The sequence below is a fragment of the Streptomyces olivaceus genome, from assembly GCF_000721235.1.
GTDB lineage: Bacteria > Actinomycetota > Actinomycetes > Streptomycetales > Streptomycetaceae > Streptomyces > Streptomyces olivaceus.
In genome coordinates, this window is record NZ_JOFH01000004.1 from 1 (window position 1) to 56,966 (window position 56,966).

The 56,966-nt window shown below is 72.2% G+C and carries 49 protein-coding genes and 2 pseudogenes (1 of these 51 running past the window's edge); 27 read left to right on the forward strand and 24 right to left on the reverse strand.

What is annotated here, in order from left to right; all coding sequences use genetic code 11:
• A partial coding sequence (locus tag IG94_RS0106080; RefSeq protein ID WP_031032133.1) for a type I polyketide synthase occupies positions 1-4,072 on the reverse strand: 4,072 nt, incomplete at its 3' end.
• A gap of 299 nt (positions 4,073-4,371) precedes the next feature.
• Complete coding sequence (locus IG94_RS0106085; RefSeq protein WP_031032135.1) at positions 4,372-5,523, reverse strand: glycine amidinotransferase; 1,152 nt, start codon at positions 5,521-5,523, stop codon at positions 4,372-4,374.
• A 428-nt stretch (positions 5,524-5,951) separates the two neighbouring features.
• Here IG94_RS0106085 and IG94_RS0106090 point away from each other — a divergent pair, with 428 nt between their 5' ends.
• The 14 genes from IG94_RS0106090 to IG94_RS0106155 all read left to right on the forward strand — a co-directional run bounded on the left by IG94_RS0106090 (position 5,952) and on the right by IG94_RS0106155 (position 19,629).
• Positions 5,952-7,157, forward strand: a complete 1,206-nt coding sequence (locus tag IG94_RS0106090; protein ID WP_031032137.1) for a cytochrome P450 — start codon at positions 5,952-5,954, stop codon at positions 7,155-7,157.
• Positions 7,154-7,387, forward strand: coding sequence for a ferredoxin (locus IG94_RS0106095; protein ID WP_372459470.1), 234 nt, complete (start codon positions 7,154-7,156; stop codon positions 7,385-7,387). The genes IG94_RS0106090 and IG94_RS0106095 overlap by 4 nt, the downstream gene beginning before the upstream one ends.
• Before the next feature lie 65 nt (positions 7,388-7,452).
• Positions 7,453-8,514, forward strand: a complete 1,062-nt coding sequence (locus IG94_RS0106100; RefSeq protein WP_372459469.1) for an LLM class flavin-dependent oxidoreductase — start codon at positions 7,453-7,455, stop codon at positions 8,512-8,514.
• A 178-nt stretch (positions 8,515-8,692) separates the two neighbouring features.
• Positions 8,693-8,980 (forward strand): DUF6355 family natural product biosynthesis protein, encoded by a 288-nt coding sequence (locus IG94_RS42820; RefSeq protein WP_031032145.1) that lies wholly within the window; start codon positions 8,693-8,695, stop codon positions 8,978-8,980.
• Positions 8,981-9,204: 224 nt separating this feature from the next.
• A complete protein-coding gene (locus IG94_RS0106110; RefSeq protein WP_031032146.1) occupies positions 9,205-9,780 on the forward strand; it encodes a snapalysin family zinc-dependent metalloprotease in 576 nt (191 codons plus the stop codon).
• A gap of 186 nt (positions 9,781-9,966) precedes the next feature.
• Positions 9,967-10,866 (forward strand): Vgb family protein, encoded by a 900-nt coding sequence (locus IG94_RS0106115; RefSeq protein WP_031032148.1) that lies wholly within the window; start codon positions 9,967-9,969, stop codon positions 10,864-10,866.
• Positions 10,867-11,049: 183 nt separating this feature from the next.
• On the forward strand, positions 11,050-12,189 hold the full coding sequence (locus tag IG94_RS0106120; protein WP_031032152.1) for an FAD-dependent oxidoreductase: 1,140 nt from the start codon (positions 11,050-11,052) through the stop codon (positions 12,187-12,189).
• 69 nt (positions 12,190-12,258) lie between these two features.
• Positions 12,259-13,101 carry an IclR family transcriptional regulator gene (locus IG94_RS0106125; RefSeq protein ID WP_157852217.1) on the forward strand — a complete coding sequence of 281 codons (843 nt, stop codon included), beginning with the start codon at positions 12,259-12,261 and terminating at the stop codon, positions 13,099-13,101.
• A 234-nt stretch (positions 13,102-13,335) separates the two neighbouring features.
• Positions 13,336-14,208 carry a substrate-binding domain-containing protein gene (locus IG94_RS0106130; protein ID WP_031032156.1) on the forward strand — a complete coding sequence of 291 codons (873 nt, stop codon included), beginning with the start codon at positions 13,336-13,338 and terminating at the stop codon, positions 14,206-14,208.
• A gap of 370 nt (positions 14,209-14,578) precedes the next feature.
• A complete protein-coding gene (locus tag IG94_RS0106135; RefSeq protein WP_031032158.1) occupies positions 14,579-15,634 on the forward strand; it encodes an ABC transporter substrate-binding protein in 1,056 nt (351 codons plus the stop codon).
• A gap of 5 nt (positions 15,635-15,639) precedes the next feature.
• Complete coding sequence (locus IG94_RS0106140) at positions 15,640-16,530, forward strand: ABC transporter permease (protein ID WP_224326414.1); 891 nt, start codon at positions 15,640-15,642, stop codon at positions 16,528-16,530.
• Positions 16,527-17,357, forward strand: a complete 831-nt coding sequence (locus IG94_RS0106145; protein ID WP_078536086.1) for an ABC transporter ATP-binding protein — start codon at positions 16,527-16,529, stop codon at positions 17,355-17,357. The genes IG94_RS0106140 and IG94_RS0106145 overlap by 4 nt, the downstream gene beginning before the upstream one ends.
• A gap of 64 nt (positions 17,358-17,421) precedes the next feature.
• On the forward strand, positions 17,422-18,327 hold the full coding sequence (locus tag IG94_RS0106150) for an ABC transporter substrate-binding protein (protein ID WP_031032164.1): 906 nt from the start codon (positions 17,422-17,424) through the stop codon (positions 18,325-18,327).
• 99 nt (positions 18,328-18,426) lie between these two features.
• Positions 18,427-19,629: an MFS transporter gene (locus tag IG94_RS0106155; RefSeq protein ID WP_224326412.1), complete on the forward strand. Its 1,203-nt coding sequence runs from the start codon at positions 18,427-18,429 to the stop codon at positions 19,627-19,629.
• Here the strand turns inward: IG94_RS0106155 and IG94_RS0106160 are convergent.
• The 4 genes from IG94_RS0106160 to IG94_RS0106175 all read right to left on the reverse strand — a co-directional run bounded on the left by IG94_RS0106160 (position 19,601) and on the right by IG94_RS0106175 (position 23,436).
• Complete coding sequence (locus IG94_RS0106160) at positions 19,601-20,614, reverse strand: ABC transporter substrate-binding protein (protein WP_031032167.1); 1,014 nt, start codon at positions 20,612-20,614, stop codon at positions 19,601-19,603. The two genes, IG94_RS0106155 and IG94_RS0106160, sit on opposite strands and share 29 nt — an antisense overlap.
• Before the next feature lie 40 nt (positions 20,615-20,654).
• Positions 20,655-21,428 (reverse strand): ABC transporter ATP-binding protein, encoded by a 774-nt coding sequence (locus IG94_RS0106165; protein ID WP_031032169.1) that lies wholly within the window; start codon positions 21,426-21,428, stop codon positions 20,655-20,657.
• The gene (locus tag IG94_RS0106170; RefSeq protein WP_224221354.1) at positions 21,428-22,456 is read right to left on the reverse strand and encodes a FecCD family ABC transporter permease; all 1,029 of its coding nucleotides are present in this window, start codon (positions 22,454-22,456) and stop codon (positions 21,428-21,430) included. Before IG94_RS0106170 ends, IG94_RS0106165 begins: the two co-directional genes overlap by 1 nt.
• A gap of 368 nt (positions 22,457-22,824) precedes the next feature.
• Positions 22,825-23,436, reverse strand: coding sequence for a TetR/AcrR family transcriptional regulator (locus IG94_RS0106175; RefSeq protein ID WP_107060451.1), 612 nt, complete (start codon positions 23,434-23,436; stop codon positions 22,825-22,827).
• A 51-nt stretch (positions 23,437-23,487) separates the two neighbouring features.
• On the opposite strand from IG94_RS0106175, the gene IG94_RS0106180 reads away from it, so the two are divergent.
• Positions 23,488-24,039 (forward strand): GNAT family N-acetyltransferase, encoded by a 552-nt coding sequence (locus IG94_RS0106180; protein WP_031032176.1) that lies wholly within the window; start codon positions 23,488-23,490, stop codon positions 24,037-24,039.
• A gap of 58 nt (positions 24,040-24,097) precedes the next feature.
• Here IG94_RS0106180 and IG94_RS0106185 read toward each other — a convergent pair whose 3' ends face one another.
• Positions 24,098-25,030, reverse strand: coding sequence for an aldo/keto reductase (locus tag IG94_RS0106185; protein WP_031032180.1), 933 nt, complete (start codon positions 25,028-25,030; stop codon positions 24,098-24,100).
• A gap of 92 nt (positions 25,031-25,122) precedes the next feature.
• The gene (locus IG94_RS0106190; RefSeq protein WP_031032182.1) at positions 25,123-25,980 is read right to left on the reverse strand and encodes an aldo/keto reductase; all 858 of its coding nucleotides are present in this window, start codon (positions 25,978-25,980) and stop codon (positions 25,123-25,125) included.
• Positions 25,981-26,384: 404 nt separating this feature from the next.
• On the opposite strand from IG94_RS0106190, the gene IG94_RS0106195 reads away from it, so the two are divergent.
• Positions 26,385-29,672, forward strand: a complete 3,288-nt coding sequence (locus IG94_RS0106195) for a glycoside hydrolase family 2 (protein ID WP_031032184.1) — start codon at positions 26,385-26,387, stop codon at positions 29,670-29,672.
• Between the two features lie 55 nt (positions 29,673-29,727).
• On the opposite strand, the gene IG94_RS0106200 is transcribed toward IG94_RS0106195, so the two are convergent.
• The 6 genes from IG94_RS0106200 to IG94_RS0106225 form a co-directional block, all read right to left on the reverse strand.
• Positions 29,728-31,227: a glycoside hydrolase family 43 protein gene (locus IG94_RS0106200; RefSeq protein ID WP_031032186.1), complete on the reverse strand. Its 1,500-nt coding sequence runs from the start codon at positions 31,225-31,227 to the stop codon at positions 29,728-29,730.
• Positions 31,228-31,363: 136 nt separating this feature from the next.
• A complete protein-coding gene (locus IG94_RS0106205; protein ID WP_031032187.1) occupies positions 31,364-32,398 on the reverse strand; it encodes an ABC transporter permease in 1,035 nt (344 codons plus the stop codon).
• Positions 32,395-33,357, reverse strand: coding sequence for an ABC transporter permease (locus IG94_RS0106210; protein ID WP_031032188.1), 963 nt, complete (start codon positions 33,355-33,357; stop codon positions 32,395-32,397). The genes IG94_RS0106205 and IG94_RS0106210 overlap by 4 nt, the downstream gene beginning before the upstream one ends.
• A complete protein-coding gene (locus tag IG94_RS0106215; RefSeq protein ID WP_031032190.1) occupies positions 33,350-34,909 on the reverse strand; it encodes a sugar ABC transporter ATP-binding protein in 1,560 nt (519 codons plus the stop codon). Before IG94_RS0106215 ends, IG94_RS0106210 begins: the two co-directional genes overlap by 8 nt.
• Positions 34,910-34,979: 70 nt before the next feature.
• On the reverse strand, positions 34,980-36,077 hold the full coding sequence (locus IG94_RS0106220; protein WP_031032191.1) for an ABC transporter substrate-binding protein: 1,098 nt from the start codon (positions 36,075-36,077) through the stop codon (positions 34,980-34,982).
• Positions 36,078-36,400: 323 nt separating this feature from the next.
• Positions 36,401-37,420, reverse strand: a complete 1,020-nt coding sequence (locus tag IG94_RS0106225) for a LacI family DNA-binding transcriptional regulator (RefSeq protein ID WP_031032192.1) — start codon at positions 37,418-37,420, stop codon at positions 36,401-36,403.
• A gap of 412 nt (positions 37,421-37,832) precedes the next feature.
• Here IG94_RS0106225 and IG94_RS0106230 point away from each other — a divergent pair, with 412 nt between their 5' ends.
• Positions 37,833-39,452: a carboxylesterase/lipase family protein gene (locus IG94_RS0106230; protein ID WP_052410565.1), complete on the forward strand. Its 1,620-nt coding sequence runs from the start codon at positions 37,833-37,835 to the stop codon at positions 39,450-39,452.
• 146 nt (positions 39,453-39,598) lie between these two features.
• Here IG94_RS0106230 and IG94_RS38425 read toward each other — a convergent pair whose 3' ends face one another.
• The 3 genes from IG94_RS38425 to IG94_RS0106245 form a co-directional block, all read right to left on the reverse strand.
• Positions 39,599-39,856: a hypothetical protein gene (locus IG94_RS38425; RefSeq protein ID WP_043483027.1), complete on the reverse strand. Its 258-nt coding sequence runs from the start codon at positions 39,854-39,856 to the stop codon at positions 39,599-39,601.
• 59 nt (positions 39,857-39,915) lie between these two features.
• Entirely contained in the window at positions 39,916-40,899 is a 984-nt protein-coding gene (locus IG94_RS0106240; protein ID WP_031032197.1) for an SDR family NAD(P)-dependent oxidoreductase, read from the reverse strand.
• Between the two features lie 152 nt (positions 40,900-41,051).
• Positions 41,052-42,035, reverse strand: coding sequence for an alpha/beta hydrolase family protein (locus tag IG94_RS0106245; protein WP_031032199.1), 984 nt, complete (start codon positions 42,033-42,035; stop codon positions 41,052-41,054).
• Positions 42,036-42,283: 248 nt separating this feature from the next.
• Between IG94_RS0106245 and IG94_RS0106250 the strand changes: the two genes are divergently transcribed.
• Positions 42,284-42,829, forward strand: coding sequence for a TetR/AcrR family transcriptional regulator (locus IG94_RS0106250; protein WP_107060465.1), 546 nt, complete (start codon positions 42,284-42,286; stop codon positions 42,827-42,829).
• 208 nt (positions 42,830-43,037) lie between these two features.
• Positions 43,038-43,520, forward strand: a pseudogene (locus tag IG94_RS0106255) (peptidase C39 family protein); the annotation flags it as partial.
• A 141-nt stretch (positions 43,521-43,661) separates the two neighbouring features.
• Here the strand turns inward: IG94_RS0106255 and IG94_RS0106260 are convergent.
• Positions 43,662-43,961 (reverse strand): putative quinol monooxygenase, encoded by a 300-nt coding sequence (locus IG94_RS0106260; protein WP_031032206.1) that lies wholly within the window; start codon positions 43,959-43,961, stop codon positions 43,662-43,664.
• A 314-nt stretch (positions 43,962-44,275) separates the two neighbouring features.
• Here IG94_RS0106260 and IG94_RS0106265 point away from each other — a divergent pair, with 314 nt between their 5' ends.
• The 4 genes and pseudogenes from IG94_RS0106265 to IG94_RS0106280 all read left to right on the forward strand — a co-directional run bounded on the left by IG94_RS0106265 (position 44,276) and on the right by IG94_RS0106280 (position 48,884).
• The gene (locus IG94_RS0106265) at positions 44,276-45,718 is read left to right on the forward strand and encodes a family 2B encapsulin nanocompartment shell protein (RefSeq protein ID WP_031032209.1); all 1,443 of its coding nucleotides are present in this window, start codon (positions 44,276-44,278) and stop codon (positions 45,716-45,718) included.
• 19 nt (positions 45,719-45,737) lie between these two features.
• Positions 45,738-46,796 carry a family 2 encapsulin nanocompartment cargo protein terpene cyclase gene (locus IG94_RS0106270; RefSeq protein ID WP_031032211.1) on the forward strand — a complete coding sequence of 353 codons (1,059 nt, stop codon included), beginning with the start codon at positions 45,738-45,740 and terminating at the stop codon, positions 46,794-46,796.
• A gap of 65 nt (positions 46,797-46,861) precedes the next feature.
• Positions 46,862-47,737: pseudogene (locus tag IG94_RS38430) on the forward strand (geranyl diphosphate 2-C-methyltransferase).
• A 175-nt stretch (positions 47,738-47,912) separates the two neighbouring features.
• Positions 47,913-48,884 carry an SDR family NAD(P)-dependent oxidoreductase gene (locus IG94_RS0106280; protein ID WP_052410566.1) on the forward strand — a complete coding sequence of 324 codons (972 nt, stop codon included), beginning with the start codon at positions 47,913-47,915 and terminating at the stop codon, positions 48,882-48,884.
• A gap of 34 nt (positions 48,885-48,918) precedes the next feature.
• On the opposite strand, the gene IG94_RS0106285 is transcribed toward IG94_RS0106280, so the two are convergent.
• Entirely contained in the window at positions 48,919-49,290 is a 372-nt protein-coding gene (locus IG94_RS0106285) for a VOC family protein (protein ID WP_031032215.1), read from the reverse strand.
• An 82-nt stretch (positions 49,291-49,372) separates the two neighbouring features.
• On the opposite strand from IG94_RS0106285, the gene IG94_RS0106290 reads away from it, so the two are divergent.
• Both IG94_RS0106290 and IG94_RS0106295 read left to right on the forward strand, forming a co-directional pair.
• On the forward strand, positions 49,373-49,834 hold the full coding sequence (locus IG94_RS0106290; protein WP_031032218.1) for a MarR family winged helix-turn-helix transcriptional regulator: 462 nt from the start codon (positions 49,373-49,375) through the stop codon (positions 49,832-49,834).
• 105 nt (positions 49,835-49,939) lie between these two features.
• On the forward strand, positions 49,940-50,605 hold the full coding sequence (locus tag IG94_RS0106295; RefSeq protein ID WP_031032220.1) for a maleylpyruvate isomerase family mycothiol-dependent enzyme: 666 nt from the start codon (positions 49,940-49,942) through the stop codon (positions 50,603-50,605).
• 70 nt (positions 50,606-50,675) lie between these two features.
• Here IG94_RS0106295 and IG94_RS0106300 read toward each other — a convergent pair whose 3' ends face one another.
• From IG94_RS0106300 to IG94_RS0106315, 4 genes are all read right to left on the reverse strand, one after another.
• Positions 50,676-51,338, reverse strand: a complete 663-nt coding sequence (locus IG94_RS0106300) for a histidine phosphatase family protein (RefSeq protein WP_031032224.1) — start codon at positions 51,336-51,338, stop codon at positions 50,676-50,678.
• Positions 51,339-51,446: 108 nt separating this feature from the next.
• Positions 51,447-52,688, reverse strand: coding sequence for a D-mannonate dehydratase ManD (gene manD, locus IG94_RS0106305; RefSeq protein ID WP_031032226.1), 1,242 nt, complete (start codon positions 52,686-52,688; stop codon positions 51,447-51,449).
• A gap of 165 nt (positions 52,689-52,853) precedes the next feature.
• Positions 52,854-54,377 (reverse strand): discoidin domain-containing protein, encoded by a 1,524-nt coding sequence (locus IG94_RS0106310; RefSeq protein WP_031032229.1) that lies wholly within the window; start codon positions 54,375-54,377, stop codon positions 52,854-52,856.
• A 290-nt stretch (positions 54,378-54,667) separates the two neighbouring features.
• Positions 54,668-55,402 (reverse strand): hypothetical protein, encoded by a 735-nt coding sequence (locus tag IG94_RS0106315; RefSeq protein ID WP_031032232.1) that lies wholly within the window; start codon positions 55,400-55,402, stop codon positions 54,668-54,670.
• A gap of 392 nt (positions 55,403-55,794) precedes the next feature.
• Between IG94_RS0106315 and IG94_RS0106320 the strand changes: the two genes are divergently transcribed.
• Together IG94_RS0106320 and IG94_RS0106325 are read left to right on the forward strand one after the other, a co-directional pair.
• On the forward strand, positions 55,795-56,103 hold the full coding sequence (locus tag IG94_RS0106320) for a hypothetical protein (RefSeq protein WP_031032235.1): 309 nt from the start codon (positions 55,795-55,797) through the stop codon (positions 56,101-56,103).
• A gap of 38 nt (positions 56,104-56,141) precedes the next feature.
• The gene (locus tag IG94_RS0106325) at positions 56,142-56,801 is read left to right on the forward strand and encodes an MDR/zinc-dependent alcohol dehydrogenase-like family protein (protein ID WP_031032237.1); all 660 of its coding nucleotides are present in this window, start codon (positions 56,142-56,144) and stop codon (positions 56,799-56,801) included.
• A gap of 100 nt (positions 56,802-56,901) precedes the next feature.
• On the opposite strand, the gene IG94_RS0106330 is transcribed toward IG94_RS0106325, so the two are convergent.
• On the reverse strand, positions 56,902-56,966 hold the 3' end of the coding sequence (locus IG94_RS0106330; protein WP_031032239.1) for an HAD family hydrolase. Its footprint extends 706 nt past the window's final position; only the last 65 of its 771 coding nucleotides appear in the window; its start codon lies off the right edge, out of view — the gene reads right to left on this strand; the stop codon is at positions 56,902-56,904.

Genomic DNA, 56,966 nt, shown 5'->3' on the forward strand with positions numbered 1-56,966 from the left:
CATCCCGCCCCTGCCCATACGTCGCCAGCAACGCCTCCGCCTCGATCGGATCACCGAGCCTCGTCCCGGTACCGTGCGCCTCCACCACGTCCACGTCCGAGGTGCCGAGCCCGGCGTCCGCCAACGCGGCCCGGATGACGCGCTGTTGTGCGGCACCGCTGGGTGCGGACAGGCCGTTCGACGCACCGTCCTGGTTGACGGCGCTGCCCTGCACGACCGCGAGCACCCGGTGGCCGTTGCGCCGGGCGTCCGACAGCCGCTCCAGGACCAGGACTCCCACGCCCTCGGACCACGAGGTGCCGTCGGCGTCCGCCGAGAAGGACTTGCACCGGCCGTCGGGTGCCAGGCCCCCCTGCCGTTCGAACTCACGGAACATGCCGGGGGTCGCCATGACGGTCACCCCGCCGGCCAGCGCGAGGTCGCACTCGCCCGACCGCAGGGCCCGGCCCGCCAGGTGGATCGCCACCAGCGACGACGAACACGCCGTGTCCACCGTCACCGCCGGACCCTCGAAACCGAACGTGTAGGCCACCCGGCCCGAGATCACGCTGGGGGTGCTGCCGGTGAGGATCTGGCCCGCGAGGTGGTCGGGGGCCTGGTCGGCGCGGGGGCCGTAGTCGTGGGTGGTGGCGCCGACGTAGACGCCCGTGGCCGAGCTGCGCAGACCGTCGGGGTCCAGTCCGGCCTGTTCGAGGGCTTCCCAGGAGGTTTCGAGGAACAGCCGCTGCTGCGGGTCCATCGCCAGCGCCTCACGCGGCGAGATCCCGAAGAACTCCGCGTCGAAGTCCGCCGCCCCGTCGAGGAATCCGCCACCGGCGGCGCCTTCCCGCCCGTCCGTTCCCCGCGATGCCCAACCCCGGTCCTCGGGCCAGGTCGTCGGGACGGCCTCGCCGTCGGCGACGAGCCGCCACAGGTCGTCCGCCGAGGCGACTCCGCCGGGGTAGCGGCAGGCCACGCCGACCACGGCCACGGGTTCGTCGTCGGTACGCGCCGGACTCGCGTCCTGCTCGTGCGCCGGGCCGGTCGTGCCGTCGTCCGGCGGAGCGGCGGGCATCGCGGGGTGGTCGTGGTCCGGGTCCGTGGTCGTCCCGTGCGGCGTCTTCGAGCGGGCGGCCAGTCCGGTGGCGGGCTTCGGGACGGTGCGGGTCGCCGGGGCCCCGTTCTGCGGGCCGGTCTCCCGGTCGGCGGCGGTGAGCGCGGCGCCGATGTGCGCTGCCAGTGCCTGGGGCGTGGGGTGGTCGAAGACGGTGCTCGCCCTGACGGGCAGTCCCGTGCACGCCGCGAGGATCCTGCCGAGTTCCTCGATCATGACGGAGTCGAAGCCGAGGTCCTTGAACGTGCGCGCCGGGTCGACCGGTCCCGTGTCCCGCATGACGGCGGCCACCTGCTCGCACACGAACGCGCGCAGCGCCGCCGTCCGTTTCGGTCCGGTGAGCCCGCTCAGCGCGGCCACGGCCTCGCGCCCGGGGTGCGCGGGGTCCACGGCGGGTACGGCGACGGTGTCCGTGCCGTCGGGGACGGGTGCTTCCGTGGCGGCCGGCGCGGGTCCCGTCTCGAGCCAGTGGCGGCGGCGCTGGAAGGGGTAGGTCGGCAGGTCGACCACTCCGGCGCCGCCCAGCAGCGGGGTCCAGTCGATGTCGGCGCCCGCCACCCACAGCCTCGCCAGCGACCTGACCGGCACGCGGTCCTCGGTCTCCGCGACCAGCGGGACGAGGGCGGCCGCTGCTGTGTCGTCCCCGCGCTCGGCCAGGACGGTGAGGGCCGCGTCGGGGCCCGCCTCCACGAAGGCCGGCAGGCCACTGTCGCGCACCAGCGCCAGGCCGTCGGCGGGCGGTCCGGTCTCCGACGCCTGCCGCAGCCAGTGCGCGGGGTCCTGGAGGAGTGCGGGCTCCGCCGTCCCGCCCAGCATCGTCGAGGCCACGGTGAGCCGGGGGGCGGCGGACTCGATCGTCGACAGCACCGTGCGGTAGGCCCGCGCCCCGTCGGCCGGTGAGGTCTCGCTCAGCCAGCCGCGTGCCAGCGTCATGCGCGCCGCGTCCCGCAGGGACCACACGCCCGCCGCGTGGGCGGCCGTCAGCTCGCCCACCGCGTGTCCGGCCACCGTCGTCGGCCGCAGTCCCCACGACGTCAGCAGCCGCCACGCGGCCACGCCGAACGCGAAGGCACCGGCCTGGTCCCAGCCGTCGTCCCGCGGCTCCTGCTCCGGCTCCGGCTCCCGGGTGCCGGTCTCCGCGTCGTCGGCCCGCGCGGTCATGGTCCGGCGCAGCCCCGCGCCGAACGTGCCGTCCTCCAGCCCGAGTCGGGTACGCGCCCGCGCCGGCAGTCCGAGCATGTCTGCGACCTCGCCGGCCACCTCGTCGAAGGCCGCGCACACCTCCGCGAGCGCCTCGGCGAAGACCGGGAAGACGGAGAGGACCGCGCCCGCGCCGCCGGGCTTCGGCGCCCCGCCCGAAAAGACCACGGCGGCCTCGCCCGGGGCCGCCGGGCCGGACAGCACGACGTCGGGAGCGGGGGTGCCGTCGGCGAGTCCGCGTACTCCGGCGAGCAGGTCCTCGTGCGAGGCCGCCACGACGGCCGCGCGCCGTTCGAAGCCCTTGCGCGACGAGGCGAGGGACCACGCGACGTCCGCCGCCGACGCCACCGTGCCGTCGGCCGCGCCGCTGCCCGCCAGCCGGGAGGCGGCGTCGCGCAGGGCGGCGTCGGTGCGCGCGGACAGCAGCCACGGCACTTCGGACGGGGCCGCCGCCGGTGCGGCGGGGATCGGCGGGCGGGGGTGCCAGTCGGACAGGACCACATGGCAGTTGGTGCCGCCCATGCCGAAGGAGCTGACCCCGGCGACGAGTTCACCGGCCGGGTTCCCCGGCTCCGCCGCCTCTTCGGGCCACGGCTCAGCGTCCCGCTGCACGCGGAGGTTGAGTTCGTCGAGGGGGATGCGCGGGTTGGGGTTCTCGAAGTTGAGGCTGGGAGGCAGCCGGCGGTGCTTGAGGGAGAGGACGACCTTGATGAGGCCGGCGATTCCCGCGGCGCCGCCGAGGTGTCCGATGTTGGTCTTCACCGAGCCGACGGCGAGGGGCCGGCCGGCGGGGCGGTGGCGGCCGAGTGCCTCGCCCAGTGCGGCGGCCTCGACGGGGTCCCCGGTGGGCGTGCCGGTGCCGTGGAGTTCGACGTAGCCGACGGCCTCGGGCGCGATGCCGGCGCTGCGGTAGGCGGAGGTGAGGACGTCGGACTGGGCCTCGGCGGTCGGCGCCGTCAGGGTCGCGCCGGCGGGGTCGTTGTTGGTCGCGCTGCCCCGGACCAGGCACAGGATGCGGTCGCCGTCGGCGAGTGCGGTGTCGAGGCGCTTCAGGACGACGGCGCCGCCGCCCTCGCCCGGTACGTAGCCGTCGGCGCGCTCGTCGAAGGTGAAGCAGCGGCCGAGGGTGGACAGCGCACCCAGGCGGGCGGCGAGCAGCACGCTCTGCGGCAGCAGGTGGAGGTTGACCCCGCAGACCAGGGCGGCGTCGGACTCGCCCGCGCGCAGGCTCGCGCCCGCGAGGTGGAGTGCCACCAGGGAGGAGGACTGCGCGGAGTCGACGGTGATGCTCGGTCCGCGGGCGCCGAGGAAGGCGGCCAGCCGGTTGGCGAGGACGCCGCGCTGCACGCCGGTCAGCGCGTGCTGCGTGGCGAGTGTCTGGACGTGCGGGGACAGGAGTTGGGCGTAGTCGTCTCCGGTGACGCCGACGAACGTGCCGAGCCGGGTCCCGCGTACCCGGTCCGGTGTGATCCGGGCGTCCTCCAGCGCCTCCCAGCCCAGTTCGAGGGCGAGCCGCTGCTGCGGGTCGACGAACGGCGCCTCGCGCGGTGAGATCCCGAAGAACGAGGCGTCGAACCAGTCGACGTGTTCCAGGTAGCCACCGGTGCGTGGGGTGTGCTCCGCGGCGGCTCCCGTCCAGCGACCGGGCGGGACCTCGCCGACGCCGCTGCCGCCCGAGTCCAGCAGTCGCCACAGCTCGTCCGGGTTCTCCGCCCCGGCGAAACGGCAGGAGACACCGACGATGGCGAGCGCCGAGTCCCGGCCGTCCGCTGCGCTCATGAATGCGACTCCCTAGATTTCCTGGATGGATTTCCCGGACCTCCCGGACTCCCCGGGCCCTCTGTATTTCCCGGACCTCCGGGTCCCGCACGAAAGGGAGTGGAGGAACCGGGAGCGGAGGAACGGCATGAATACCGGTAACCGAATGCGCCCGGATTCGAATGCCGGAGGTGGTACGGACGGCACTGCGTCATACGGTTTCACCCGGCGGGTGCGCCACCATCGGCGAACTCCACCGTTACGTCTCCACGGTTACGCCCCCGGACGGGACGGAAATGCCGTCGGGCACTGCGGCCGGCTCATTCGAGGTAGTCCTCGGGCCCGCCGTCCCGCACGGTGTCGAGGGTGAAGCAGTGGAACCCGCCGCCGAAGAGGCGCCGGTGCCGGTGCCGTACCGGCACGACGGTGAACTTCGCGTCCTCCAGGGTCCGGACCAGCTCCGGGCTCGCCTCGTTGACCAGGACGGTCTCCGGGTCGACGGACAGCACGTTCAGGTCGATGAAGGGGCTGGTCAGGATGAGCGCGTCGTCGTCGTAGCGCGGGAAGTTGTTCTCCGTGGGGGTGGGGGCGACGATCCGGTCCCACCGGCGCAGGGCGGGCGGCAGTGCCTCGACGACCGCCTCCGAGCGGACCAGCAGCAGGCCGGGGCGCAGCGCGAGCACCATGCTGTCGATGTGGCTGTCGCTCAGCCGGTGGACCCGGTGGACGCGGAAGCGGCCTTCGAGGTGGCGCTCCAGCCAGGCGACCCCGAGTTCGTGGTTCTCGGTCGAGACGTTCGCGACGATGTCGCGGCCGAGCCGGAGGCACTGGGCCGCGTCGAACATCATCTCCAGTCCGACGTCGTACGGCGACGGCCGGGGTTCCTCGACGGGCTCGGTCGGTCCGCCGGCGGTGGCGGTCCGTACGTAGGACAGGTCGAAGGACGCGTCGGTCATCAGCGGACGGGGCATGACGGTCCAGCGGCAGCCGTCGCGGAAGTACTCCTGGAACAGCGGTTTCAGCAGCTGGGTCTCGAAGTACCGGGAGCGGATCATCGGCGGTGTCTCGATGATCTCGTCGCCGAGGACGAGCGTGTTGTCACGGATGTTGAGCGGCGGCACGACGGAGGCGGACCAGGCCGGGGTGGTGACCTCGGCGGTCTCGGCGGGCAGCGCGCGGGGGCGGTGGACGGTGACGCCGAGGTCGCGCAGGGTGTCGGCCAGCCCCTCCAGATCCTCGTTCAGCTCGTCGACGTAGCGCCGTGCCACCGGCAGCCGCCGCCGGTCGGCCGGCTCGCTCCGTGCGGACAGCCGTGGGTAGTACCACTCGGATCGGCTCGGGTTGTCCTGGGCGAGGTTGTCGTGGAAGAACAGGTCGAACGAGAGCTCCCGCTCGTGCGAGACGTAGTTCTCCGCGGATCCGACGACGACCTCACGCAGTCGCGACCACTCGTCAAAACTGTTCAGAAGCATGCAGTGAACCGCCTACTCGTCGGGGGCCTGCCGGTTGCTCGTCGGGGGCCGGCCGGTCGCGAACTCCGCAGAGCACTCGCCATCCTCACCGGGCTCCGCCCCCTGCGGGCATCGGGGAGCTCCGCCGTTACGGCACCGATGGCCCTTTCCGCCTTCACTCGCCGGTCGACGCGAAAGGCATTCGGCAGGGGGTGTGGATTCGCGGCGGATTTCCCGGGGGCGCGGCGGGGAAGAACGAGGGGCGGGGTGGACATGTCCGCTGCCCGCCGGGTAGAAAGGCGCCCGGTGCTTTCTTCCTGTCGCACCTGCCGGACGTCGGGCACCGCCTCCACTGTTGCCGCACATTCCCCACATTGCTGAGCGTCACCCCGCGGGGCATGCCTTTCGGGCCTTGTCGAATTCGTACTCTCGCGAGATGAGGAAGGGTCATGGGTGACCCGTTGCACACCGTCTCCACACTGCCGACCGCGCGGCGGCCCGGCTGCCCCTTCGACCCTCCCGAGGAGCTGCTCGAAGCCCGTCGGCACGGTCCGCTCAGCAGCTACACCTTCCCCGGCGGACACGTCGGCTGGCTGGTCACGGGATACGACCTGATCAAGTCGGTGCTGTCCGACCCGCGGTTCAGTTCGCGGCGGGAGTTCATGCGCCATCCGACCGTCGACTACGGCGGGTTGCAGCTGCCGCCGGTACCGCCGGGCGAGTTCCTCCTCATGGACGACCCCGAGCACAGCCGCTACCGGAAGCCCCTGATGGGCAAGTTCACCGTGCGCCGGATGCGGCTGCTCACCGAGCGCGTGGAGCAGATCACCGCCGAGCACCTGGACGCGATGGAGGAGTCGGGCCCTCCCGCGGATCTCGTGAGCGCGTTCGCCAAGCCCGTCCCGGCCATGGTGATCTGCGAGCTGCTCGGCGTTCCCGCCGCCGACCGGCCCTCCTTCCAGGCGCAGTTCGAGTCGTTCATGGACGCCGAGGCGCAGGACGAGGACGCGGCGACCGCCTACACCGCGACCCGGGACCGCCTGGGCGAGCTGGTGGCCGCCAAACGCGCGCAGCCCACCGACGACGTACTCAGCGAGCTGACCGACAGCGACCTCACGGACGAGGAGCTGCAGGGCATGGCCCTGGTGCTGCTCGCGGCCGGCCTGGACACCACGGCGAACATGCTGGCGCTCGGCACCTTCGCGCTGCTGCGCCACCCCGAGCAGCTCGCCGCGCTGCGCGCCGACCCCGGGCTCACCGACCGGGCCGTGGAGGAGCTGCTGCGCTATCTCAGCGTCGGCAAGACCTTCATGCGGACGGCGCTGGAGGACGTCCGCCTCGGCGGCCGCACCGTCAGGGCCGGCTCGTCGCTCATCCTGTCCTACAACACCGCGAACCGGGACCCCGAGCGTTTCACCGACCCGCACGTGCTCGACTTCCGGCGGCAGGACGGCGGGCACGTGGCCTTCGGGCACGGCATCCACCAGTGCCTGGGCCAGCAACTGGCGCGGGTTGAGATGCGGGTGGGTTTCCCCGCGCTGGTCGGCCGCTTCCCCTCGCTGCGGCTCGCGGTCCCGGCCGAGGAGATCGTCATGCGCACGGAGCTGTCCGACATCCACGGGGTGAAGAGCCTTCCGGTCACGTGGGACGCGTGAACCAGGAGGGCCGGGCCATCAGGACCGGGGTGGACACCGGGCGTTGCATCGGATCGGGGATGTGCGCCCTGACGGCCGGTGAGGTGTTCGACCAGCGCGAGGACGACGGGAAGGCCGTCGTCCTGCGTCCCGAGCCGCCGGCCGACTCGTGGGACGCGGTACGTGACGCCGCCGGTCTCTGTCCCACGGGGGCCATCACGGTGTGGACCGAGGCCCGTCCGGACACCTGACGCGCGCGGACGGGACCGGGACGCGGAGGAGGGTGTGCTGGCCCGTACCCTGGGGCCCGGGCCTCGTGGCCCCGACCGAGGGGAGTCAGGTGGACGTGGACGGCAGGCCGCTGAAGAGGCTCGGGTTCCTCACGATCGGGCTGTTCGACGAGGACGATCCGGGCCCGGGACACGAGACCACGCTGCGCGTGGTGGAGCTGGGTGAGCAGCTCGGTTACGACAGCGCGTGGGTGCGCCACCGCCACCTCCAGTACGGCGTCGCCTCACCCGTGGCCCTCCTCGCGGCCGCCACCCAGCGCACCCGCCGCATCGAACTCGGGACCGCGGTCACGCCTCTGGGCTGGGAGAACCCACTGCGGCTCGCCGAGGACTGGGCGACCGTCGACATCCTGTCCCACGGGCGGTTCAACCCCGGTGTGAGCACCGGACCGCCGATGCACTTCGACCGGGTGAGAGACGCCCTGTACCCGGACACGGCCGACGCGGAGGAGTTCGGCTACGAGCGGGTGCGGCGCCTCCTCGACCACATCGCCGGCGAGCCGGTCACCGGCTTCCACGGCACGGAGGGCATCGAGAGCTACTCGGACCGTGTACAGCCGCACTCCCCCGGCCTGCGGCAACGGATGTGGTACGGCGGCGGCAGCCTGCGGTCGGCCCGCTGGGCCGGGGAGAACGCCATGAACCTCCTCACCAGCAGTGTGGTCAAGGCGGAGAAGCCTCAACAGGGCTCGGGTTCCGAGGACTTCGCCGCCATCCAGCTCTCCCACATCCGCGCCTTCCGGGCCGCCCACCCGGCCGGAGAGGCGGCCCGCGTGTCCCAGGGGCTCGTGGTGATCCCCACCGACTCGGCCGACTCGGGGCAGCGCGGGAAGTACGAGGAGTACGCCGCGCGACGACTGCCCCGCACCGCACAACCGCAGGGACCGGCCCGTCTGCTGTTCGCCCCGGATCTCGTGGGCCCCTCCGAGTGGATCGCCGAACGCCTCCGCGCCCACGCGGCGTTCCGCGAAGTGGACGAGGTGGCCTTCGCCCTGCCGTTCGACTTCGAGCAGGCGGACTACGAGCAGATCCTCACCGACATCTCCGGACGGCTCGGACCCGCGCTGGGCTGGACCGCGACGCCCTGACACGCGGCGAATCGTCGGGGATCAACTGATCGGCGCAACAGCGAATCGTTTCACCGGGTGAACGGTTACACCGACGGCGGGCAGGGCCTTCCCGAGCTGCGAGCCTGGGCCTCGCATCGACAACGGGTCGGCAGGACACGGACGTTCCTGCTCCGGCCCTCCACTGTAGGGAGTCCCCTTGCCTCTTCGTCGTGTCCTGACCAGCGTCCTCGCCTCCTTCGCCCTCCTCCTCGCCTCCGTCGGCGCCGTCGCGCTGAGCGCCGGCCCGGCCGCCGCGAACCCCTGCGGCTTCTACGAGACCGCCTCCGACGCGTACTACAACCACTGCACCTCGGACGGCTCGCACATCGTCATCGAGATCGACGACTGGGGCCCCAACAGCGAACAGTGCGTGGGCCCCGGCGTGACCTGGATCGGTTCCGCCTCCGGCGTCGACGGAGCGTGGTACACGGGCCGCACCTGCTGACGCCGGCAGCCGGGCCGGGACAGCCGGCCGGCGGCTGAACGGCCTCGCGAGACACCACTCGGGCACGCCGGTCCGGACTTTCCCCGGCGTGCCCGGCGGGCCGTCGGCCGTTGCGCACGACTGACGGATTGGCGGCGGGCACCGGCGGGCAGGGAGACAGGCGATGCCATGATGTCCCCGATGATGTCATGAGCACGACTCCTCTCCCCCACAAGGAGGTCGACATGCACGTCCGTACACTGACCGGCTCCCTCGCCGCGACCCTGCTGATGTCGCTGCCCCTGCTGAGCGGCCAGGCCGCGGCCGCCGGCTCACCGGCCGACGCCGCGCCTTCCCCGGCCGCGGCCCGGGTCCTGACCTACGACGCGAGCGGTTCCGCGGAGTTCAGGTCCGCGGTGGACCGGGGCGCGGAGATCTGGAACGAGAGCGTCGAAGGCGCGGAACTGCGGCCCGCCGCGGCCGGACAGCAGGCCAACATCCGCGTCCTGGCCGACGACGGCTGGCCGCGCGCCCTCACCACCTCGCTGGGCAACGGCACGGTCTGGATCGGGCGTGAGGCGGTGAACGAGGGCCACAACACGGTGCGGATCTCGTCCCACGAACTCGGCCACATCCTGGGGCTGCCGGACCGCAAGCCCGGCCCCTGCTCCAGCCTGATGTCCGGGGCGAGCGCGGGTACCGAGTGCACGAACCCGTATCCGAACGCCGCGGAGAAGACGGAGGTCGAGGACAACTTCGCCGGCGCGGCCGCATCACCGTCGGCGGTCGCGCGGTCGGCCCCCGTCCTCGTCGCGGACTGACCGGGTCTGGCCGTACGGCGCCTGGCCAGGTGCCGTACGGCTCCGGCCGGCGGTGAGCACCGGCCGGCGGGCACCGCCGGCGCCCCCGCGCGGGGCCACCCGAAAAATCGGGGGCTCGGGGACCACGGCCCGGATAACCTCACCCGGTCGTCGCACCTCTTCCGCCCGCCGTCCGGAGAACCGCCCATGCCCTGCCGTCCGGCCGTCTCCATCACGGAGTTCCCCGTCTCCGGTCCCGGGGCCGGGCCCTACGGAATCACTTCCGGACCGGACGGCGCGCTGTGGTTCACCATGGTCCACCACGGACGGATCGGCAGGATCACACCGGACGGCGACACCACCTCGCACCGGCTCGAACCGGACACCGGCGGACCGTCGCTCATCGCCACGGGGCCCGACGGCGCCCTGTGGTTCACCGAGTTCCGCGGGCATCGCATCGGACGCATCGGCACGGCCGGGGAGATCACCTCCTTCCCACTGCCGACTCCGGACGCCGGCCCGTTCGGCATCGTGGCCGGCCCCGACGACGCGCTGTGGTTCACCGAGGCCGGCGCCGACCGCGTCGGCCGCATCACGACCGACGGCCGTGTCACCGAGTTCCCCCTCCCCGTCACGGGGGCCTTTCCGTCGGCCATCGCCTCGGGCCCGGACGACCGGCTGTGGTTCACGATGAACCAGGCGAACGCGATCGGTGCCGTCACGTGCGACGGTGCCGTGACCGTCCACGCGCTGCCCACGCCCGCCGCCGCCCCTGTCGGCATCACGGCCGGCGGCGACGGCGCCCTCTGGTTCGTCGAGATCGGAGCCGGCCGGATCGGGCGGATCACGACGGACGGCCGGATCGACGAGTACGACCTGCCCGACCCCTCGTGCCGCCCGCACGCCATCACGGCCGGCGCCGACGGGGACTGCTGGTTCACCGAGTGGGGCGCCAACCGCGTCGGACGGATCACCCCCGACGGCCGGATCGACGAGTACGGCCTGACGAGCCCGTCCTCGGAACCCCACGGCATCGTCCTGGGGCCGGACGGCGCGCTGTGGACCGCGCTGGAGACCGGGGCGGTCGCCCGCGTCGACGCGGGCTGAGACGGCACGACGCGCCGCGGCCGGTGCCGCGGCACCGGTGACGTGCCGGAACACCGTCGAGGGTGGTCGAGAGCTGTCGGTGGCATGTCGGCGCGATGTCGGTGGATCGTCGGCGGCGACTGACACCTTTCCGTGGACGGCCGCCGGGACCGCACCGGACGGCACGCAACGGAAGGAGCCACCATGCCCATCCCAGTCACCGTCGTCGGCGCCGGACTCGGCGGACTCACCCTGGCCCGCGTCCTGCACGTCCACGGGATACCCGTCACCGTGTACGAGGCGGACCCCTCCCCGTCGGCACGGCCCCAGGGCGGACTGCTGGACATCCACGACGACAGCGGGCAACTCGCGCTGCGGGCCGCCGGCCTGACGGACGAGTTCCGCGCGATGGTTCTGCCGGGGCGCCAGGCCCTGCGGCTCCTGGACCGGGACGGAACCGTCCTGCTCGACCAGCCCGACGACGGAACGGGCACACGCCCCGAGGTCCACCGCGGCGACCTGCGGCAGCTCCTGCTCGACTCGCTGCCGGCGGGCACCGTGCGGTGGGGGCACAAGGCCGCCCGCCTCCGTGCTCTTGCCGGGGGCCGCCACGAAGTGACGTTCGCCGACGGCACCACCGTCGTCACCGGCCTCCTGGTCGGCGCGGACGGGGCCTGGTCACGGGTCAGGCCGCTGGTGTCCGCCGCCGCACCCGAGTACATCGGGAAGTCGGTCGTCGAGACCTACCTGTTCGACGCCGACGCCCGGCACCCGGCCGCCTCGAAGGCGGTGGGCGGCGGAATGCTGATCGCTCCCTCGCCCGGCCGGGAGATCTTCGCCCACCGGGAGAAGGACGACACCCTGCACGCCTACGTGGGACTGGCCGAGCCGCAGGAGTGGTTCGCCGCCACCGACTTCGGCGACGCCGCGGCCGCCACCGAGTGGATCGCGCGGGCGTTCGCCGGCTGGGCGCCGGAACTCACCGCGCTGATCACCGACACCGACACCGCGCCGGTCCTGCGTCCGCTCTTCGCCTTGGCGCCCGGACACCGCTGGGACCGGGTCCCGGGGGTCACCCTGCTCGGTGACGCCGCCCACCTCTCCGCCCCCAACGGCGAGGGCGCCAACCTCGCCATGCTGGACGGCGCCGACCTCGGCCTGGCGCTCGCCGCGCACCCCGACGACCCCGAGGCGGCACTCGCCCGGTACGAGGCGGTCATGTTTCCCCGCAGCGCGGAGACCGCGACCGACGAGATGCCGTCGTTCGACTCCGCGGACAACACCGCCCAGGGCTTGCTCGACCTGTTCACCGAGAAGGCGGCGGACGGTCCCCACGGGCACTGACGTACGGGGCGGGTCCCGTGCCGGACCCGCTTTCGGCGGAGCTCCGAGGCGCTGGTGTACCGTCCCGAGGTGACTGAATCCTCCACCGATCTCGCGAGCCGCACTCCGCGCAGTTCCGGCGTCCAGTCGGTCGCCCGGGCGGCGGCGCTGCTGGGGGCCGTGGTGGACAGCCCGTCCGGCGGTGCGACCCTCACCGAGCTGTCCAAGCTCACCGGGCTGAACGTGAGCACCGTGCACCGGCTGCTGGGAACACTGTGCGCGGAGGGCCTGCTCTGCCGCTCCCGTGAGGGTGACCGGTTCCAGCCCGGACCGGTACTGCTGCGGCTCGGCCGCAGGTCGCTGGCGTCCACCGGGCTGCCGGAGGTCACCGCGGTCCTCAAGGAACTGGCGGACGCGACCGGGGAGACCGCGAGCATCGGCATGCGCCGCGGCGACCGCGTACTGGTGCTCGTCTCCGTCCAGTCCGAGCAGCCGCTGCGGTACCTGGGCGAGCCGGGGGTGTCCGTGCCGCTGACGCGGACGGCGATGGGCGTCGCCCTGCTGGCCTTCGACACCCCCTCGCCGCGGCAGCGGACTCCGGGACAGCGCCGGGGCGGCGACGAGCAGGCCGGCCCCGACCCGACCGAGGACACCGAGGCCACCGAGGACGCCGAGAAGTGGTCCTGGCACGTGCGGCTGCTCGCCGCGCAGTTCCGGGGCTATGCCGTGCTCGACGGCGCCGACGGCAGTGGCCTGCGCGGACTCGCCGCGCCCGTGGACAGCGGATCGCCCTACATCCAGCTGGCCGTCGACATCCAGGGGCCGGCGGGGCGCATGACCGACGACCGTCTGGACGCGCTCGGTGCGCGGGTGGTCGCCGCGGCGGACAGCCTGCGGGGCCTGCCGGTCGCCCTGGCCCTCGGACAGCTCTGACGACTCTCCCCCTGCCGGACCGATCTCGGGCCTGTCCCGGGCCGAACATGTCAATCATGTTGCAGCCCTCGGCTCCTCCGCCGGATCCGTGGCGCCCCAACACGCCGTGCCATCAAGGGAGACGAGCCTTCCCGCAGAGTGAAATCCCTTCGCGTATCGCGAAAAGAGTCCGTTGACGGGCGTGTGGGGCCCGCCTACAGTCATCGGCAGTTCGAGGACAGGAGGGAGGGCAGCATGACGACGCAAGCGCACGGCGACCCGATCGTCATCTCCCGCAACCACCCCGTCTTCGACCTCCCCGAGATCGTCGCCACGGAGCACGGCCTGTTCGAGCAGGCCGGTCTCGACGTCCGCCTCGCGCACAACACCCCGTCCCGGGAGCGCGAGTCCCGCGACCCGATCGCGCGCCGCAAGGAGGCCCTCTTCGAGTCGGAGCGCGCCGACCTGTTCAACCTGTGCGAGTGGGGCGGCATCGACCGGCTCGAACGCAACCGGCGCGGCGGCTACATCGGTTACCTGCGCCCGGCGGTCGTCGCCCAGGGCCTGATCAGCTTCGACCCGGCGCTGGGCGAACCGCACGACGTGAGCGGCATACCCGTGGGCGTCAACGAGTTCACCGGCTCGCACTACACCGCTCTGCACCTGCTCGAAGGCACCGTCCCCCGCGACCGGATCACCCTGGAGCACGTGGGCCCGCCGTCCGCCCGCCTGGAGGCGGCCGCCACCGGGAGCATCCGCGCCGTGATGCTCATGGAGCCCTATCTCACCCTCGCCCTGGAGCGCGGAGCCCACCTGCTGGGCTGCTACTTCTACCGGGGCACACAGGTCGTGGCACCGCACCTGCCCGCCGAGCGGCTCGACGTCTACATGTCCGCCGTCAACGCGGCCGTCGACATCATCAACGCCGACCGCTCGGCCTGGGCCGGACACATCGTCAGCGAGCTCGAAGGCTCGCTCGCCCCCGGTCGGCTGCGTCCGGACTACCACCGCTACACGCACGCCACTCCCTTCACGCGGGAGCGGTTCACCGAAAGCTACGCGTGGATGACCTCCTGGCAACTCACCGACGGGCGCAGCGGTTACGACACGCTGCTGGCCCTGCGGTAGGCGAGGGGACGGGACATCGCGATGACCGGAGAGCCGCGGCCCCCGAGGGCCCTCACCCGCCGCTACCACGTCGATCTCTGTCTGCTCGCCGGCTGTCTGTGTACCGGCGCGCTCCGCGACGGCCCCGCTTTGCGCTGACGGCGTTCCGTTCCTCCCCCGGCGCGGCATGCGCCGAACGCGGCCCGCGACGCGGTCGCCGCACGGCCACGCGGGAGCGCACGCCGTGACTGCGCACGGGTGACCCGCCCCGCCCGCCGGTCGTCGCGACGCCCCTCACACCGCCGCCGCGTGTCCTGACGTGCCCACCCCCGCTGCCCCTCCTTCCCCTCCTTCCCGCCCCTTTCCCCTTCTCCGCCCGGGAGACCGCACCATGACCAGTCCTTCCTTCTTCCGTCCCGACCGCCGGACCACGGCGCCCTCCGCCCAGGGGCCGGGCCGCCGGACCCTGTTGCGCTCGGGAGGCGGGCTGCTGGCCGCGGCCGGTCTCGCCCCGCTGCTCGCGGCGTGCGGAGAATCCGGCGGCGGCAAGGACGGCGGCAGCTCGGCGCGCGTGGAGGACACCCAGGCCGGGACGGCGGGCGCGGTGATCAGGCCGATCAGTGAACAGCAGCGTCTGGTGGGCGACCTGGACCTCACCTACGTCGCGGGGACCGGACCGGGCGACGTGCAGAACAAGCTGCTCTCCGGGGCCCTCGACGTGGCCAGCATGGGCCCCGTCGGCGCCGCCGTCTCCCAGGCCGCCGGCGCCGACGTGCTGATCTTCTCCACCAGCCTGGCCAACCACGTGCGGTGGCTGGTGCCGGAGAACAGCCCCTACCGCACCGTCAAGGACCTGCGCGGCAAGAAGGTCGCCACGCCGCCGAAGAACAGCGACGCCTACCGCTCCACCCAACTCGCCACCGCTGTCAACGACATCGACTTCGAGGAGGACTACGAGGTCCATCCCGGCGCCGTACTCGCCGGACTCTCCCTCTTCGAGCGCGGTGACGTGGACGCCATCGTCACCATCGAGCCGAACGCCACCCGGCTGGTCGCCAAGGGGGCGCGGCAACTCGTCACGGTCACCGGCCTGTGGCAGCAGGGCACCGGCAGCGACGCCGGACTTTTCCTCAACGGACAGGGCGCCAAGCGCAGTTGGGTGGAACGGAACGGCAAGGCGGCAGCCGGTCTCGCCAGACTCCGGCTGCGGGCCCACGAGTACATCCACGACCACCCCGAGATCCTCGCCGAGCTGCACGAGTCCTACGGCATCCCGGCCTCGGAGAAGAAGGCCGTGGCGCTGCTGCCCGAGCGGCTCGCCGGGATCTACCCCGTCGAGTGGGGCGAGGCCTCGTTCACCAGCATGCGCGAGCAGTTGAAGGTCGCCGCCCGGACGGGACTGATCAGAGCCGTGCCCGAGAAGACCGTCTACCGGGACCTGGGGTGAGCACCGTGCCACGACACACCACGGTGAGCACCGCCCCCGCGCCGGCCGCCCCCTCTCCGCCAGACCCGGCGGCGACCGGCCCGACCGGCTCGGCCTCCTCCGCCCCCGGCCGGCGCGGACGACCCGCCCCGGGCAGGGCCGCCGTTCGCGCGGTGCTGCCGGCCGCGGCCTTCTTCGCGGTGCTCGTCGGCGGCTGGCAGCTCGTCGCGTCCCGCAGCGACAACGTACTGGTCCCGGACGTGCCGACCGTCTGGTCCGCACTGTCGGACACCGTCACCCAGCCCCTGTTCTACGACTCCCTCGGCGCCACCCTGCTGCGCGTCGGTCTCGGCTTCGCCCTGGCCTTCGTCACCGCGGTCGTGGTCGGCATCGCGATGGGCCGGGTGGAGTTCGTACGGCGCTTCTTCGAACCGGCGGTGCTGATCGGACTGACGGTGCCCGGCCTGGTGTGGGCCCTGCTGTGCGTCATCTGGTTCGGCGTCTCCCTCACCAACCCGGTGGTCGCCGTCGCCCTGTCCGCCGCGCCCGCCCTGACCCTGAGCATCTACCAGGGCACCCGCGCCATGGACTCCGAACTGCACGAGATGGCGTACGTCTACCGCTTCTCGCTCACCACCAAGCTGCGCTACCTGTGGCTGCCGTCGCTGCTGCCCGCGCTGCTGTCGGGCGCCCGTCTCGGCCTGTCGCTGTCCTGGAAGGTGATCGTGCTGGTGGAGATGTTCGGCATGTCCAGCGGAGTCGGCTACGAGCTCAACAACCAGTTCGCCGCGCAGAACGTCGCCGGTGTCCTCAGCTGGACCCTGCTCTTCGCACTCGTCATGGCGGTCCTGGAGTACGGCGTCCTCCAGAGCCTGGAACGACGCCTGGGACGCTGGCGGAAGGCGGCCACCGTATGACCGGCACCGACACCGACACGACGTCCGGCGCTCCGGCCGAGCGCCCGCGGCAGCGTCCGTACGCCGTCCTCGACGGCGTGGGCAAGGAGTTCACCAGCGCCCGCACCGGCGAGCGCGAGACCGTCTTCGACGACTTCTCGCTCACCGTGCACCACGGCGAACTGGTGGCCGTCGTCGGCGCCTCCGGCACCGGCAAGACCACCTTGCTGCACCTGGTCGCGGGCCTCGAACACCCCGACTCCGGCCGGATCACGCTGAACGACGGGACACTCGCCGACGGATCGCCCGGTCCCACCGGCGCGAACGGTACGGACGGCGCCGGGCCCCGGCTCGGTGTGGTCTTCCAGCAGCCGCGGCTGCTGGACTGGCTCTCCGTGCGCCGCAACGTCGAACTTGCCCTGACCAGCACGGGACTCGACCCGGCCGGAGCCTCGCAGGCGCTGGCCGACGTGGGCCTCGCGCAGTACGCCGACCGCTACCCGTCGGTGCTCTCCGGCGGGCAGCGCCAGCGCGCCGCCGTGGCCCGCGCCTTCGCCGTGCAGCCCGAACTCGTGCTCCTGGACGAACCGTTCAGCGCGCTGGACCAGCTGACCGCCCGGCGGCTGCGACTGCTGCTCCAGGACCTGTGGACGGCCCGCCCGCGCACCGGACTGCTCGTCACCCACAACCCCCTGGAAGCGGCCTTCCTCGCGGACCGCGTCATCGTCCTGGAAGGACGCCCCGCGCGCGTGCACGCCGAGTTCGCCATCGACCTGCCCAGGCCCCGCGCGCCCGAGGACCCGCGCGTCTTCACCCACCAGACCGAGATCCTCGCCGCACTGGGCTGAACCCGGCCCCCGCCCCGAGCCAACTCGCCGCAACGGCAACCCCACCGAAAGGAACCCGCCTGCCATGGCAGCCCGCAAGAAGATAACCATGGAGACCCTCTCGCTGGTCTTCTCCCTGCCCCAGCTCGTCGCCAAGGACGAGGGCTACTACGAGGAGGAGGGCCTGGACGTCGACTTCGTGCCCAAGGGCTACGACGCCAACGTCTCCTACCTCGACGACCACGAGCTGGTCAGCTCGTTCGGCACCGTCCGCTCCAACTTCGAGAGCGGTGACGCGTCCCTGTACCGGGCGTGCGAGTGGGGCCAGATCCGCCGCTCCCACGACACGGAGGTCGGCGGCCGCGTCGTCGGCAAGCGGGCCGCGGTCGGCAGCCAGGCGATCCTGGTGCCGCCCACCTCCTCGGCCGTCCACCCCCAGGACCTCGCCGGCCGGCCGGTCGCGGTCAACTTCCACCACGGTTCGCACTACCTGGCGCTGCAGGCCCTGGAGGGCTTCTTGCCCCGCGAGGAGATCAAGGTGGTGCACATCGGCGGCCCGCAGCAGCGTTTCGAGGCGCTGCGGGACGGTGTCGTCCCGGCCGCGGCGCTGATGGAGCCGTGGATCACCGTCGCCCAGAAGCAGGGCTACCAGATTCTCACCGAGGCCTTCTACGTCGGCTCGGAGATCGCCTCACCGGAAGTCGACACGGACACCTACGACGCCCTGAACCGGGCCGTGGTCAAGGCCGTCCGCAAGCTCCAGGAGGACCCCTACCCCTACCTGCACCACCTCATCGGCGAGGTGCCCCCGGAGATCGACGCCGAGCTGAAGCCGTCGGACTTCCCCCGCTGGCGGCTGCGGTTCGTCGACCCGGCCCCGTACCCGGAGGACCAGTTCCGGCGCACCTTCGACTGGATGCGCAGCTGGAACCTGATCAACGAGGACGGCTCGACGTACAACTCCCTGGTCGACAACCTGCTGCCGGCCTGACCGCCGCGGCACCCGGGGGCGTACGGCGCCGTTACCGCCGTACGCCCCCGGTGCCCGGCATCTTCCCACCGACGCGGCGTCCACGACCCGGGAGACCCCTTGCGCGACCCTCACCGCGAACGCGCGGCCGGCCACCGGGTCTGGCCCCTGTACGTCGGCGGCTTCCTGGGGCCCTACGGCAGCACCATGGTGACGCCCATGGTGCACGAGGTGGCCGCCGGTCTGGACAGCACCCCGCAGACCGCGGCGGCCGCCGTCAGCGCCTACATGCTGCCCTTCGCGGCCCTGATGCTCGTCAGCGGCACCCTCGCGGAACGCTGGGGGCGCAGGCGGGTACTGCGTGCGGCGCTGGCGGCGTTCGTGGTGGCGACCGCGCTGTGCGCCGCGGCTCCGACCATGGAACTCTTCCTGACGGCCCGTGCCCTGCAGGGTGCCACCAACGCCTTCACCACGCCGCTCCTGGTGGCGGCCATCTCCGATCTCGTCGCCGGGGCCCGGCTGGCGAGGGCGCTGAGCTGGTTCGCCGCCGCGCAGGCCGCGGGCCAGGGCCTGAGCCCGCTGTTCAGCGGGGTGGGCGCGGCCCTCGACTGGCGGCTCGCCTTCCTCGTCCCGGGCCTGTGCGGACTGCTCCTGGTGTGCTTCCCGCCGTCCCGCTCGGCCACCCTGCGCGCCACGACCGCCCGCGCCTCCTGGCGCTCGCTCGCCAACCGGCAGCTCGCTCTCGCGTGTGCCGTCTCCTTTCTCGCCTACCTCGCCGCGGTCGGCCTCACCGTGCTGGCCGTACTGCGTCTCAACGACCGTTTCGCCCTGGGACCGGTCGGCATCGGGCTGGCCGCCTCGGCGTTCGGGATCGCCGGCATCGCGGCGGCACCGCCGACCGGCCGGCTCCTGCGCACCAAAGGGCCGCGGTACACCGGCCTGGTCACCGACGTCGCGATGGTCGTCGGCCTGCTGTGCGCCGCCCTCGGCACGAGCCTGCCCGTCGTCGTCGCCGGCATCGTGCTGGTCGGCGCCGCGGTCACCGGACTGCGGTCCGCCACCAATGCCCTGGCCGTCACCAGCGCCCCCCACAACCGCGGCGGTGCGGCCTCCCTCGCCCTGTCGGCCCAGTTCTTCGGCGGCGCGGTGGCGGCCACGGTCTGGCTCCCCGTCTACCACGCTCTCGGCGACCGCGGCTTCGCCCTCGTCGCCGTCGTACCGGTGCTGTCGGCCGTCGTGCTGACGCTGACCGGCGCGGTGGGCGGCCGTTCGGCGAACCCTCCGGCACGGGACCTCACCGCAGTTCCTCCGCGAGGGCGCTGATGGCAGCGGGGTTGCGCGGGCTCTCGACGAGGTCGACGTAGTCGAGCGTGACGAACCGGTCGTTCTTGACGGCGGAGACGTTGGCGAGTGGCTTGTAGGACTTCAGGAACTTCCGCTTCTGCTCCGCCGTGGTGTCCCCGTAGTCGTTGATCACGATGACCTCCGGGTCCCGGGCGACGACCGTCTCCCAGCCCACGGTGGTCCAGCTGTCCTCCAGGTCCTTCATGACGTGGTCGCCGCCGGCCTTGGTGATGATGTCGTGCGGTCCGGCGAAGGCGCCGGACGTGAAGGGCTTGTCCTCACCGCTGTCGTAGAGGAACACCCGCGGCCGGTCCGCGCCCTTCGGCGCCTTGGCCTGTGCTTCGGCGACCTGTTCACGGAACGAGGCGACGAGGGTCTCGGCCCGGTCCTCGACGTCGAACACCTTCCCCAGGTTGCGCAGGTCCGTGTAGAGGGCGTCGAGCGGCGCCATCACCCCGCGGGACTTGCCCTGCCCGTTGCGGCACGACTCACTGAGCAGGTACGAGTCGACGCCCACGCGCCGCAGCGCGGCGGGCGTGAACCCCTCACCTTCGTTGAAGCCGTAGCTCCAGCCCGCGAAGACCAGGTCGGCGCGGGCGTCGAGGACGAGTTCCTTGTTGATCCGCTCCTTCGAGAGCCACTTGGTCTTCCGGTAGCCGTCCTTCCACGGCACCGTCGTGAGGTCGCCCTTGTCGTCGGGCATGACGTACCCGGCCATGTGGTCCTCCAGACCGAGGGCGAACATGATCTCGGTGATGCCCACGTCGTTGGTGACCACGCGTTGCGGGGCCTTCGCGAACGTCTTCTTCTCACCGCAGTTCTCGACCGTGACCGGGTAGTGGCCGCCGGACGGTGCCGTGGCGCCGGCTGCCTTCCCCTCCTCCTGCGAGACGTTCGCCCCGCAGCCGGCGGCGGCGAGGGCGAGGGTGAGGGCGAGAGCGGCCGGGCGCAGACGGTTCGGCATGCTGGAGGTTGCTCCTTCGAGGACGACACGGGGGGGCGGGCTACTGGGCGGGCAGGCGGTCGAAGAGCAGCTGGACCACGCCTGTCTCCGGGTGGGGCACACGGTGCGCACGGACGCCGAAGACCTCGGCCAGCAGAGCCGGCGTGAACACGTCGTGGGGGGCGCCGGAGGCGACGATCCGCCCGCCGTCCACGACGTGGACGAGGTCGCAGTGGAGCGCGGCGAGGTTGAGGTCGTGCAGGGCGGTGAGCACGGTGAGGCCGCTGGTCCGCACGAGGGACAGCACTTCGAGCTGCTGAGCGATGTCGAGGTGGTTGGTCGGCTCGTCGAGGACCATCACCCGCGGTTGCTGGGCGAGCGCGCGGGCAATCAGGACCCGTTGCTTCTCGCCGCCGGAGAGCGTCAGGAAGCCGCGGCCGGCCAGATGACCGGCACCCACTCCGTCCAGGGCGGCGGCGCAGGCGCGCCGGTCCTCGTCGGTGTCCCGGGCCACCGCCCGCTGGTGCGGCACCCTGCCCATGGCCACCACCTCGGCCACCGTGAAGTCGAACTCCGCCACCGCTTCCTGCGGGAGGGCCGCGAGGCGGCGCGCGCTCTCCCGCGTGCTCATCGCCAGCAGGTCCTCGCCGTCGAGGCGTACCGCACCGGCCGTGGGACGCAGGGCCCGGTAGACGCACCGCAACACGGTCGACTTCCCACTGCCGTTGGGCCCGACCAGCCCCACGAACCGGCCGCTGCCCGCCCGCAGCGAGATGTCCTGCACCACTCGGGCGCCGGAGAACTCCACGGTGAGGTCGTCGATCTCCACGTCCATCAAGCACCTCCGAAGGTGTAGGTACGGCGGCGCATGAGCAGCACGAAGCAGGGCACGCCGATCGCCGCCGTGAGCACGCCGAGCGGGAGTTCGGCGGGGGCGAGCACCACCCGCGAGAGGATGTCGACCCAGATCAGCAGGACGGCCCCGGCCAGGGGCGCCACGGCCAGCAGCCGGCGGTGGTCCGCGCCGACCAGCATGCGGGCGGCGTGCGGAACCATCAGGCCCACGAAGCCGATCGCCCCGCTGACCGCGACCACCGTCCCGGTGACGGCGGCCGCGGAGACGAAGAGTTCCTTGCGCAGGCGGCCGGGGTCCACGCCCAGCGCGGCGGCGGTCTCGTCGCCCATCGCGAGGGCGTTCAGGCGCCGGGCCGACCAGCCGAGGTGGACGAGGCCGCCCAGTACCGCGCCCGCGGCGATCGGAACCGAGGACCAGCTCGCGCCGCCCAGGCTGCCGAGCAGCCACATCATCGCGGACCTGGCCGCCTCGCCGTGCTCGGCGGCGAAGACCATGAAGGTGGTGACGGCCGAGAAGCCGTAGTACATCGCGGTGCCGGTCAGCACCAGCCGGAGCGGGGTCAGTCCTCTCGGCGTCCGGGCGATGGCGTACACGAGCAGCATGGCCGCGAGGGCGGAGAGGAACGCGGCCGCGGACAGCGCCCACAGGCCCAGTGCGCCGAAGGCGCCGAAGATGAGCACGGCGTTGGCCCCGACGGCCGCGCCGGAGGAGATGCCGAGGACGAAGGGGTCCGCGAGCGCGTTGCGGACCATGGCCTGGACCGCGACCCCGACGGACGCCAGGCCGGCGCCCACGACCGCCGCGAGCACGGCCCGCGGGAAGCGGATCTCCCAGACGATGGTGTACGGAGCGACCTCGTCCGGCGCTATGGATCCCCCGGTCAGTCCCGCCCAGAGGTAGTGCAGTGCCCGCGTCCAGGACAGTCCCGACGCGCCGAGTACGGCGCCGCAGGCCAGCGAGAGGGGAAGCGCGACGCACAGGCCGGTCACGAGCCACGGCAGCGGCATCCGCCAAGGCGGCGGGGGCCCGGTGCCCGTCGTGCGGTGCGGTGCGGCGGGTACGGGGGCGCGGAGCGTGGCCACAGGCGTCTCGCTTTCGCCTCGGGCCGTGCGCCTGCGTGATCGAAGGAGCGGGCCCGGACGCGGTGCGCCCTGCACAGCACCTCTCGCAGTCCACGGCGATTGTCAGGAGCTTCACCACCGCGGGTAATCGGGCTCACGGAACCCTGTGCGGGTCCCGCCTACCGTTGCGGGTCAGCGCCGGACTTCGACCGGACTTCCCCCACGAGGCGCTCCGAGCCTATCGCCTGCCCGGGGCCCGCCTCTCACGGGGCACGCGTCCCGGAGGGCACCCGGAGAGCACTGGCGGCGGAGGTTCACCGGTCGCTGTCGCCGGGAGGGCGTCGGCGGGCCAGGGCGGCCAGCTGGCCGTCCAGGAGCTCGATCTGCCGGGAGGGCGGGAACGCGGCCGGATCGAGCAGGGCCTGGACCACCAGGCCCAGCACGAAGGACTGGACGCCGGCCGCCGTCCGCTCCGGGTCGCCGGGGGGCAGCTCGCCGAGTGCCTGGGCCGCGGCCACCTTGTCGCGGAGCGCGTCCCGGCTCCTGGCGTACCTGCCCGCGTGGGCCTCGCTCAGCTCGGGGTCGGACAGGACGTGGTCCCACGAGGAGACCCAGACCCGGTTGCTCCGGGTGGCCTCCTCGGTCAGCGGCAGCATGTCCAGCAGGGCGGCCCGCAGCGCGTCGAGCCCTTCGCCCGCCGGACGCCGGGGCCGGGCCGCGGTCCGCTCTTCGAGCAGGTCGAGGGCGTGGGCCACGAGGGCGCGCTTCGTGGGGAAGTAGTGCGTCAACAGGCCCGTGGTCGCGCCGAGCCGGGCGGCGACCGCGCGCAGGGTCAGTCCGCCGAACCCGCGCACCGCCATGACCTGCCAGACCGCTTCGGAGACGTCGCGTCGGCGGGCCTCGTGATCTCCCTTGGAACGTGCCATGCCGCCACGGTATATTCCCATAACGCTTGTTGTGCAAATGGAGGGGTTGCCGTGTTGTCACTGGCGTTGCGGGACGGCGTTCGACTGCGGGCGCTGGAGGTGTGGCACGCGCAGGAGTTCGCCGCGCACCTGGACCGGGCCCGCGAGCACATCCGGCCGTGGGTCGGGGCCGCGTTCGTCACCGACGACGTGGCCGGGGCGCGGGCCACACTGAGGCGGTACGGCGAGTCAGGGGCCGCGGACGGCGCCCGGCTGTACGGCATCTGGCGCGACGGCGTGCTGGTCGGCGGCGTCATGTACGTGCACTTCAGCGAGGCACTCGGCTCGTGCGAGATCGGGTGCTGGCTGGAGCCCTCGGCGGAAGGGCAGGGCCTCGTCACGGCCGCCTGCGGCGTCCTCCTCGACTGGGCCTTCACCGCTCGCGGACTGCACCGCGCCGAGTGGCACTGCCGGGCGGACAAGGCGCGCAGCTCGGCGGTGGCCGAGCGGCTCGGCATGTCGCTGGAGGGGGTACGGCGCGAGGCGTGGCCCTACGAGGGCAGGCGGTACGACAAACAGCTCTGGGCGGTTCTCGCGCCGGAGTACGCGCACCCGGGCGGCTGACCGCGTCCAGCGGCCCGGCCGGAGCCCCGGCCGGGCCGTTGCAGCGGGCACGCGCCCGTTAGGGCACCGTGTAGCCGGCGGCGCGGAACAGCTCGTACCACTCGGGACGGGTGAGCGGCAGGTCCGAGCCGAGCGCGGCGGCCGTGACGCGCTCCGGCGTGGTGGTGCCGAGCACGACCTGCATGGTGGCGGGGTGCCGGGTGATCCACGCGACCGCGACGGCCTCGGCCGGCACGCCGTACTTCTCGCTCAGCCGGTCGATCACCGCGTTCAGCTCGGGGTACCGCTCGGAGCCGATGAAGGGGCCGTCGAAGAACCCGGCCTGGAACGGCGACCACGCCTGGACGGTGATGTCGTGCAGGCGGCAGTAGTCGACGATCCCGTCGTCGCGCACGATCGACTGGTCGAGGCCCTGCATGTTCGCGGCGACGCCCTGGGCGATCATCGGCGCGTGCGTGATCGAGAGCTGCAGCTGGTTGGCGACGATCGGCTGCCTCACGTACTTGCGCAGCAGGTCGAGCTGGCGGGGCGTCTGGTTGGAGACGCCGAACGCGCGCACCTTGCCGGCCGCCGACAGCTCGTCGAAGGCCCGGGCCACCTCCTCCGGCTCGACCAGCGCGTCGGGGCGGTGCAGCAGCAGGATGTCGAGGTAGTCGGTGCCGAGCGCCTCCAGCGAGCCGTTCACCGACTCGACGAGGTGCTGGTGGGAGAAGTCGAAGTACGGTCCGTCCGGGACGATGCCGGCCTTGGACTGGATGACGAACTGCTCGCGCTCCGACGAGGTGAGCCGCAGGGCCTCCGCGAACCGGCGCTCGCAGCCGTGCACCCCCGAGCCGTACACGTCCGCGTGGTCAAGGAAGGTGATGCCCGAGTCGCGGGCCGTGCCGACGAGCGTGCGCACCTGCTCATCGGTCAGGTCCTGGATGCGCATCAGGCCGAGGACGACGTTGGGGACCACCATGTCGGTGCCGGGCAGGGTGAAGGTCTTCATGTGGCTCTTTTCGCTGTGCCGCTAAGAGATCGGACGGATTGGACGGGACCAGACGGATCGGGCCGTTGAACGGATCGGCGGGAGCGGGCGGATCAGGCGGACAGCAGCGCGACCTGGTCGGCGGTGAGCTCGAGGTCGGCCGCGGCGGCGGAGTCGCGGATGCTGGCGGGACGCGAGGCACCGGGGATCGGGACCACGACCGGCGCGAGCGCGAGGTGCCAGGCGAGCGTGACCCGGTAGACACTGGCACCGGTCTCGTCGGCGACCCGCTGGAACACGCCGTGGCGCTCCGCGAGGTCCTTCGCGTTCGCGATTCCGCCGAGCGGACTCCACGGCAGGAAGGCGATGCCGAGTCCGGCGCAGTGCTCCAGCTCCTGGCGGCTGGAGCGGAACGCGGGCGACCACTGGTTCTGCACCGAGGCGAGCCGGCCGCCGAGCACTTCGCGTGCTTCGTCGATCTGCGCGATGTCGGCGTTCGAGATGCCGGCCATCTCGATGACGCCCTCGTCGAGCAGGTCGCGCAGCGCCCCGACCGACTCCGCGTAGGGCACCGCCGGGTCGGGGCGGTGGAACTGGTAGAGGCCGATCGCCTCGACGCCGAGCCGGCGGGCCGACTCCTTGGCCGCGCGCTTGAGGTACGCCGGATCCCCGTTGCGCGTCCACGTGCCGTCGCCGGGGCGCAGGTGCCCTCCCTTGGTGGCGACGAGCACGTCGGCCGCACCCGCGCCGTACTCGCGCAGGGCGCGGGCGACGAGTTCCTCGTTGTGGCCGACCTCGTTCGCGTCGCGGTGGTAGGCGTCGGCGGTGTCGATGAGGGTGACGCCGGCGTCGAGCGCGGCGTGGACGGTGGCGATCGAACGCTCCGCGTCCGGGCGGCCCTCGATCGACATCGGCATGCCGCCGAGGCCGATCGCCGAGACGGTCCGGTCGCCGATGGTGCGCTGCTGCATGGGTCTCCTTCTCCGAAGCGTCTTCGTGGGATCGCGGCGCCGCTCGTCCACTCTAGAAAGCACGGATCCAGAAATCCAACAGCTGTGAGTTCTGGTATTGAGAAGCAGTCTGTCTGAATGCGACGGCACACGCACGAGGAGCGCGGAGCAGGGGGGGCGGGGCTCCCGTCCGGCCGGTGAGGTTTTGCCGGGGCCGGGTTGACGCGGGATCAGCGCAGTGCCGCGCGAGGTCTGGACAGGCGCGGGCCGGCGTGTTGTCATTCCGCTGGCACAGCTTTCCAACGTTGCAAAAGCAGTCGACGACCGTTGCCCGTACCGGCGTTCATCCCTGTCTCCGACCGTGGTCACGCGCACCCGCACGCCGACTGGTACCGGTCCCGGCACTCCGTGCGAGGAAGGGTCCGATGACGAGAAGACACACGCGCCCGCGAGCCAGAGCGTGGGCGCTCCTGACAGCGGCGGCCCTGCTGCTGCCCACGGGCGGCCTCACGGCCTCCGCCGCAGCCGCCGACACGGCCCCGGGCACGTCCGCGGCCCCGGCCGAGCAGGACGGGCCGGCCGCCGTCGAGGTGCAGGGCCTGAAGGGCGAGTACTTCAGCATGTCCGCGCCGGGAGCGCGGGACTTCGCCGAGCTCGGTGGCACCGTGCTCGACCCGCAGATCAACTTCTCCGGCCTGACCAGCACCTTCCAGGAGCTGAACGGGCGCACGGAGCACACGACCGCCCGCTGGACGGGGCGGATCGAGGCGCCGGCCACCGGGGACTACACCTTCCACGCCATCGGTGACAACGGCTTCAGGCTCTTCATCGACGGCGAGCCGGTCATCGACCACTGGGAGCCGGACTGGGACAACGAGCAGACCAGTGCCGCGATCCGGCTGAACGCGGGCGAGAAGCACGACTTCCGCCTGGAGATGTTCCAGGACACCGGCGGCGCCAACATGTTCCTGCGCTGGTCGACGCCGACCTTGCCCAAGCAGCTCGTGCCGATGTCGGCGTTCACCCCGCCGGACGACTTCGAGGTCTACCCGCTGGAGCCGTCCGTCGGTGAGAGCGGCCGTCAGGTGCGGGTCCGCTTCGAGGGCCGGGTCGGCAACGTGAAGGGCCTCGCCGAGCACCTGAAGGCCGAGGCCGACACGACCGCGATGCCGGTCGAGTCGGTGCGGGTGGCACCCGGCGACCGCAACTCGCTGCAGATCGACCTCAAGGAGCCGATCCAGCAGAACCAGCAGGTCAAGTTCTCCTACGACGGCGAGGGCGGCCTCACCGACGGCGGCGCGAAGGTGCCCCAGGTCGTCCGCTGGGCGCAGAACGCGTCCACCCACCGGCTCACCACGCCGTGGGGCGACCGGCTCGACGAGAAGAACCCGCTGCCCGAGTACCCGCGTCCCCAGCAGGTCCGGAAGGAGTGGAAGAACCTCAACGGACCCTGGCAGTTCAGCGCGGCGAAGGCCGGGGAGCAGCCGGTCTTCGGCAAGAACCTGGACGAGAAGATCATCGTGCCGTTCCCGGTCGAGTCGCAGCTCTCCGGTCTCGAGCGGCACGAGGACCACATGTTCTACCGCAAGCTGGTGGAGGTGCCGGGGAGCTGGAAGGTCGGCAAGGGCGACCGGTCCGGCAACCGCCTGAAGCTCAACTTCGGTGCCGTGGACTACGAGGCACGCGTCTTCGTCAACGGCAGAAAGGTCGCCGAGCACACCGGCGGGTACAACGCCTTCAGCGCCGACATCACCGACGCGCTGAAGGGCAGCGGGCCGCAGGAGGTCGTCGTCGCGGTCACCGACACCGGCGGCGCGGGCCAGCCGATGGGCAAGCAGTCCCGGAACCCGGGCGGCATCTTCTACACCCAGTCGTCCGGCATCTGGCAGACGGTGTGGATGGAGCCCGTCGCCCCGGCGTCCGTGGACAACGTGGTCACGACCCCGGACATCGACACCAGCAGCCTCGCGGTGACCGTCGAGTCCGACGACGCCTCCGCGAACGCCCGGGTCGAGGCGGTCGCCCGGGACAAGCGCGGGAAGGTCGTCGGCAGGGTCGGCGGGCCCGCCAACGAGGAGCTGCGGCTGCCGGTGGCGAAGCAGCACCTGTGGAGCCCGGACGACCCCTACCTCTACGACCTCGACGTCAGGCTCGTCGACGGCAGGTCGACCGACCGGGTCACCGGCTACTTCGGCATGCGCGAGATCGGCGTCGAGAAGGTCGGCGGCTTCCAGAAGCTGGTGCTGAACGGGAAGCCCGTCTTCTCACTCGCCACCCTCGACCAGGGCTTCTGGCCCGACGGCCTGTACACGGCACCGAGCGACGACGCCCTCGCCTTCGATCTGGAGGCGCACAAGAAGCTGGGCTTCAACGCCGTGCGCAAGCACATCAAGGTGGAGTCGCCGCGCTGGTTCTACCACGCGGACCGGCTCGGGCTGCTGGTCTGGCAGGACTTCGTCTCCGGCGACTTCCCCGACGAGTCGGCGCAGCGGGCCTTCGTCGAACAGGGCACGGAAATGGTGCGGCAGCACCACAACTCGCCCTCGATCATCGGGTGGATCGTCTTCAACGAGGGCTGGGGCGAGTGGAACCGGGAGGCCACCGGCCGTCTCGCCGAGTCCGTGAAGGCCGCCGACCCGTCCCGCGTCGTCAACGCCCACAGCGGTGTCAACTGCTGCAACTCCAAGGGCGACTCGGGCAAGGGCGACATCGTCGACCACCACGACTACAACAATGAGGACCCGCCCTTCCCCGACGAGAACCGGGCCGCCATGGACGGCGAGCACGGCGGCTTCACCCTGCGCACGCCGGGACACATGTGGCCGGGCACTCCGACGGTGATCTACAGCGGCGTCGACAGCAAGGAAGCGCTGACCCGCAAGTACGTGGAGAACACCGAGGAGTTCTACCTCGCGCAGGCCGGCGCCGAACTCTCCGGTTCGGTGTACACCCAGATCACCGACCTGGAGAACGAGCTCAACGGGCTCTACACGTACGACCGCCGGGAGATCAAGGTCGATCCGGCACAGGTCCGTGAGGTCAACCGCAAGGTGATCGCTGCCGGTGCGGCGGCGGGCGACCGGGAACCGCTGACGGGCGGCGGCAGCTGGGCCCTCGACGAGGGCACCGGCACCACCGCCGCCGACGGCGGCCCGGGCGGCCGGGACCTGGCGCTGACCGGGGGCACCACCTGGACCTCCGGGGTCAGTGGCGGCGCGCTGAAGTTCGACGGGCAGGGTCAGGCCGCGCAGACGGACGGGCCGGTGCTCGACACCACCGGAAACTACTCGGTCTCCGCCTGGGTCCGGCTCGACGCGCTCCCCGGCAACTACGCCACCGCGGTCAGCCAGGACACCCGGCGCCAGGCCAGCCCGTTCTACCTCCAGTACGGGCAGGGCGCCTTCGCCTTCAGCACGCCGGGCGAGAACCGGGCCCGGCTGGCGACCACCCCCGAGACGGGCCGCTGGTACCACCTCGTGGGCGTGCGCGACGGCTCGGACAACCGGATCAGGCTGTACGTCGACGGTGAGCAGGCCGCCGACGCGGCCGCCGGCCCGGCCTACCCCAGCACCGGTCCGCTGGCCGTGGGGCGCGCCCAGTGGGAGGGCAGCGCCACGGACTTCTGGAACGGGGCGGTCGACCAGGTCCACGCCTACGACAAGGCCCTCACGTCCGAGGAGGTGAGGGCCCTGTACACGGAGGAGAGGCCGTAGCCTCCGGCTCCGGGCGGGAAGCGGGCCGGCCGGGCCCGCTTCCCGCCCAGGTGGTTCAACGCACCGGACCGACCTCCACGTTGTCGAAGGAGGCGGCGGTGTCGAAGACCCGCAGTCCGCCTGCGCCGCTGCCGTACGTGCCGTCGGTGACCGAGATCTTCGGAGTCCTCATGTCGTCCACGTACACCTTGATGGACGGGCCGACGGCCGTGACCCTCAGCCGGTGGGCCGGTCCCGGGCGCGTGTGCGCGGTCCCGAGCGGTGTCCAGGAGCCGTCGGCGCGGCCGAGTACGACCTCGCCGTCCCGGCCGACGCCCGCGTAGTACCCGCTGTAGCCGTCCACCCCGACGGACGGCCGGGTCACCCGGAACGTCAGGCCCGCGTCGCCGTTGCCGGGGCCGAGCCGCACGTCGGCGTCGTAGGTGAAGTCGGCGAAGTCGGTGTCGAGCAGGGCCTTGCCGCCCAGGGAGCGGTCCGCCCGGTAGCGTCCGCCCGCGACCGCCCAGGACCCGCCGTAGGTGCGCCAGCCGAGCGCGTTGCCGTCGGCGAAGTTGTCCTTCACCTCCATCCGGATGCGGCGGATGGTGCCGTCCTCGTTGAAGTACATCCGGTCGTAGGCGAGTTGGCGGTGGTTGCCGTCGGTCTCGCTGAGCGGACGGCGGTGGTAGACGATGTACCAGATGTCGGTCCCGGGGACGTTGACCACGGAGTTGTGACCGGATCCCTTGGCGACCGCGGGATCCTGGGCGAGAACCCTGTCGAGCTTCTCGAACGGCCCGGTGGGCGAGTCGGAGATCGCGTAGGACACCGAGTAGTCCGGTCCGGTCCAGCCGCCCTCGGACCACATCAGGTAGTACTTGCCGCCCCGTTTGAACATCTGCGGCCCCTCGACGTAGTCCGCGGGCGTGATCTCCTTGTAGGTCGTGCCGTCCGCGAAGGTGCCGAGGCTGGTCATGTCGGGGTTGAGCTTGACGACGTTGGCGTGGCCCCAGCCGCCGTAGTACATGTAGGCCTGTCCGTCGTCGTCGATGAAGACGTCCTGGTCGATGGGCTGGGCGCCGTTGTGGAACCGGGAGACGAGCGGTGCCCCGACGGCGTCCTTGTACGGTCCTTCCGGCCGGTCGGCGACGGCCACGCCGATGCCGCCGGTCTCGGCGTCGCTCTGGATGTCGTTGGCGGCGAAGTACAGGTAGTACTTGCCGTTCCGCTCGATCGGCGCGGGCGCCCACACCGCGTACTTCGCCCAGGCGACGTCCGCCGTCCTCAGCACCTCGCTGTGCTTGGTCCAGTGGACCAGGTCCTTGGAGGAGAAGGCGTCCAGGTAGGTCTGCTCGGAGTAGCTCTTCGAGGTCGTGGGGAAGACCCAGTAGCGCCCGTCGTAGACGACGGTGTCGGGGTCGGCGTACCAGCCGTCGACGAAGGGGTTCCCGGCTTCGGAGGTGGAGTACTCGGGGGCGGCGACGGCGGCGGACGGCGAGAGCATCGCGATCAGCCCGCCGGCGAGCAGCGCGGCGCAGGACCTGGCGACGAGTCCGGTGGCTTTGACGGTGGCCATGCGGGGCGACTCCTGTCGGTCGGTGGTGACGGGGCGGTACGTGCGCCGGCCGGCGGGTGGGCTCGGCACCGGCCGTGGAACCCGGACGCGGCAGCCGGCGCGTGGCCACGGCTGCCGCGTCCGGAGCGTGTCCGTGTCACATCAGCCGGCGTCTGCGCCCCAGCCAGGTCTGGGCGATCACGACGAGGGCCAGGAAGGCGCCGCTGACGACGAGTTGGTAGGAGGAGCCGAGGGACCCGATCTGGTTGATGACGTTCTGGATGACCTTGAGCAGCAGGACGCCGACCAGGGAGCCGCTGACGTAGCCGAGGCCGCCGGTGAGCAGGGTGCCGCCGATGACGACGGCGGAGATGGCGTCCAGTTCCATCCCGTTGCCGAGGATGGTCACGCCGGAGGCGAGCCAGGCGGCGTTGAGGGCGCCGGCCAGGCCGGCCAGCAGCCCGGACAGCGTGTAGACGAGGATCTTGGTGCGGGCCACGGGTGCCCCCATCAGGGCGGCCGCGTCCTCGTTGCCGCCCACCGCGTACACGTGCTGGCCGAAGCGGGTGCGGCGCAGGACCAGGGCGCCCGCGGCGAACAGGGCCAGCGTTATCCACACCGGGTTGCCCAGGCCCAGGGTGCTGCCCTGGCCGAGTTCGGCGAAGAGGGAGTCCTTGGCGACGAGGTAGGTGTTGGCGCCCTCGTCGGTCAGGGCCAGCATCAGGCCGCGCGCTCCCAGCATGGCGGCCAGCGTGACGATGAAGGGAGCGAGCCGGGAACGGGCCACCAGCAGGCCGTTGACCACGCCGATCAGTCCGCAGACCGCGAGCGGCAGCAGCAGGGCCACCGCGGTCCCGTGGCGCGACCCCCAGGCCGCCAGGACGCCGCCGAGGGCGAACAGCGAACCGACGGACAGGTCGATGCCGCCGGTGACGATGACGAAGGTCATGCCGAGGGCGACGACGGCCAGGAACGCCGAACCGGTCGCCATGTTCGTGAAGTTGTCGACGGTGGCGAAGGAGTCGAAGGAGAACGAGGCCACCAGGGCGACGAGCACGAGGACCGCCAGGGCGCCGTGCTGCTGGACCAGGGCGCTCAGCCGCTCGGACCGCGCGGAGCCGGCCGGCTCGGTCGCGTCCGTCGGTTCGTTGCTCGCGGCGACCACGGGTGCGTCCGTCTTCGTCGTGGTCATCGCTTCCCCCGTCCGCGTGCCGCGTAGACGGCACACACGATCACTACGGCCTGGGCGATCTGGGTCCATGAGGGCGGCAGATCGTGCTTGATGAGGGTGGCGGTGAGCAGCTGGATCAGTACGGCGCCCGCCACGGTGCCGGCGATGTTGACCCGCCCGCCGGTCAGCGGGGTACCGCCGACCACGACGGCGGTGATGGCCGACAGTTCCATCAGGTTGCCGAGCGAGGTCGGGTCGCTGGCCTGGAGGCGGGCGGTCGCCAGTACGCCGGCCACGGCGGCGAGCAGGGCGCAGACCACGTACACGACGATCAGCACGCGGCGCACCGGCAGACCGGCCAGCTCGGCCGCGGGCCTGCTGTCGCCGATGGCGAGGAGTTGCCGGCCGAAGGTGGTGCGGCGGACCACGAAGGCCACCAGCAGGGCCAGGACGGCGGCGATCAGGATCAGGTACGGGACACCGAGGACGTCGCCGGAGCCCAGGGAGGCGAGCTGCGGGTTGCGCAGGTCCTCCAGTTGCGGGAGCAGCACCAGAGCGAGGCCCCGGCCGCCGACCATGAGGGCGAGGGTGGCCACGATCGGCTGGACCCCGACGAAGGCCACCAGCGCACCGTTCGCGAACCCGACGCCTGCCGCGAACAGCGCCACCGCGAGCAGCGCGGGCAGCAGCCCGTAGCCCAGGTAGAGGGCGGTGACGGAGGCGGCCAGGGCCATCACCGCGCCGACGGACAGGTCGACGCCCTCGGTGCCGATGACCAGGGCCATGCCGAGCGCGACGATGACGACCGGGGCGACCTGGACGGCCTGGGTGCGGAAGTTCTCCGCGGACAGGAAGTGCGGGGTGATGACGGTGTTGACGACCAGCAGCAGGGCCACACCGGCGTAGACGCCGTACGTCTGCAGCCACTGCAGGAGGCGGGCCCGGTCCGGTGGGGCGGTGCGGAGAGCGGCCTCAGCCATGGGTGACCGCCTCCTCGTCCGTGTCCCGCGGCGGCGTCTCACCGGCGATGGTGCGCATCAGCCGGTCCTCGGTGACCTCGTCGCCGGTCAGTTCGCCGACGACCGCACCGTCCTTCAGTACGACCACGCGGTCGGACCCTTCGATCAGTTCCTCCAGGTCGGAGGAGATGAGCAGGACGCCGAGGCCGTCCGCGGCCAGTTCGTCCACGAGTTTCTGCACCTCGGCCTTGGCGCCGACGTCGATGCCGCGCGTGGGCTCGTCGAGCAGGAGCACTTTCGGGTTCATCGCCAGCCAGCGGGCGAGGAGGACCTTCTGCTGGTTGCCGCCGGAGAGTTCGCCGACCTTCTGGTGGGGCGAGGACGCTTTGATGCGCAGCCGCTCCATGAAGGTGTCCACGATCGCGTCGACCCGGGACTCGGAGACCAGGCCGAAGCGGGAGAGCCGGGGCAGGACGGCGAGCGCGATGTTCTCGCGCACGGACAGCCCGGGCACGATGCCCTCGCTCTTGCGGTCCTCGGGCAGCAGGCTGACGCCGGCCCGGATGGCGGCGGGCGTCGAGCCGCCCCGCAGCGGCACACCGGCCACCGTGACGGTGCCCGAACTCAGCTGCAGGGATCCGGAGATGGCCTTGGCCGTCTCGGTGCGGCCGGAGCCGAGCAGGCCGCCGAGCCCGACGACCTCGCCGGGCCGGACGTCGAGGGAGACGCCGTGCAGCCGGTGCCGTGCCGACAGTTCCCGCGCCGAGAGCACCGGCTGCTCGTCGGCGATCTGGTGGTCGCCCGAGAACTTGGTCTGCCCCTCCTCGCGCACCTCCCCCAGTTCCCGGCCGAGCATCGTCGACACCAGGTCGATCCGGTCCAGGTCGGCCAGGTCGCCGTGGTGGACGCGGCGGCCGTCGCGCAGCACGGTGACCTTGCTGCACACCGCGTACAGCTCGTCCAGGCGGTGGCTGACGTAGATCACGGCGATGCCCTGGTCGCGCAGGCGGCGGATGACCGAGAACAGGGTCTCCACCTCCCGGGGTTCGAGGGAGGAGGTCGGTTCGTCCATGACGACGACGCGTGCGTCGGTGGCCACGGCGCGGGCCAGGGCCACCATCTGCTGGGCGCCGACACCGAGGGTGCGCAGCGACTGGCGGACGTCGACCCGGACGCCGTAGGTGCTCAGGATCTCGTCGGCCTCGCGGTGCATGCGGGCGAAGTCGAGCAGGCCGAGGCGGGTGCGGGGCTCGCGGCCGAGGAAGAGGTTGCGGGCCACGCTCAGCAGCGGGATGAGGTTGACCTCTTGGTAGATGGTCGAGATGCCGGCCTTCTGCGCCTCCAGGGGGGTGCCGAAGGAGACCTCCCGGCCCTGGAAGGTGATCCGGCCCGCGTCCGGGCGGTAGACGCCGGTGAGCAGCTTGATGAGGGTCGACTTGCCGGCGCCGTTCTCCCCGATCAGGGCGTGGACCTCGCCGGCGTGCACGGTCAGCTCCACGTCGTCCAGGGCCCGGACGCCGGGGAAGGTCTTGCTCAGTCCGCGGACGGCGAGGACTTCGGCGGGGGGTGCCACCAGTTCCTCCATGAAGTGTGGTGAGGGCAGGACGCCGGGGCCCGGCGGGGTGGCCGGGCCCCGGTGGGGGTCAGAAGGCCTTGCCGATGTCCTGCTTGGCGTTGTCCGCGTTGTACGTGCCGTCCTCGATGATGATGTCCTGGGCCACCGGCTCGCCCCGGGTGAAGGTGTCGAGGGTCTCGAACGCCAGCGGACCGAAGCGCGGGTTGGACTCGACGACGCCGCTGATCCAGCCGTCGACGATGCCCTGGACGGCGTTGCGCGTGCCGTCTACCGTGACGATCTTGATGTCTCCGGCCTTCTTGCCGGCGCCCTTGAGCGCGGCCACCGCGCCCAGGCCCATCTCGTCGTTCTCCGCGTAGACGCCCTTGATGCCGGGGTTGGACTGGATGAGCTGCTCGGTGACCTGCTGGCCCTTCTCGCGGGCGAAGTCACCGGTCTGCTCGGCGACCACCTTCAGGCCCGGGGCCTTCTCGGCCACGCGCTCCTTGAAGCCCTTGGTGCGCTCGGTGGTGACGTTGTTCCCGGCCGCCCCGAGCAGGATCGCCACCTCGCCCTTGCCGCCGGTCGCCTCGATCATCTGGTCGGCGGCGCGGCGCCCCTGCTCCACGAAGTCCGAGGCGATGAAGGAGACGTAGTCCTTGCAGGCCTCGGCGTTGATCTTGCGGTCGATGGTGACGATCGGGACCTTCTTCGCGGCGGCGGCCTGCAGCACCGGGTCCCAGCCGTCGGAGTTGAGCGGGGCGACGACCAGCAGGTCGGCACCCTTGGCGAGCAGGTCCTGCACGTCGGTGATCTGCTTGGAGAACTGCGACTGGGCGTTGGCGGTGAGCAGCTTGACGCCCCGCTTCTGGGCCTCGTCCTTGAGGGACTGGGTCTCGGCGATGCGGAACGGGTTCGCTTCCTTCTCCGACTGGGAGAAGCCGACGGTCGCACCCTTCAGGTCCAGCTTCTTCGCGCCGTAGGCGTCGATGGTGCAGGTCTTGCTGCCCGGCTTCGGAGTGACGGCCTTCTGCTCGGCGCCGGCCGCGGACGAGGCGGACTGCTTCTTGTCCGACGCGTCGTCCTCCGACTTCGCGCAGGCGGTCGCGGTCAGGGCCACGGCGGTGGCCAGGGCCACGGCCACGGAGCGGGCGAGGAAGTGCGGACGATGAGTGGTGCGCTGCATGGTGACCCCGATCCGGGTGGCGCTGAAAGGGACTGGGGAGCCGAACTACGAGCGACAGACGACTGCTTCTCCCCCTGCGGCAGGCCGTGTTCGGTCCGCCGCACAGAGGTTTTACATCGTTGCAAGAATGCTGTAAACCCCTCGTGCACGACCTGCGACCGAACTCGGACCCGCCTCTTGACTTGCGCCTGACGCCTCACTGAAACTGAGTGGTCCGACTACGTGACAACGATGTCAGGCGCGGGGTCGTTGGCCGACGTGCGAGCTCGACCACGGCCCTCGCACGAGTCGCCGACTCACGGCCCCCGCGACGGCCTCACTCCTCAGGCGTTCGCCGCGCCGCGCCCCAGGGTGCTCTCCCGCTCCGCGAGCCGGTGGTCGGCCCTGAAGCGGCGCGGCTCGGCCGGCTTGCCCCCGAGCCGGGCCAGCACCGACTCCACCGCCAGCCGGCCGATGGCCTCCTTGTCCGGGGACACCGAGGTGAGCGTCACCGCGCCGAACCGCCCCTCGACGACGTCGTCGAACCCGACGACGGCGATGTCCTCGGGCACGCGCAGCCCTCGCGCGTGCAGCACCCGCATCGCCCCGATGGCCACGAGGTCGTTGTAGGCGAACACCGCGTCGGGCCGCCGCCCCGCCTCCAGGATCCGGGCCATCGCCGCCGCGCCGTCCGCGTGCCCCCACCCGTCGGTGTCGGCGACCAGCCCGTCGTCGGCGGGCAGCCCCGCTTCGGCCAGCTCCTCGCGCCAGCCGCGCACCCGCAGTTGGGCCGGTTCGCTGCGGCCGCGCCGGTCGCCGATGAACGCCACCTCCCGGCGGCCGAGGCCGATCAGGTGGCGGACCGCGGCACGTGCCGCCGCGACGTTGTCGATGGCGATGTGGTCGTACGGCAGGTCGTAGTCCCGTTCGCCGAGGAGCACCATCGGCACGTCTCCCGTGCGGTCGCGCAGGTCCTCCGTCTCCAGCTCGATGGGACTGAGGATGAGCCCGTCGATCACCCGTGCCCGGAACCCCTGGCTGACCAGGATCTCCTGCTCCCGGCGTCCGCCGGTGTGGTCGAGGAGCACGGTGTAGTCGTGCGCGGCCGCCGCGTCGATGACGGCCGCGGCCAGTTCGGCGAAGTAGGGGTTCCCCAGTTCGGGCAGGGCGAGCGCGATGATGCCCGTGCGCCCCTTGCGCAGGTGGCGTGCGGTCAGGTTCGGCCGGTACCCGAGTTCGTCGATGGACCGCTGGACGCGCTCCCGCATGGCCGCGGTGACGTAGGGATAGTCGTTGACCACGTTGGAGACGGTCTTGACGGAGACTCCCGCATGCGCGGCAACGTCCTTGAGGCTGACCCGCACGTCGAATCCCTCCGCAGCGGCCCCCACTCGGCGCCCGGTGCGCGAGGTCCTGTCTCCCGCTCCGGCCGGACTCCAAGCCTCTGGGCTGAATTTACAACGTTATACAGCCCGTCTCCGGGCACTGACAAGCGAATTGAACGCCCGCTCGGCGGCATCCTGGCCAGCCTCACCTCATCCTCACATGGTGGCACCACCCGCCCGTGGCCGGGCACGTCCGCGACCGCCGCGCCGACGGTGGTTCTTCTTGCCACCGGACCGCCGGCAGCCATGGAGCATTCCCACCTCGTGACGCCCCGCACCGGTCCCTACAGTGACGGCCACCACACCGGGTTGTCCCGGTCCGCCCCGGACCGGGCAGACCCCCCGTTCGAAGGGAGTGGAGCCAGTGAGGACGACGAGGCGTCTTGGTGCCGTGCTTCTCGGGACGGTGCTCGCGGCCGCGCCGGGGAACGCGGCGCCGGCCGACGGCGGCCACCGGACCACCGTGGTGCGGACCGATCTGGGCAGGGTCGAGGGACTCGACCAGGGGCGGTCGAGCGGAACGTACTCCTGGCTGGGCATCCCCTATGCGCAACCGCCCGTGGGACCGCTGCGCTGGCGTGCCCCGGTGACGCACCGCCCGTGGCAGGGCCTGCGGGACGCCACCGCGTACGGGGACGGCTGCGCCCAGCAGGGCCGGCTCTTCAGCCCGGCACCGAGCGGTCCCCACTACGGGCTGGACGTCCGGGACGGCCTGGACGAGCCCGTCGGCGCCGAGGACTGCCTGACCCTCAACGTGTTCCGTCCCTCGACGGCGAAGAAGGACCTGCCGGTCGTCGTCTTCGTCCACGGCGGCAGCAATGTGGTCGGGTACTCGGCGGACCCGATGTACGACGGGCGCGCACTGGCGCGCGGGGCAGACGCGGTCGTGGTCACGGTCAACTACCGGCTGGGGGTCTTCGGTTGGCTCGACCTGCCCGGTCTGAAGACCGGCGACCCGGCCGGCGACTCGGGCAACTTCGGGACACTGGACCAGATCGAGGCCCTCCGCTTCGTCCGTCGCAACGCGTCCGCCTTCGGCGGTGACGCGTCGAACGTGACCGTGATGGGCGAGTCCGCCGGTGCCGTCGACGTCTGGGCCCTCATGACGTCGCCCCTGAGCAGGGGCCTGATGGACAAGGCCGTCCCGCTCAGCGGCGGCCTCAAGTTCTCCGCTCCCGCCCAGGCTCGCACCTACGCCGAAGCCTTCCTCGACGAGGCCGTCGGCCCCGGCGGCAGCCGGGAGGAGGCCGTGCGACGGCTGCGGGAGCTGCCCGCGGACGACGTCGTGCGGGCCCAGGTACGCCGCGGTGCGGCCGTCGGCGATCCCCCGGCGGTGCTGGCGGACGGCGTCGTCCTGCCCGCGGACCACCACGACGTCGTCCGGACGGGCCGGCTGCGCGAGATGCCCGTGCTGGCGGGCAACACCTTCGAGGAAGGGAAGCTCTTCGGGTCACTCGTCGACGCCTACCGCCCTACCGACCGCGAGCGCTTCACCAAGCAGTACTTCTTCGATCCCGACGAGCCGTCCCCCTTCGGCGTCCGTGACTTCATCGCCGACCGCTACCTGCCGGCCGACGGCCCCGGCGGGTGGAACGAGGCGGCCGGACGGCTGACCGACAGCATCTTCACCGGGATCGTCCACGACTCCATGGACTCCATGCGGGAGGCCGGCAACGAGCACCTGTACTACTACCAGTTCGGCTGGGACCGGGAACCGGCACCGTTCGACACCGTCTACGGTGCCGCGCACGCCATGGACCTGCCCTTCGTCTTCGGCACCTTCGACGAGGGGCTGTTCACCTTCGCCTTCAGCCGCCGCAACGAACCGGGCCGCCTGCAGCTCTCGAAGCTGATGACGGAGAGCATCCGCGCCTTCGTGCGCACCGGGCGCCCGCAGCACCGCGGCCTCGGCGCGCACTGGGGCCGGTGGCCGCACAGCATGGTCTTCGACGCCACCGACCGGAGCGCCGACACACGGCCCGGGTCGGCCGACGGCCGGTCTCGCGGGTGACGGCCGGTCTCGCGGCTGACGGACGCGGTGCGGAGGCTCCCGGCTCGTTCCGGGGCCGGAGGCCGGGGCACGCCGAGCGGGGCCGGGGCCGGGGGGCCGGGGCACGCCGGGCGGGGCCGGGGGCGAGGCGCGCCGGGCGGCCGCCCTCATCCCTGGTCGTAGTCCGTCGCGCCCGGCAGCGTACTGGTCCCCTCCCACCACGGGTTGGTCCAGCCGCAGACCCCGCAGGAGTACCGCCCGTTCACTCCGGCGATCTCCGTGCCGCACAGTCCGCACTGCGTCGTCGTGATCTGCTGGCCGTCCAGGAAGGCGGCCGCCGTCGCGGCCACGTCCGGACACGGCACCGGCGCGGGTGCCGGTTCGGGTGCCGGTGCCGGTTCGGCGGTCTTGCGGCTTTTCGTCACGCCCGTGAGCCTACGCGCGTTTCGGGTCCGGACGGAGCCCGCTGCTCCAGCCCCCTCCGTCAGGAGCCGAGCAGCCGCTCGCTCAACTCCCAGAGGCGCGCGGCGTTCTGCGGGTCGATGGAGTGGGACGCCGCGTCCGCCGGGAGGCTGTCCGCCGTCACCGGCCGGTGTTCGTCGTCCAGCGGTGCCACATCGCTGTCCTTCAGATAGACGCCGCCGACGTCTGCGAGGAGCGGGCTCGCGGCGCCGAACACGACGGTCGCGGCGCCCTGCTGCACCGTCTTCTTCCCGACCACCGGGTCGATGACCGGCCTGCCGTCCTCGTAGATCAGTCCGGCGGCACGCAGCCCGTCCGTTCCGGCCGCGCTGTTGAGCGCCGTACCCACGACCACGCCCGGATGGACCGCGTAGCCGCGGATGCCGTCCCCGGCCCAGCGGCGGTCCAAATCGACGGTGAAGAGGACGTTGGCGTTCTTCGACTGGGCGTAGGCCAGTTGCGGGGTGTAGTCGCCGGAGTCGAAGTGCGGGTCGTTCCAGCGGATGGTGGAGAAGCGGTGGGCGCCGGAGGTGACGTTGACCACGCGGGCTCCGTGCGCCGCCCGCAGAGCGGGCAGCAGGGCGCGCGTGAGCTGGAAGTGGCCGAGATGGTTGACGGCGAACTGCAACTCGTAGCCCCGTGAGTCCACTTCCCGCTCCTGGGGAGCCGCCACCCCCGCGCAGTTCACCAGAACGTGCAGGGGGCGCCCGGAAGCGTTCCACCGGTCGGCGAACGCGTCGACCGAGGCGGGGTCGGCGAGGTCGAGCCGGCCGATCTGCACGCCGTCGAGGCCGGCCAGGGCTTCCCGCGCCCGCTCCGGGCTGCGTGAACCGACGGTCACCGACGCACCCCGCGCCGTCAGGGCTCGGGTGGCTTCGCGGCCGATGCCCGCGTGCCCGCCGGTGACGACGATGTTCCGGCCGGTCAGGTCGGTGCCGGCCAGTACCTCGTCGGCCGTCGAGGCCGGTGTGAATCCGGACCCGATGGGCCGCTGCTGGTGAGTCATGTGCTTGTCCTCTTCTTCATCGGGTTCATCGGGGTGTCGCGTTCGTCGGCTCGTCGGGCTCGTCGGGCTCGTCGGGGTGGCGTACCGCCTCGTCTTCCCGGGCACCGCCCGGCCCGGGTTGCGGTCCGGACAGGGCCCGTCCGCCGGTCCGCCTACTTCGACTCGACACGTCCGACCGCTTCGGGGCCGGTCGTCAGCTCCTGCCGGGCCTGCTTCCAGGCGTCGTCGCCACGGCCGAACCGGGAGTGCAGGTAGGCCGCGCTCAGCCGGGCGATCGCGGCGACGTGACCGGGGTTCTCGTCCGACAACTGCGCGCTCTCGGCCGCGTCGTACCCCTGGATGCCGCCGAGCAGGTGCCCCGCGCCGAAGACGGTGAGCAGGGTCTTGGCCCCGGGGGCGAGGTGGTAGGGGTCGTAGTGCCAGGCCGGCCCCATGTCCGTGAAGTGCCGGGAGTCGTCCTGGTCACCGGCCACGACCAGCGCGGGCCCGGTCATCGTGGTGAAGTCGACGGTGCGGAACACCGGCACCTGGTCGGCCATCGGCCCGTTGAGGGTGTCGCCGCCCCGGCCGGGCGCGGCCAGCAGCAGGCCCTGCTTGATCCGCGGTTCCAGAAGGCTCACCCGCTCTCCCGAGTCGGGGTCGGTGACGCCCGCGCCCAGCAGGAGTTCGGCCGTCGAGCCGCCCAGGGAGTGCCCCGCGACGGCCACCGCCTCGCGATCGAGGCGCCCGGCGAGCAGCGGCACGGCTTTCTCGATCTCGTCCAGGTGGTCGAGGACGTGGATCATGTCCTCGGCGCGTGAACGCCAGAACAGCGGCGCGCCGGCGGTGGTCTCCCACAGGTGGCCGAGCCGTCGGGAGCTGAGGTGCGTGGGCTGGACCACGACGAATCCGGCCGCCGCCCACCGCTGGGCGACCGGCGCGTAGCCGTCCTCCGAGGACAGGCTGAGGGATCCGCCGTGACCGTGGGAGAGCAGGATGAGCGGCAGGTCGGTCCCGGTCTCGGGCGCGGTGACCCGCAGTGTCAGGTCCGCGGGGCGGCCCGGGACCCGCAGCGTCACGGGGGCGTAGGACAACACGGGGGTGGCCTCGCGGACGGTGCCGGGAGCGGATGCGGATGCGGATGCGGATGCAGGCATGGTCTGTGTTCCTTTCGGCGCGCCGGCGGGGGCCGGCCCCGCAGGGGCGGTGGAAGCGTCCGGTCGCCGCTTCCGCAGCAATCGGAACATCGCTCCGCTTACTTTACGGAACATTGTTCCGCTTAGCAAGCGGAGTATCGTTCCGCATCGGTCCGCATGCCGCGAGAACCTGCATGCCACGAGACCACGAGAAGGAGAGTGCGGTGCCCACCACGGACGGGTCGGACACGGGCGGGACGGCCCGGCACATGCGCGCCGACGCCCGGCGCAACCAGGAGAAACTGCTGGCCGCGGCCGCCGAGGTGTTCGTCGGCTCGGGCGTCGACGCGCCGATCCGCCAGATCGCGGCCAGGGCGGGCGTCGGCATGGGAACCATCTACCGGCACTTCCCGACCCGCTCGGACCTCGTCGTGGCCGTCTTCCGCCACCAGATCGAGGAGTGCGCCGAAGCCGGGCTGAGGCTCCTGTCCGAGGCCGGATCCCCGTTCACCGCGCTGCAGCGGTGGATCGACCTCTTCGTCGACCTTCTGGTCACCAAGCACGGTCTCGCCCAGGCGCTGCAGTCGGACAACAGTCGGTTCGCCCCGCTGCACGCCTACTTCCTCGACCGCCTGCAGCCCGTAGCCACGCGCCTTCTCGACGCCGCCGCGGAGGCCGGCGAGATCCGGCCGGGCATCCACCCCTACGAGCTGCTGCGAGGCATCGGCAATCTCTGCATCGGGCACGACGACGATCCCCGCTACGACCCCCGCCGGCTGATCACACTGCTGCTGCAGGGACTCCGCCGCCCCTGACTCACTCGCCACCGGCTCCCCGGCCCGGCCGGCCCAGGGGCGGTCGGTGCAGGTACGGCGCCTCAGCCCGCGGCACCCCCTCGACCGGACGGCGGAGAGAGGGGTGGCGGTCCGCTGTTCCGCCGGGAGCGCTACCCGGCATCCCGCGCCGGAGCACACCGTCGCGCCGAAGGCGGACGAGTTCGGTCCGCTGCCAGGGCCGCGCCCGTGCGAGCCCGTCGGACTCGGCGCCGCGGTACGCCGCAGGTGGCCGTCGTCGCCGGTGGAGGTGCTGCTCGACACGGACCGGCCCGTTCTGCTCGACCACTGCTCCGACGGCGAGCGGGAGTGGCGGGCGGTCCTCCAGCGGGCGTCCCGGACGGACGCCGGACGGCTGGGTGTGCCGATCCGCTCCCGGCGGCTGTCGCTGGACGACTTGCGCGGTGCGGTCGGCCGGGGTGAGCACGTGCTGCTGCTGGTCTCGCTGGCCGCGATGCAGGGGTTCGACGTACCGCACTGGGTGCTCTGCCACGCCGTCGTGCCGGGGGCCGTGGTGCTGGAGGACCCGTGGTTCAACACGGGGGCCGGGGACACCTGGGCCGACGCCCATCTGCTGCCCGTCGCCGACGCGTCGCTCGACGCGATGTCCCTGCTGACGGATCGCCCGTTCCGCGGCGCCGTCCGCATCGGCCGCCCGACGCGCCGGGACTGAACCCGCGCGGGGAACTCGCCGCGGCTTCCCGGCCTTCCCCGCGCTCCTCGCTCTCCCCGCCCCGCCCCCCCGCCTCCGCGTGCTCGGCCGGTGCGCGGAGGCGGAGGGTCGACCGCACGCCCCGGTGGCGTCGAGGGATCGTCAGAGGCCGAGGCCGCCCGCGACCGAGAGCTCCTGGTTGGTGAACTCCCCCGTCAGCAGGGGCATGGCCCTGCCGATGGCCTCCTTCGCCCCCGGCAGTTCCAGCGACGCGTCGTGGTGCTCCTTGGTCTTCCAGACCTCCGTCACCCAGATCGTCGTGTCGTCCTCGTCGGCCAGGCCCACGACGTAGCTGTCGCATCCCGCCTCCCGGAGGCCCTCCGCGGCGCTCAGCAGGATCGAGGCCACCTCCTCGCGGAAGCCGGGCCGGGTCTTCATCGATGCCAGGCAGCCGTAGGTCACACCGGGTTCCCGTCTCCTCGGGCGGACCGGACGTCCGCCACGGCAGCACCCTGCCACACCCCCCACGAACGCGACGGGCGCCGGCCGGAACCCGGGTGACGGGTGGGGCGGTTTCCCTGCCGTGGGGCGTGCGGGCAGGACGCGAGTGCGCCGTTCGCCTCATCAAGGAGGTTTGTGCACCTTGACCGCAAGACCGACCCCTTCACGCCGTATCCGAAGGATGTCCGGCACTGGTTGTCTTGGCGTTGCGCACGGCCACCTCGGGCACCACCGGTCGTTCCCGCTCACTTCTGCTCGTTCGCCTGGGAGGCCACGTGTCCGCTCCGGACAGTGTCACGGGTCCGGTCACCGACGAATCCGGACCCGCGGCGCCCGCGGAGAACCCGCTCACCAGTCTCAGCACGCACGCCGCACGCCAGTTGGCGACCACCCACAAGTCCGAGCCCCAGATGCGGGGCATCTCCTCGCGGTGGCTGATCAGGAGACTTCCGTGGGTGGACGTGGGGGGCGGCACCTACCGCGTCAACCGCCGGCTGCATCTCGGGGTCGGCCGCGGACGGGTCCAGTTCGACCAGAACGGCGCGGACGACGTCCGGGTGATTCCGCGGACGCTTGCCGAGCTGCCGGCGCTGCGGGGCTACGCGGACCACGACGTCCTCGAAGAGCTGGCCGGCCGCTTCTCGGTCCACGAGGTCCGGGCGGGCCAGGTCCTGCACGAGGCGGGCCGGCCCGTCACCGAGACCTTCCTGATCGTGCACGGCCGCCTCACCCGGTACACGGCCGGCAGGTACGGCGAGGAAGAGGTCCTCGGCGTAGTGACCGACGGCGACCACGTGGGCGACGAGGCCATCGGCCGGCCCGACCCGCTGTGGCAGACGTCGGTGCGCGCCGAGACGGCCGGCGTGGTGCTGGCGCTGGCACGGGACGACCTCCGTGAACTCACCGGCCGGGCGCCGTCGCTCGCCGCCCACCTGGCCGCCCACACGGAGCGGCAGCGCCTGCCGGTGAACCGCCGGGGCGAGGCCGACGTCCCCGTGCGGTCCGGCCACAGCGGCGAGCCCACGCTGCCGGGCGGCTTCGTCGACTACGAGCTCACGCCGCGCGAGTACGAGCTGTCCCTGACCCAGACCGTGCTGCGCGTGCACACCAGGGTCGCCGACCTCTTCAGCGACCCCATGGACCAGACCCGGCAGCAGCTGCGGCTGACCATCCAGGAGATCCGCGAGCGCCAGGAGTGGGAGCTCGTGAACAACCGGGACTTCGGCCTGCTGCACAACGTCGATCACGGCCAGCGCATCAGCACGTCCACCGGCCCGCCGACACCCGACGACATGGACGAACTGCTGTCCATGCGCCGCGCGACCCGGCTGTTCCTCGCCCATCCGAAGGCGATCGCCGCGTTCTTCCGGCAGTGCAACAAACGCGGTCTGGTGCCCGGTTCCGCCACGGTCAACGGGCACCACGTCCCCGCGTGGCGGGGCGTCCCGATCTTCCCGTGCGGCAAGATCCCCGTCTCCGGGTCCCACACGACGAGCATCGTCGCGATGCGCACGGGCGAGTCGGACCAGGGCGTCGTGGGTCTGTACCAGACCGGAATCCCCGAGGAGTACGAGCCCGGGCTGAACGTCCGCTGGATGGGCGTCAACAGCTCCGCCGTCGTCAACTACCTCGTGACCGCCTACTACTCGCTGGCCATCCTCGTACCGGACGCGGCCGGCGTCCTGGAGAACGTCCAGCTCGGCCGTGTCGCCGACTGACCGGGTGGAGCCCCAGACCATGAGTACCACCGACAACCGCACGCCCGCGTTCTCGCTGCCGGGCCCGCCGAGTCCCGCCCGGTCCCTGCGCGCCCGGGGCGACACCGCCGTCCCGGGGCTCAGGTACCGTCCGGTCGCACCCGCCGACCCGGAGAAGGCCGCCGAGATCGACCGCAGACTCGAGGCCTGGGCCCGCGCGCTCGACCTGTTCCCCCCGGAGTGGAGCGGGGACTTCGCACAGTTCCGGTTCGGCCGCGCCATCGCTCTCCAGCACCCCGAAGCGGCCGACATGGAGCGCCTCACCGTCGCCGGCAAGCTCCTGCTGGCCGAGAACATCGTCGACAGCTGCTACTGCGAGGAGGACGAGGGCAGGGGCGGCGCCCGGCTCGGTCTCGGCGGGCGACTGATCATGGCCCAGTCCGCTCTGGATCCCCTGCACAGCACGCCCGAGGCCGAGGAGGGCTGGCGCGTCGGCGTCCAGGCCGACGGTCCCCTGCGGTCGTACCACTGGGCCCTGAAGGACTACTCGGCCATCGCCACGCCCAGCCAGACCGGCCGGCTGGTGCACGACCTGGCCCGGCTGCACATGGGCTATCTCGCCGAGGCCGCCTGGGCCCAGACGCGTCACATGCCGCGCGTCTGGGAGTACCTGGTGATGCGCCAGTTCAACAACTTCCGGCCCTGTCTGTCCATCGTCGACGCCGTGGACGGATACGAGTTGCCCGAAGCCGTCTACGCCCGCCCCGAGACGCAGCGGATCACCGCCCTCGCCTGCAACGCCACGACCATCGTCAACGACCTGTACTCCTTCACCAAGGAACTGGCCAGCGACCCCGAGCACCTGAACCTGCCCCAAGTGGTCGCCGCGAACGACCAGTGCGGACTGAAGACCGCCTATCTGCGCAGCGTCGACATCCACAACGAGATCATGGAGGCATTCGAGACGGAGTCCGCGCTGCTGTCCGAGACCTCGCCCCTCGTCGAGCGATACGCCCGGGGGCTCGCCGACTGGGTCTCCGGCAACCACGAATGGCACGCGAGCAACACCGAGCGCTACAGCCTGCCCGACTACTGGTGAGCGGCATCCCGCACCACCGGCAGACGGCAGAACAGAACACGCACCACAGCTACAGGGAGCCATCGTTGACCACCGCCCACACCGGCACGACCCCCGTACCGGTCCCCACTCAGTCCACGTACCAGAACCGCGTCGCGGAGTACTAGAACGCCGAGGAGAACCCGGTCAACCTCGAACTCGGCGCACTCGACGACCTGTACCACCACCACTACGGCATCGGTGACGCCGACAGGTCGGTACTGGACGATCCGGACCCGGACCAGCGCCGCGAGCGGATCACCCACGAACTGCACCGGCTGGAGCACAGCCAGGCGGAGTTCCTCGCCTCCCGCCTCGGGAACGTCTCCCCCACCGACCGGGTCTTCGACGCCGGCTGCGGGCGCGGCGGCGGCAGCATCGTCGCCCACCTCCGCTACGGCTGCCACACCGACGGGGTGACCATCTCCCGCAAGCAGGCCGACTTCGCGAACGAGCAGGCCCGCAAGCGCGGCGTGGACGGCAAGGTGCGCTACCACCACCGCAACATGCTCGACACCGGTCTCGACACCGGCGCCTACGCGGCCTCCTGGAACAACGAGTCCACGATGTACGTCGAGCTGGATCTGCTGTTCGCCGAGCACTCGCGCCTGCTGCGCCGCGGCGGCCGGTACGTGGTGATCACGGGCTGCTACAACGACACCTACGGTCAGGCGTCGCGCGAGGTGTCCCTCATCAACGCCCACTACATCTGCGACATCCACCCCCGCTCGGCGTATTTCAAGGCCCTGGCACGCAACCGTCTCGTCCCCGTCCACGTCCAGGACCTCACCGCGGCGACCATCCCCTACTGGGAACTGCGCCGCAACGCCGAGCACCTCGTCACCGGGATCGAGGACACCTTCCTCACGGCGTACCGCAACGGCAGCTTCCAGTACCTGATGATCGTGGCCGACCGCGTGTGACGTTTTCCCGAGCCGGGGCGGGGAGAGAGACGGCCGGCGGACGGTGCCGTCCGCCGGCCGTCGGTGCGGTGTCGCCGTCCCGTAGGCGATCTGTCGGTGACCGCTGCGAGCGTGGGCGTCGAGCCGGCCGGCGAACAGCCGCAGCCGTCGTCGTCAGCGAAGGGTCCCCGCCGTCATGCCGTCCACATCCCCCACCCCGCCCTGGAACGTCCACCGGCTGCCCCGTGCAGACGGCCGCGTCTTCCTGATCACCGGCGGCAACGCCGGCATCGGCTACTTCGTCGCGGAGCAGCTGTCGGCGACGGGAGCGACCGTCGTCCTGGGCAGCCGGGACCCCGGGAAGGCGCGGGCCGCCGGGGATTCCATCCGTGCGCGGGTCGCCGGTGCGCGAGTGCGGGCCGTCCGGCTGGACCTCGCCGACCTCTCGTCGCTGCGCACCGCCGTGGAGTCGCTCGGAGTGGCACACCTCGACGCGGTGGTGCACAACGCCGGCGTCGCCCTCGACGACCCGCCCCGCACGGAGACGGTGCACGGACACGAGCTGATGTTCGGCACGAACCACCTGGGGCACTTCGCCCTGACCCACTGGCTGATGCCGCTGCTGTCGGCCGCGCCGGCGGCCCGCGTCGTCACCATGGGCAGCTTCGCGGCGAAGTCGGAACGGCTCGACCTGGACGACCTGCAGTCCCGGGCGGACTACCGGCCCAAACGCACCTACGGACGCTCCAAGCTGGCGCAGATGTACTTCGGTGTCGAACTCGACCGCCGCCTGCGTGCCGCCGGCTCCACGGTGCGCAGCGTGGTGGTCCATCCCGGCGGCGCGCTGGACTCGCTCACCCCGTCACGCCCGCCCGTCCAGGTACGGAACACCGGCGCGCGGTTGCGTGCGGCGCCTGCCGCACTCCTCGTCCAGGGCAAGGACGCCGGTGCGTGGCCCGCGGTCCGGGCCGTGCTCGACCCGGCCGTGGACGGCGGCCAGCTGTGGGGGCCGCGCGTGTTCGGCCTGCGCGGTCTGCCCCGGCGCGAACCGCTGTGGCCCCAGCTCGCCGACTCCGGGGTCGCGGCGCGGTTGTGGGACGCGAGCTGCGACCTGACCGGCACCGCTCCCGGACCGGACCGTCGGCAGGCGCCGCCGCACGGGGCGTAGCCCACCGAGCACGGTCACGGCATCAGCCGGGGTATCAGCCTCCGTGCACGGTGAGCCGGTAGCCCTCGGGGCCGGTGAAGGCGAAGGTCGGCCCGAAGGGACTGTCCTGCACGGGCCCGGCGACGTCGACTCCCGCGGCGACGAGCTGTGCGTGCAGTTGATGGGCGTCGTCGGTGCGCAGCCAGAGCGCCACCCCGAGGCCCGGGACGGCGTCCGCGGAGAGGTCGGTGCCGGGGAGCGGCTCACGGACGGCGAAGGGGATCGGCGCGGTGCCGAAGACGACGGCCCCCGGCGGCGAGACGGGGGCGCGCCGCAGGCCGAGGTGCTCCTCGAAGAAGGCGGCGGCCGCGGGCACGTCCGTGACCTGCAGGGCGATGAAGTCGGGACCCTCGACGGTGGCGGTCATGGTTCCTCCAGGAACTCTCAATGTCAGGACTTTGACATAGAGGACTGTAGGCGCCCGGGGCGACGCATGTCAAAATGCTGACATGACCGAACGGACGCCCGTCCCCCCGCCTCATCCCGCCCAGGACGTCACCGAACACGTGGGATACCGCCTCAAACGCACCGCGGCCGCTCTGCGCGGCGCCATGGACAGAGCGCTGCGCGAGCACGGGCTGACCGTCCCGCAGTACTCCTGCCTGGAGCTCCTCGACGAGCGGCCGGGCCTGTCCAACGCCGACCTCGCCCGCGGCACCTTCGTCACCCGGCAGTCCGCCAACGTGGTGCTGCGCGGTCTCGGGGACGCCGGGCTGATCACCCGGCCGGCAACCGCCGATCACGGTCGCGCCCTGCCCGCGCACCTCACTCCGGCGGGACGCGAGCGCCTGCACGCCGCCCGCGGCGCCGTCTACGCCGTCGAGGCACGCATGATCACCGGCGTGCCGGCCGACCGCCTGCCGGCCCTGCTCGCCGACCTCGACGCCATGACCGAGGCCCTCGGCGACTGACGGACGCTCCGAGGCGCCCGACGGAGGCACCGATGAGTTCTGCGGGGCGGGCGGGTCCCTCACGGTGACGGCAGATCACAGTCCACGAACAGGAGTTCTTCTTCCATGACTGATCCGGCGACGACCACGGAGCACCACCGCGAAGGCGCGGTCTGGGCCCGCGTCCACACCGAACGGGCGGCGTTGGCGGCCGACCTCGCGGGACTGACGGACGAGGAGTGGGCAACGCCTTCGCTGTGCGCGGGGCTGACGGTGCGCGAGGTGCTGGCGCACCTCACGGCGGGTGCGAGCCTGAACACCGTGAGGTGGCTGGCCGGTGTCGTCCGCTGCCGGTTCGACTTCGACAAGCAGGTGGCCGTACGGCTGGCCGAGCACCTGGGCACGACCCCCGGCGAGACCCTCGAACGTTTCCGGCGCGTCGTCTCCAGCACGACCAAGCCCCCCTTGCCGGTGGTCGCGATGCTGGGCGAGACGATCGTGCACGGGGAGGACATCCGGCGCTCCCTGGGCATCCGCCGCGCGCAGCCCGTCGAGGCCGTCACGGAGGTGGCCGAGTACTACCGGGGCTCGGACCTCGTGGTCGAGGCCAAGGGACGTATCGGCGGTCTGAGACTCGTGGCGGACGACGGTCCGTTCACGACCGGCTCCGGGGCTCTCGTGTCCGGCCCCACTCTGTCGCTGGTGATGGCGATGACGGGGCGCGCGGCCCACTGCGACGACCTCGCAGGCGACGGGGCGGAGATCCTCCGGGGCCGTTGCGGCCCCGCCTGACACGGTGTTGTGGCGGCCGGCCCGGACGCAACCGTCCGGGCCGCGGTCCCGTCGCGGTACGCCCGCGCCGTCACTCCGCGGGAACGGCGGCCCCCGCCGGATCGTCCGGGTCCGGCGTGTGGGGAAGCGGGCCCACGGAGCCGCCCTCCCAGAGCAGCACGTGCCATCCCTGCTCGGGCGAGCCGGTGAGGATGACGACGCCCGTGTTCGCCAGGGCGTGCCGGGCGGCGTAGTCGACGTCCACGTTGTCGGCCCGCGCCGCCACCCACATGCGGATCGCGGCACCGTGACTGACCATGGCCACCGTCCCCGCGCCGCTCTCGTACGCCTCGGCGACGACGGCGTCGTAACGCGCAAGCGCCTCCACGCCGTCCTCACCGCCGGGCATGCGGAGCCCCACGTCCCCCGCCGACCAGGCGAAAGCGGTCCGCAGATAGGTGCGGGCCGCCTCGTCGTCGCCGCGCATCTCCAGATCACCGGCGATCAGTTCCCGGATGCCGGGTCGGACACGGACGTCCAGTCCGGTGGCCGAGGCCAGCGGCGCGGCGGTCTCCCGGGTGCGTACGAGCGTCGACGCGTACAGGGCGTCGATCCTCTCCGACGCCAGCGCGCCGGGCAGCGCCGCGGCCTGTTCCTCTCCGAGGGCCGTCAGGCCGGGGCCGGGCTCCGCCGTGTCCAGCAGGTGCTTGAGGTTGGACGGGGTCTGGCCGTGCCTGATGAGCAGGAGACGCATGCGAAGAGGGACCTCCTCGGGACCGGGTGACGACGCGGTGGCGGGCTCACCTCCACTCTGCCACGCTCCGCGGCCGGCCCGCGTGCAGGCGCCCCCGGGCCCCGGCGCTCACCAGTCGTGGACGGTACCGTCGCCGAGCCGGTTCACGGGCAGGTAGGCGGGCCGGTAGGGAAAGCGTGCCGCGGCCTCCTCGTCGAGTTCGACGCCGAGGCCCGGGGCGTCGCCCGGGTGCAGGAGGCCGTCCTCGAAGCGGTAGGAGGTACGGAACACCTCAAGGGTGTCCGGGGCATGGCGCATGTACTCCTGGATGCCGAAGTTGTGCACGGCGAGGTCGAGATGGAGAGCGGCGGCCATACCGACGGGCGAGATGTCGGTCGGACCGTGCATGCCCGACCTGATGCCGTACACGGCCGCCATGTCGAGCAGTTTCCGTACCGCGGTGATGCCACCGGTGTGGGTCACCGCCGAGCGGACGTAGTCGATCAGCCGTTCCTGGAGCAACGTGGTGTAGTCGTGGACCGAGTTGAAGACCTCCCCGATGGCCAGCGGGGTGGTGGTGTGTTCGCGGATCAGGCGCAGCGCCCCCTGGTCCTCGCCCGGTGTCGCGTCCTCCAGCCAGAACAGGTCGTAGGGTTCCAGGTCCTTCCCGAGCCGCGCCGCCTGGATCGGCGTCATGCGGTGGTGTCCGTCGTGCAGCAGGGGGAGTTCGGGGCCGAAGGTGTTCCGTACGGCTTCGAACACCGTGGGCATGTGGCGCAGGTAGGCGCGGGTGTCCCAGGTCTCCTCGGTGGGGCGCGGGTGCGCGGCGCGGGTGCGGCGGGCGGGCTCGTAGTCGTAGCGTTCCCCGTCACCGGCGGCGGAGGCGGCGACGCCGTACACGGAGTCGAGACCGGGGATGCCGCTCTGGACGCGGACGGCCCGGAAGCCGTCCGCCAGGTGCTCGCGCACGGAGTCGAGCAGTTCCGGTACGTCCCGGCCGGAGGCGTGTCCGTAGGCCAGCGCGCCCGTCCGGCAGGCGCCGCCGAGGAGTTGGTACACCGGCAGGCCGGCGGCCTTGCCCTTGATGTCCCACAGCGCGGTGTCCACGGCGGCTATGGCGGCCATGGTGACCGGGCCCCGGCGCCAGTAGGCACCCCGGTACAGGTACTGCCAGGTGTCCTCGACGGCGTGCGCGTCCCGTCCGGGCAGCAGAGGGGCCACGTGTTCCCGCAGATAGGCCTCGACGGCCAGCTCGCGCCCGTTGAGGGTGGCGTCACCGAGGCCGGTGAGTCCGTCCTCGGTGGTGATGCGCAGGGTGACGAAGTTGCGGCCGGGGCTGGTGACGATGACATCGGCGGCGGTGATCTTCACGGGATCCGTCCTCGGGTGGTCGGAAACGGCGGCCAGGCGCTGCTGCACCCGGCCGGGCGTTCCGCACGGAGCGTGCGGAACGCCCGGCCGGGGCCCACCCTAGGGTCCGTCGTCACATTCCCGTCTGCCAGGCGACGACAGGCCCCAGGCCGTGCGCGGCTCGGTTCAGCGCCCGCGCAGCCGCTCGGCCAGGGCCGCGAGCGTCCGGGAGGTCTCGGTCAGGCTCGCCGCTGCGGCCTCGAGTTCCGGAGCGAGACCGGGATCGGCGGAGGGCCCGGAGGGCTGGGTGGCCGCCGGCGTACCGCGGTAGCCGATGGGTCCTTCGTCGTGGCGCTGGTAGTAGCCCGTGAAGGACTGCCCGTCGGGCGCCTCCGCGAACCGGACACCGGCGAGCTGGGTCTCGCCCGCTCCGGCGTTGCGGAGGATGTCGAGACGGTAGTGGCGGTACGCCCGGGCGCGGCCGCGGAGGGTGAACTGCCTCGACTCCCACCGCCCGGCGAACGTCTCCCCGGTGCGGGCGTCCAACGGCGTCCAGGTGCGGCCGTCGTGGGAGCCGTGCAGTCTCCAGTCGCGGGGGTCCCGGTCGGGGGCGTCGTTCGCCGACGTCAGGGTGTAGGAGGCGACTGCGGCGGGGCGGGCCAGGGTGAAGTCGAGCCGTGCGGTGTCGTCCCATGCCAGCCACTTGGTGCGCTCGCCCGCCAGGAGGTTGTCCGCCCCCTCTCCCCCGTCGTCGAACTCGTCGCTCGCGTCGACGTCCGTCACCTCGACGTCCCTGTGGACGGTGTGCAGCACGGCCGAGCCCGAGTTGCCGCGCCGGTCGCGCCAGTGGACCCCCTCGACGGGTGCTCCGCCGTCGTCGACCAGGAGCCGCAGGTCGTGAGAGCGGTGCCAGCCACCGCCCCACCCCTCCTCCGTGCGGAAGCGGTGCAGGGGGTACGCCGAGAGGTGCTCCGTCTCGTCCGAGAAGGGCCACCGGTCGGTGAGGTCTCCCCGGTACTCGTACGCGGTACCGTCCTCCGCCCGGTAGCAGCCGCGGAAGTCCGCCATGCCGGACGCGAAGCCGATGGTGGCCTCGGCCCCGTCCTCGCCGCGCCAGCCGAGCTGCGCGGGCAGGGACTGCTCGCCGCGGTCGAGATGGAAGAGCAGCCGCGGTGCGGACTGCCAGGGGGCGGAGGAGGCATGGGCCGGGCGCAGCTCCGTACGGTAGGCGAACACCGAGTCCCGGGCGGCTCCGGCCGTGCGGGCCCGCTCCGAGCGGCCGCGTTCCCGGACGGGGTCCAGGGTGACCCGGTACAGCCAGAGCATGCTGGCGGCCTTGGGCGAGGAGCGTATCTCCAGCCTGTTGGTGCCGGGCTTCAGCAGGTCTCCGGGTACGGCGAGGACGTTGTCGTGGGGCAGATCCCCTCCGCCGGGCACGGTCAGGTCCTGGGCCAGCGTCTCGCCCTGCAGGCGCACGGTCATGGGCGCGTACCCGAGCGAGGATCCGAGCTTGGAGACGAGGGCCGTGACGGTGAGCGTCGCCTGCGGGACGTCCTGCGGGTCCTGCACCTCGAAGTCCAGCGTCACCGCCCCGTCCGCGCCCAGTGCCACATGGGACCCGGCGAAGCCCCCACCGTGGAACCCGGCCTCCGCGTTCGACAGTCGGGGCGGATCGACCGAGAAATCCGCGTACGTCGCTTCAAACCCCATGCGTACTCCATAAGTTGATGGTCTGTCACCTCGGTCCCCGCTCGACGGCGCCGACCGTGATGACGGACCTTAGCCCCCAGGACCGACAACGCGGACGGCGGAGGACGCGGCGGCGAGGCCCGGCCGACGTCAGCGCCCCGGCCCGGACCCGGGTCGGTCCGCCGGCCCGGCACCGTTCGCGAGGGTGCGGGCGCAGCCACGGTCCGCTGATGTCTCCGGCATGAAGCGCGCCGCGATGACGACGACGTCCGAGAGTGTCCCGGCGCGCTCGGGCCGCCTCCTCGTCGGCCTCACTTCAGGTGCCGGGCGAAGAACCGGGCCGCGGCCTCCCCCTCGTACTGCGGCACGCCGGTGTGTCCGCCCATGTTGGCGTGCAGGGACTTCTCCTCGGAGCCGAAGGCGTCGAACAGGTCCAGGGCCGCCTGCCGGTCGTTGCCTTCGTCGTCCCACTGCAGCAGGACGTGCAGCGGAATGGTGACCCGGCGGGCCTCCTCGAACATGGCCCGGGGGACGAGGCTTCCGGCGAAGAGACCGGCGGCCACGATGCGCGGTTCGACCACCGCCAGCCGGACGCCGATGGAGACCACTCCCCCCGAGTAGCCGACCGGGCCGCCGATCTCCGGCAGTGCGAGGAGGGCGTCCAGGCAGGCCTGCCATTCCGGAACCGCCTCGTCGACCAGCGGGAGGATGAGGGCGTCGATGATCTCGTCGGTGACCGGCTCTCCGGCCTCCACGGCCCGGCGCATCCGGGCGCGGGCCTGCTCCGCGGCGGGCCGGCGGGGCCGGTCACCGCTGCCCGGAAGCTCGATGGTGGCCGTGGCGAAGCCGTCCGTCGCAGCGTGCCGGGCCCGTGCCACCAGCCGGGGGTACACCCTGCGCAGTCCGAGCGGCGGGGGGCCGAGCAGAATCAGCGGAACCGGTGCGGACGCGGCCGCGGGCGTCCACAGGATGCCGGGAATCCCGTCGAGGGTGAATTCACGCTCGACGACACCGTCGTCGAGACGTCGTTCGGAAGTGACGTGCATGGTCGTGCCTTTCGGGAGTGCTCATGAACGGCGCTCCCGGACGACCTACCGCCCGACCGTGACTCCTGAGGAGAGCACCCATGTCGATACTGCGTTCACGGGTACCACCTCCTCGTTCTCTCGCACGGCCTCCGGAAAGGTAGCAGCGGCAGCCGCGGGCCGCCAAGCGGGTTTTCCCCGGGGAGGCGGGTGCGGCGGCGCCCTCGGAGGGCGCCGGGTACGCACTTGTACGCACCGGCGTCCGTCGCCGCCGCGCGGAGGCCCGCGCCGGCCATAGGGTGACCACCGGTTTCGGGCCCTCGCGCCACCGCTGCCCGGCCACGCCCGCCGATCGCTCCCGGTCGTCCGCCTGCGAATTGACAGCCGATCGGGGGCGCGTTTAGCTTCTCGCCATGAATGACCGAACAAACGTTCGTACGGAGCGTCGGCGAGGAGGATCGAAAGGCGGCCCCTTCACCGTCTCGCTGACAGGGCAGTGGCTTGTCGTCGCCCTGTTCGCCTCGGCGATCGCGATACTTTCCCGCCGCCAAGAAGGACCCTTCCTCTGGATCGGTTCCGTACTCGGCCTGGCGGCCGCGGCGGGCTTCTTCGTGCAATTCGATTCCGTCGCGAATTGGCGGCGCGGCCTGCTCTGCGCCCTGGCGCTCCTCCTGGGTGCCATGTTCACCCTGCAGGTCTTCATCGCACTCTTCACCGACTGACGCGTCTCCCGGGGGAAAACATGTCGTCGATCGTTCCCATGGCATTCCTGCTCATCCTGCTGATCTTCCTGGCAGGCTTCGTCGCCGCCCGGAGGGGGCGGCGGAAGCTGATGCGCGACATCGCCCTGGTCACCGCCTACTGCCATCGGCAGGGGTGGCACCAGGCGCCACCCGACCGGGACATCAACGCACGCACCCTGCTCCTCTTCCAGGCCACGGGGACCACCCGGCTGCGCGTGCAGGCGCAGTACGCCGGCCGGTACCGGGGCGTGTCCTTTCAGGCCGCGCAGGTCGCCCGCCCTCCGCGGCCCGGGCGGGTGACGGCACAGTGGGTGTCCGTCGTCTACCTTCCCCGCCCGGTCCCGGGTCCCAGAGTCCAGTTGGCCAAGCGCGGACTCTCGTCGGCGAACTTCCTGAGCGGCCGGACCACGATCGACAACGGGCCGTTCGACGCGACGTTCCACGTCGTGGCCGAGGACGAGGCGTTCGCACGGTCCGTTCTCCGTCCCTCCCTTGCGGGAGCCCTGTGCGGGGACGCGCGGGCACTGGACGGCGTGGTGGCTTTCGAGCACCACCATCTGTTCGCCCTGCGGCACGGGCAGCTCACCCCCGAGAAGCTGCGGGCCATGCTCGACCTCCTCGTGGACATCGGCTCGTCCGTCGACTGGCAGGCGGCGCCCGCCCACCGTCCGTCCTGAGCCGCCGGGAGGACGGGCCGCCGCCATACGGCCATCGCGGGACCTGCCTGTCGGACGCGTACGTGTCGGACGCCCGCGCCCGACGGCGCCCGCCCCGCCTTCAGCCACTCCCTCCACCGCGCGGTGCCGGGCCCGGCACCTGGTCCCGGGCCCAGCCCAGCACCT

What these genes read in the sequence shown, in the direction of transcription:
- IG94_RS0106085 (WP_031032135.1), bottom strand. Translation starts at nt 5,523, where the DNA reads ATGCTTCTGAACAGTTTTGACGAGTGGTCGCGACTGCGTGAGGTCGTC.
- IG94_RS0106090 (WP_031032137.1), top strand. Translation starts at nt 5,952, where the DNA reads ATGGGTGACCCGTTGCACACCGTCTCCACACTGCCGACCGCGCGGCGG.
- IG94_RS0106110 (WP_031032146.1), top strand. Translation starts at nt 9,205, where the DNA reads ATGCACGTCCGTACACTGACCGGCTCCCTCGCCGCGACCCTGCTGATG.
- IG94_RS0106115 (WP_031032148.1), top strand. Translation starts at nt 9,967, where the DNA reads ATGCCCTGCCGTCCGGCCGTCTCCATCACGGAGTTCCCCGTCTCCGGT.
- IG94_RS0106120 (WP_031032152.1), top strand. Translation starts at nt 11,050, where the DNA reads ATGCCCATCCCAGTCACCGTCGTCGGCGCCGGACTCGGCGGACTCACC.
- IG94_RS0106130 (WP_031032156.1), top strand. Translation starts at nt 13,336, where the DNA reads ATGACGACGCAAGCGCACGGCGACCCGATCGTCATCTCCCGCAACCAC.
- IG94_RS0106135 (WP_031032158.1), top strand. Translation starts at nt 14,579, where the DNA reads ATGACCAGTCCTTCCTTCTTCCGTCCCGACCGCCGGACCACGGCGCCC.
- IG94_RS0106145 (WP_078536086.1), top strand. Translation starts at nt 16,527, where the DNA reads ATGACCGGCACCGACACCGACACGACGTCCGGCGCTCCGGCCGAGCGC.
- IG94_RS0106150 (WP_031032164.1), top strand. Translation starts at nt 17,422, where the DNA reads ATGGCAGCCCGCAAGAAGATAACCATGGAGACCCTCTCGCTGGTCTTC.
- IG94_RS0106160 (WP_031032167.1), bottom strand. Translation starts at nt 20,614, where the DNA reads ATGCCGAACCGTCTGCGCCCGGCCGCTCTCGCCCTCACCCTCGCCCTC.
- IG94_RS0106165 (WP_031032169.1), bottom strand. Translation starts at nt 21,428, where the DNA reads ATGGACGTGGAGATCGACGACCTCACCGTGGAGTTCTCCGGCGCCCGA.
- IG94_RS0106170 (WP_224221354.1), bottom strand. Translation starts at nt 22,456, where the DNA reads ATGCCGCTGCCGTGGCTCGTGACCGGCCTGTGCGTCGCGCTTCCCCTC.
- IG94_RS0106175 (WP_107060451.1), bottom strand. Translation starts at nt 23,436, where the DNA reads ATGGCACGTTCCAAGGGAGATCACGAGGCCCGCCGACGCGACGTCTCC.
- IG94_RS0106185 (WP_031032180.1), bottom strand. Translation starts at nt 25,030, where the DNA reads ATGAAGACCTTCACCCTGCCCGGCACCGACATGGTGGTCCCCAACGTC.
- IG94_RS0106190 (WP_031032182.1), bottom strand. Translation starts at nt 25,980, where the DNA reads ATGCAGCAGCGCACCATCGGCGACCGGACCGTCTCGGCGATCGGCCTC.
- IG94_RS0106195 (WP_031032184.1), top strand. Translation starts at nt 26,385, where the DNA reads ATGACGAGAAGACACACGCGCCCGCGAGCCAGAGCGTGGGCGCTCCTG.
- IG94_RS0106200 (WP_031032186.1), bottom strand. Translation starts at nt 31,227, where the DNA reads ATGGCCACCGTCAAAGCCACCGGACTCGTCGCCAGGTCCTGCGCCGCG.
- IG94_RS0106205 (WP_031032187.1), bottom strand. Translation starts at nt 32,398, where the DNA reads ATGACCACGACGAAGACGGACGCACCCGTGGTCGCCGCGAGCAACGAA.
- IG94_RS0106210 (WP_031032188.1), bottom strand. Translation starts at nt 33,357, where the DNA reads ATGGCTGAGGCCGCTCTCCGCACCGCCCCACCGGACCGGGCCCGCCTC.
- IG94_RS0106220 (WP_031032191.1), bottom strand. Translation starts at nt 36,077, where the DNA reads ATGCAGCGCACCACTCATCGTCCGCACTTCCTCGCCCGCTCCGTGGCC.
- IG94_RS0106240 (WP_031032197.1), bottom strand. Translation starts at nt 40,899, where the DNA reads ATGACTCACCAGCAGCGGCCCATCGGGTCCGGATTCACACCGGCCTCG.
- IG94_RS0106245 (WP_031032199.1), bottom strand. Translation starts at nt 42,035, where the DNA reads ATGCCTGCATCCGCATCCGCATCCGCATCCGCTCCCGGCACCGTCCGC.
- IG94_RS0106250 (WP_107060465.1), top strand. Translation starts at nt 42,284, where the DNA reads ATGCGCGCCGACGCCCGGCGCAACCAGGAGAAACTGCTGGCCGCGGCC.
- IG94_RS0106270 (WP_031032211.1), top strand. Translation starts at nt 45,738, where the DNA reads ATGAGTACCACCGACAACCGCACGCCCGCGTTCTCGCTGCCGGGCCCG.
- IG94_RS0106280 (WP_052410566.1), top strand. Translation starts at nt 47,913, where the DNA reads ATGCCGTCCACATCCCCCACCCCGCCCTGGAACGTCCACCGGCTGCCC.
- IG94_RS0106285 (WP_031032215.1), bottom strand. Translation starts at nt 49,290, where the DNA reads ATGACCGCCACCGTCGAGGGTCCCGACTTCATCGCCCTGCAGGTCACG.
- IG94_RS0106290 (WP_031032218.1), top strand. Translation starts at nt 49,373, where the DNA reads ATGACCGAACGGACGCCCGTCCCCCCGCCTCATCCCGCCCAGGACGTC.
- IG94_RS0106295 (WP_031032220.1), top strand. Translation starts at nt 49,940, where the DNA reads ATGACTGATCCGGCGACGACCACGGAGCACCACCGCGAAGGCGCGGTC.
- IG94_RS0106300 (WP_031032224.1), bottom strand. Translation starts at nt 51,338, where the DNA reads ATGCGTCTCCTGCTCATCAGGCACGGCCAGACCCCGTCCAACCTCAAG.
- IG94_RS0106310 (WP_031032229.1), bottom strand. Translation starts at nt 54,377, where the DNA reads ATGGGGTTTGAAGCGACGTACGCGGATTTCTCGGTCGATCCGCCCCGA.
- IG94_RS0106315 (WP_031032232.1), bottom strand. Translation starts at nt 55,402, where the DNA reads ATGCACGTCACTTCCGAACGACGTCTCGACGACGGTGTCGTCGAGCGT.
- IG94_RS0106320 (WP_031032235.1), top strand. Translation starts at nt 55,795, where the DNA reads ATGAATGACCGAACAAACGTTCGTACGGAGCGTCGGCGAGGAGGATCG.
- IG94_RS0106325 (WP_031032237.1), top strand. Translation starts at nt 56,142, where the DNA reads ATGGCATTCCTGCTCATCCTGCTGATCTTCCTGGCAGGCTTCGTCGCC.